The following is a 57671-nucleotide window of genomic DNA, read 5'->3' on the forward strand; positions in this document are numbered from 1 at the left end:
GCGAGGGATGCAGCCGCTCAAGATGCGTCATCAACGCGCTGAATTCGTCCACAGTGGACCCTTCATGCGCGGCCGCCGAGGCGTCGATCTCGTCGTCGCCGACCGGCGGCGGCGCATCCGGCAGCCCGCGGTGCCGGTAGTCCGGCCCGTCGACGCGGACGACGCCGAACCGCCGCGACAACGCCTGGATCTCGCGCAGGAAGTCCTCCGCCGCGAACCGCCCCTCGCCGAGCTTGTCCGGCAAGGTGTTGGAGGTCGCCGCGACGTAGACGCCCGCGTCGGTGAGTTCCTGCAGCAACCGGCTGACCAACGTGGTGTCGCCGGGATCGTCGAGCTCGAACTCGTCGATCGCCAGCAGCCGGTGTTCCGACAGCCGCGCGACCGCGTTGGCGAATCCCAGCGCGCCGACGAGGTGCGTCAGCTCGACGAACGTCCCGTACGCCTTGGGCCCCGGAGTCTCGTGCCAAGTCGACGCGAGCAGGTGAGTCTTGCCGACGCCGAAGCCGCCGTCGAGGTAAAGCCCCATCGGCCCGTCCGGAATCGCCGCCCCGCCGCCGAAAAGCGATCGCAGACGGGACTTTTTGGCCTTCGCCGCCCCGATCCGCGAAGCGAACGCCGAACACGCCTCGACCGCGGCCGCCTGGCTGGGCTCGTCCGGGTTGGGCAGGTAAGTGGAGAACCGAGCCTCGCCGAACCGCGGCGGCGGCACGAGGGACGCGATCAGCTCGTCGGCCCCAAGCTCGGGAAACCGGTCGGTCAGCGCAGCTGCGGGCATGGTCGAAGAGCCTATCCGGACAGCCCCGGCCCCTTCGGCGCGCCTCAACCAGGCCGCGAGCGACAAATCCCCCGGTCGGAGCCCCTTTCGCCCACGGACTGGGCGGGCGAGGCGGGACGCGTGTGGTGACTGTCACCGGGCTGCCGCGCTGGTCAGACGTTCCGGTGCCGGGTCCGGCCTGCGCTGCAGCCTCGGCGGGGGTGCTCGGTCGGACGCTGAGGCACTGGGCCGAACCGTGTGGCCGGACCGGCGCGAGCGGCGGGGCCGCCCGGCACCACAGCACTGGACCAAGCCGCGAGACCGGACCCGGTGCGAACGGCGAAGGGGCGGGGCGCCGCACTGGACCAACCGCGCGACCAGGCTGGTGCGAGCGGCGAGGCCGCCCAGCACCACCGCACCGGCCCGAGCTGCGGGACCAAACCGGCACCGTGGCCCGGCACCACGACACTGGACCGAGGCTCGTGACCAGACCGGCGCAAACGGCCAGGCAACCCGCCACCGCGTGACTGGACCGAGACCCGTAACCAGACCGGCGCAAACGGCCAGGCAACCCGGCACCACGGCACTGAGCCGAGACGTGTCGCCGACTCGGCGCGAGCGGAGGGGCGACGTCCGGTGTCGNGGTGTCGCCGTCCTGGTTCGAGCTGCGTGGCTGGCCCGGCACGGGCGGCGGATCGCAGCGGGCGAGGTCTTCCTCGGCGTGCGGACTGGCGGCACTGCCGCCAAGACACTGCCGCCAAGACAGCCGTCGCGCGGGCTCGAAGCCGCCGGCCGCCGGTCGAGTCCGCCGTGTCGGCGCACGGACGGTCAGCGTGCTGCCGACTCACCCATTCGAGGGACGCCGCGTGAGTTTTCGCCCGGTCGGGAGGTCCTTCGGGCGGGCACGTCTCCGGCACCGCGGGTCGCTCGCGGCGACACTGGACGGGCCATGTCCGCATACAGGGAGCGAGGAACCATGCCGAGCACGAACCGGCCCGATGTGCCTACTGCTGTCCCGTCTTCCGCGCTGGCGTCGGCCGACCGGACGGACACCGCGGGACGCACCACGATCTCGTCGCTGGTCGTGCAGAAGATCGCGGTGCTGTCGACGCGCGAGGTCGCCGGGGTGCACGCGCTCGGCGGCGGGGTGTCGCAGACGATCGGCGCTCTCCGGGACCGGATCCCGGGCCCGGGCGCCACCTCCACCGCGGGCGTCTCGGTCGAGGTCGGCGAGAAGCAGGCCGCGATCGACCTCGACGTCGTCGTCGAGTACGGCGCGCGCATCGCGGAGGTCGCCCGCGACGTGCGGCGCAACGTCATCACCTCCATCGAGCAGATCACCGGGCTCGAGGTGATCGAGGTCAACATCGCGGTCAACGACGTCCACCTGCCCGGCGAGGAGGACGTATCCGCGTCGAGCCGGGTCGAATGACCGGGTGACCGCCCGGTGCCTCGGCCGCAGCAGTTCGAGCTCGCGCACCGTCGCCGGATGGTTCGGCTTCCGCGATGATTCCGAAGCACCACGCCAGCCGCAGCCGGACGAGCCTCGAACGAACTCGCCAAACCGAAGAGCGCAGCACCTCAGACCACTGAGCACCGCAACCGCCGCAGCACGTACATCCCAGGAGGGCGCACGTTGAACGCTACGCAGACCGGGATCCTCGCCGGGCTGATTCTCGGCCTGGCCGCCACGCAGGGATTCACCGCTTTCCTGGTCACCTTCGCGGTCGGCATCATCGGGCTCGTGGTCGGCCGGGTCCTCGACGGCGAACTCGACCTCGGCGACCTGTTCGGGAAGGGCCGGGACAAGTGACCCAGGCGGTCGAGGCAGGGCCGTCCCGCAGCGACCTTCCGGAGCCCGCCGAGCGCGGTTCGCTGACCATCGCGCACGCCGTGGTGCGCAAGGTCGCGCAGCACGCCGCCGACCAGGTGCCGGGGACAATGCTCACCGAGCGTCGCGTCGCGGGAGTCAGCACCGGGATGACCGGCACGTCCGCGAAGGTCAGCGGTTCGGACAACGACGTCGAGCTGTCCCTCGATCTCGCGTTGCGCTATCCGGCACCGGTGCGGGAAGTGACCGGGCAAGTGCGCGCGAAGGTCGTCGAAGAGGTCGAACGCATCACCTCCTATCACGTGCGTTCGGTCGCGGTGACGGTCACCGCGTTGTTGCCGGACGTGCCGCCGAGGGTGCGATGATGCGCATCCTCGTCCGTCTTTTGTCCACGCTGCTCGGGCTAGTTGTCGCGGCCGTCGGCGCGTTGCTGGCGCTTGAGGTCGGGTGGGCCTGGTGGCAGCCCGGCAAGGAACCGCTGCTCGTGCCATGGCCGCGGTGGAAGACCGCGATCGCCGAGCTGGACTGGACCAGCACGCCGGTGCGGATCACCGCGGGAATAGCCGTGCTCGCCGGGCTTGCGCTCCTGGTGCTGGCGCTCGGTGCGGGCGACCGCGCGGTCCGGATGACCGATCCCGCTGACGGCATCACGGTGAACACCTCGCCGCGCGCGCTCGCGCGGCTGGTCGGGCTGGCGGTGCGCGCGGAGGACAACGTGCGCGGTGCGTCGGTGACGGCCAGCTCCCGCCGGGTGCGCGTGCGCGCGACCAGCCGGCTGGAAACCGAGGAACAGCTGCGGCCACGGCTGTTGGAAACCGTCGCGGGGGTGCTGGACGACCTCCCGTTGCAACGTCGTCCGAAGGTGTCCGTGGTCGTCGACTCTCCGAAGGACCGGTGATGAGCGCTTCCGCGGCGCGTCGCGCGCAAGGCCGTTCGTACGGCGCCGAGCGCACGCTGACCTCCTTGGTCGGCGTGCTCGGTGTGCTGGCCGGTGCCGGAGCGCTGGTGGTCGGCATGGGGTGGCTCGGGCAGTTCCGCGGGCACCGGCCGGTGCTCGACCCGATCGCGGTCGGCTGGCTCGGCGACCACGCGCTGTACGCGCGGATCGGTGCGGTGGTGCTCGGGGTGCTGCTGCTCGTGTTCGGACTGTGGTGGTTTTTCCGTTCGCTGCGCCCGGAACGCCGTCCGGATCTGAAGCTCGGCGAGACGATCGGCGCGGAGCTGACCGTCACAGCCGGAGCGCTGGCCGGGGCCGTGCAAACGGACGCGGAGAGCGTTGACGGGGTTGCCCGGGCCCGCGTCCGCTCGGTGGGCACCGTGGCCGATCCGGCGCTGCGGATCACGCTCTGGCTTGCTGAAGGCGCGGAAGTCCGCCGGGTGTGGGAAGACCTCGACGCGTACGTGCTGACCCGGGCCAGGGAGTCGCTCGGCGTCGAGACCCTGCCGACCGCGGTGCGGCTCGAACTCGACATGACCGGCTCGGCGCGCGTGCGCTGATCCCGCGTTTCGCCCAGAATGCCCGCATGGCCCTCCCTGTGCAGGCACCGATCAAGCCCATGCTGGCGAAGCCGGCGAAAGCCATTCCCGATTCCGGCGGGCTGCTGTTCGAGCCGAAGTGGGACGGATTCCGCTGCCTGGTTTTCCGGGACGGCGACGACATCACCCTGCAGTCGCGCGCGGAGAAGCCGCTGAACCGGTACTTCCCGGAAGTCCTCGCCGCGCTGCGGGAATCCTTGCCGGAGCGCGTCGTGCTCGACGGCGAGCTGGTGGTGGCCCGCGACGGCAAGCTCGATTTCGACGCGCTGACCGAGCGCATCCACCCGGCGGACAGCCGTGTCCAGCTGCTCGCCGAGCAGTCGCCCGCGCAGTTCGTGGCCTTCGATGTGCTCGCGCTGGGCGACGAGTCGTTTGTGGACGAGCCGACGTCGGCGCGCCGCGAACGGCTCGAATCTCTGCCAGGCGTCGCGCTGACACCGGCGACGACCGATCCGGAGACCGCGCGGCGCTGGTTCGAGCTGTTCGAAGGAGCTGGATTGGACGGCGTGATCGGCAAGCCGCTGGACGAGCCGTATTCGCCGGGCAAGCGGGTTTTGTTCAAGTACAAGCATTCCCGCACCGCGGACTGCGTGCTGGCGGGTCTGCGCTGGCACGTGGACGGCGAACCGGGCGAGGCGGTCGGCTCGTTCCTGCTCGGCCTGTACGACGAGACCGGGCTGCTGCACCACGTCGGCGTGGTCGGTTCGTTCCCGGTCGCGCGCCGCCGCGAGCTGGCGCAGGAGCTGGCCCCGTTGATCACGGACGGCGAAGGGCATCCGTGGCTGGGCGACGCGGTCCGCGAGGGTCAGCGGATCCCGGGCGGCATCACGCGCTGGCGGTCGAAGGAACAGCCGTGGGTGCCGCTGCGGCTGGAGCGCGTGGTGGAGGTCTCGTACGAGCACACGGAGGGCGGCTATCCGTCGCGCTTCCGCCACACCGCCCAGTTCGCGCGCTGGCGGCCGGATCGGGAGCCGTCGTCGTGCGGCTACTCGCAACTGGACGAGCCTGCCCGGTACGACCTGTCGGCGGTGTTCCGGGGCGAGGTCGTGCGCACCCGCTGACCGGACACGCCGCAGGACCCGCTCACTGGCTTCCCACACCAGGCGTGCCAAGCTCGTCCGAGAGTTCCGCCGAGCAGATGTGAGGACCAGCCCGTGCACCGCCGTTCCCCCAGCCGTTTCCGTACGCGCGCCCGGCTGGCGGCGGCGACGCTGGGAATGCTCATGCTGGCCGGGTGCACCAGCGGGCCCTCCGTGCGCCCGGCGGTAATCGACAACGACGGGCGAGCCACCACCGCGCCGCCCCCGAGCACTGCCGCGGTGCCGTTGCCGCCGCTGGCCGAGCCCAGGAAGTCCGCCCTGCGATGGGCCAACTGCGACGCGGACACCCGGCAGCGGATGGCCGCTCCGGCGCTGCCCGATTCGCTGCACGTCAGCTGCGCGCGCATGACGTCGCCGCTCGACGCCCCCGAGGACTCCCAGCATCTGCTCGCCCGCATCCTCGTGCTCAAGGCAGGCGACGGCCCGATCCCGCTCGTGGTGGTCAACGACGTCGGCGGCGAACCGGGATCGCTGTTCGCCGCGCGCCTGGCGGCCCGGCTTCCGCCGGAGTTCCTCAAGAAGTTCTCGCTGATCGGCGTGGACCGGCGCGGCACCGGGCTGTCCGGCGGAGTGCAGTGCGTGCCGCTGGAAGTGCGTTCGGGCCTGCTGGGCGCGGACCCGGCGGAGGGCGGCCTCGGCGAGGTGCTGGACGCGGCCCGCCGGGCCGGTCAGCAGTGCGCGCTCGATCTCGACACCGCACAGACCGCGCTGGACAGCTGGCGCACCGCCGGGGACCTCGACCAACTGCGCAAACAACTCGGCCTTGACCGGCTGAACGCGCTCGGCCGCGGTGACGGCTCGAAGGTGCTTTCGGAGTACGCGGTGCGCTACCCGGCGCAGGTCGGGCGCATGGTGCTGGACGGCATCCCGGATCCGGGAGCCGACCGAGCGGCTGTGCTCGACGCGGTGGCCGCTGGCGCACAGGCGACGTTCGACGCCTTCTCCGCCGACTGCGCCGCCCGCAACTGCCCGTTGGGCGATGCGAAGGTCGCGCTGAAGACGGTGACCGACCGGCTCCGTACGTCCCCTGTGGACACTGACGACGGCGTGACGATGAGCCCGGGCGTGGCGACCTACGCGGTGTACCAAGGACTCGCCGACCGTGCGAACTGGCCCGCTCTCGCCGACGCGTTGAACGCCGCGAAAAACGGCGACGTCACCGCGCTGGCGGCCTTCGCGAATCCGATCGTCGCGGACGTCCGCGGCCGCACGTCGCGCATCGGCGGCACCATCGCGACCCGCTGCAACGACTCGACCACCCGGCTGCCCGCCGATCAACTGGACCGCGCCGCGGCCGGCATGCGCGCGAAGTACCCGCAGTTCGGCGCGGCGGTCGCCCAGGAACTCGCCTGGTGCGGCGCTTGGCCGGTCCGCCGCGAGGCGCTGCCTCCCGCCGGTGCGCCAGGCGCCCCGCCCATCCTGGTGGCCGCTACCGCCACCGACCCGGTGACGCCGCAGATCGGCACCACCCGGGCCGCGGACCAGATGCCCAGCGCCGTGACTGTCACGTGGCAGGGCGTCGCGCACGGCGCGGTCGGACAGTCCTCCTGCGTCACTGCCGTCGCGCAGTCCTTCCTGGTCGAGGGCAAGATCCCGGACAACGGCACTCTCTGTCCGGCTTAGGGATCGACGAGGCCGGCGAGCACGGAGCCGCTCGCGTTGTGCAGTTTCCGCAGCGCGTCTGCCGAACGGCTCCATCCCGCCGAGACCGCGCCGCCAGCCGCGCACCAGCACGCTGATCCGGCCGAGCAATCCCCGCTGAGGTCTGAGGTGGCGGAACCGGGGCTGCCCCGCCGAAGTCGTCTCGAACACTCACCCAGTATCTCGAACACCTGTTCGAGATAGCATCACTCGACCCAGCGGGATCCACTCACCCACACGAGAGCGGCAATCTCACCAGGAGTGCCGAAAACTCTGCCAGCGCGCCGAATTCCGCCCCTCGCGGCCAGGAACCCAGCACCGCGAGGCCGACTGTCCTAACGCGACACAGCCGGGCTGGCAGCCGCCCAGGCCGCCTCGATCATCTGGAAAACCTCGTCCACCGCGGCCTCCGGATCAGCCGCCTCGCGAGCCACCGAGTAGGCATCGACCACGAACCGCGCGATCGCCCGGCACGCCGTCGGAGTCCGGCCGAGACCGGGATCGGCCGCCATCGCCGCCGCGAGCGACTCCGCGTGCCGCAGCCGCATCGACTCCTCGTACTCCCGCAGCGCGGGCGATCCGTCGATCATCCGCCAGACCGGCGCGGCGCTGTCCGCGGTGCAATGCCGCACCAGCGCCTGGATCTCGTCTCGCAACGCCGGGATCAGCGCCTCCGCCGGCACCCGCCGTTCGACCGCGCCGCACAGGTTCTCCGCGAAGTCCGAGTCCTGCTCGAAGACCAGCGCTTCCTTCGAGGCGAAATGCGAGAAGACCGTGGTCACGGCGACGTCGGCCTCGGCCGCGATGTCGCGGATGCCCACCTCGTCGTACCCGCGCTCGAGGAACAGCCGGAGCGCGGCGTCGGCGATCTTCCGGCGGGTCGCGGCCTTCTTGCGCTCGCGCCGCCCGGACGGCTCAGTCATCCGCGGATGCTATCAGCCACAAAATCTGTCCGGTTACCAAAAGCTAACAGTTAGCTTTTGCTGGCGCCGAGAGACTACTGCCGATATCCCTCGACCTCGCCCACCGGCCGGACCGAAGCCTCGTCCGGATCGTCGTCGAACTCGACCCTGGCCCGGCGCTGCCGCAGCAGGTCCCAGCACTGGTCGAGCTCCTCTTCGGCCCGGCGCAGCCGCTCCCGGTCGTCCGAGGACAGCCCGGCCCCGATGGCCCGGTCGCGCAGTTCCTTCTCCTGCGCGATCAGCTCGTCGATCCGTCCCAAGATCCCGTCAGCCACATCAACCTCCACAGAAGCGTCCGACACTCACCAGGACGCTACCCCGGCGCGGGGAATTCCCCACCCGATTCGTTCGTTGGACGGCCTATGAGCACAGTGGAACTGACCGCGGACAACTTCGACCAGACCGTAACCGACAACGAGTTCGTGCTGATCGACTTCTGGGCAAGCTGGTGCGGCCCGTGCCGCCAGTTCGCGCCGGTGTTCGAGCAGGCGTCGGAAAAGCACAGCGACATCACCTTCACGAAGGTGGACACCGAGGCCGAGCAGCAGCTCGCCGCGGCGTTCAACATCCGCTCGATCCCGACGCTCGCCGTGATCCGCGACAAGACCCTCATCTACTCCCAGCCCGGCGCCCTTCCGGAAGCCGCGCTGGAGGACCTCATCCGCCAGGCCCGCGAGGTCGACATGGACGAGGTGCGCAAGGCCGCCGCCGCGCAAGAATCCGAGCAGGCCTGAGCCGGCCATCACAGGCGCAACCCGGGGAAACGCGAAGGCCCGGCACCCACCAGGGTGCCGGGCCTTCGCAGCGGTTCAGGACCGGGTGACGAGCCCGCGCAGGAAGAACGCGAGGTTCGCCGGCCGCTCGGCCAGCCGTCGCATGAAGTAGCCGTACCACTCGTCGCCGCAGGGCACGTACACGCGCATCGTCTCGCCTTCGCCGGCGAGCCGCTTCTGCTCCTCGGGCCGGATGCCGTACAGCATCTGGTACTCGTGGTCGCCGGACGTGCGGCCGGCGTCCGCGGCGAGCTTGCCCGCGATCGCGACCATCCGCGGGTCGTGCGAGGCCACCATCGGGTAGCCCTTGCCCGCCATCAGCACACGCAGGCAGCGCACGTAGGACTTGTCCACCTCGGACTTGTCCTGGAACGCCACCGATTCCGGCTCGGCGTAGGCACCCTTGCACAGCCGCACGCGCGATCCGGGGCCGGACAGCTCGCGGCAGTCCTGCTCGGTGCGGTGCAGGTAGGCCTGCAGCACCGCGCCCACCCACGGGTACTCGGCGCGCAGCTCGCGGAGAATGCCGAGCGTCGAGTCCGTGGTGGTGTGGTCCTCCATGTCGAGCGTCACCGTCGCGCCGACCGCCTCGGCCGCCGCGCAGATCTTCCGCGCGTTTTCGAGCGCGACGCCTTCGCCGTCGCCCGGCAGGAACTGCCCGACCGCGGACAGCTTCACCGAGACGTCCGCGCCCTTGGCGAGACCCTGTTCGGACAGCGCCGTCAGCAACTCCTCGTACGCCTGCACGGTGGCGGTGGCCTGTGCGGCGTCGGTGGTGTCTTCGCCGAGGTGGTCGATGGTGATCTTCCGGCCGTCGGCGGCCAGTTCCCGTGCGGCGCGCACGGCGTCGGCGGTAGCCGAGCCGGACACGAACCGGCGCACTACGGACCGGGTGACCGGTACCGCTTCGACGAGCGCACGCATCCGCTGCGAACGAGCGGCGGCGAGCAACGGGGCACGCAGCATGGCGGTGTCTCCTTCTCAGCCCTGGTGCGGGTAGCGCACGGAGGTCGGCGGCACGAACGTCTCCTTGATCGAGCGCGGGCTCGTCCAGCGGAGCAGGTTGAAGACCGAGCCGGCCTTGTCGTTCGTGCCCGAGGCGCGCGCCCCGCCGAACGGCTGCTGGCCGACGACCGCGCCGGTCGGCTTGTCGTTGACGTAGAAGTTGCCCGCGGCGAACCGCAGCGCCTGCGAAGCCTTCGCGACAGCCGTGCGGTCGTTCGCGATGACGGCGCCGGTGAGGGCGTACGAAGCGGTCTCGTCGACCAGCTGCAGCACGGAGTCGAAGTCAGCGTCTTCGTACACATAGACCGACAGGATCGGGCCGAAGTACTCGGTGCTGAAGATCTCGTGCTTCGGGTTTGTCGACACGAGGACGGTCGGCTGCACGAAGTAGCCGACGCTGTCGTCCGCAGTGCCGCCGACGAGGATCTCGACCTCGCTGTCGTTCTTAACGCGTTCGAAGAGCGAGGCGTGCTTGTCGAAAGCCCGGCGGTCGATCACTGCGCCACCGAAGTGCGACAGGTCGGTGACATCGCCGTAGCTGAGCGCGGCGGTCTCGGACGCAAGGCCGTCCTTCACCTGCTCCCAGACACTGCGCGGCACGTACGCACGCGAAGCAGCGGAGCATTTCTGGCCCTGGTACTCGAAGGAACCACGGACGAGCGCGGTGCGAAGCACGTCGATGTCGGCCGACGGGTGCGCGAGCACGAAGTCCTTGCCGCCGGTCTCGCCGACGAGACGCGGGTAGCTGCGGTAGCCGGCGATGTTCGCGCCGACAGTGCCCCACAGGTGCTGGAAGGTCGCCGTGGAGCCGGTGAAGTGAATGCCCGCCAGGTCACGGTGCGTCAGCGCGACCTCCGAGACGGCCTTGCCGTCGCCCGGCAGCAGGTTGATCACGCCCGGCGGCATGCCGGCCTCTTCGAGCAACCTCATGGTCAGGTGCGCGGCGAAGCTCTGCGTCGGCGACGGCTTCCACAGCACGGTGTTGCCCATCAGGGCGGGCGCGGTGGGCAGGTTGCCGGCGATGGCGGTGAAGTTGAAGGGCGTGATCGCGTACACGAAGCCCTCAAGCGGACGGTGCTCCATCCGGTTCCACACGCCCGGCGAGCTGACCGGCTGCTGGTCGAGGATGCTGCGGCCGAAGGCGACGTTGAAGCGCCAGAAGTCGGCGAGCTCGCACGCGGAGTCGATCTCGGCCTGCGTCGCGGTCTTCGACTGACCGAGCATGGTGGCCGCGTTCAGCGTCGAGCGCCACGGGCCGCTCAGCAGGTCAGCGGCGCGCAGCAGGATCGCCGCACGGTCGTCGTAGGACAGCGCGCGCCACTCCGGGGCGGCCTTAGCGGCAGCAGCGATCGCGTCGGTCGCGTCCTGCTTCGTGGCGCTCTGGATGGTGCCGAGGACGTGGCCGTGGTTGTGCGGCTGGACAACGTCGATCTTCTCGCCGCCGCCGGCGCGCTGCTCGCCGCCGACGGTGACCGTCAGGTCGACGGGACCGGCCTGACCCAGTTTCTTCAGCGCCCCCTCCAGCTCGGCGCGCTCGGCGCTGCCCGGCGCGTACGTCAGCACCGGCTCGTTCTTCGGGGCGGGGGTCTGGGTCACGGCGTCCACGGCGGCTCCCTCGTTGGCTTACTCGTCGGTTGTCCGAAAGATAACGCTGCGCGGCGGTCAGGAGTTTGTTCTAGCGGCTAGAATCGCCCATATGGTTTTGTCCGATCGGCCTATTCGGTGACGGCCGCCGAACCGTTCGCCGGCGCGTCGCTGCGGCACGTGCTCGCGACGCTCGGCGAACCGCTCGTGCGGGTGCTCGTCGCGCCGCGCGGACTGGGCGTTCCGGTGCAGGACGTCGTGATCCTCGACCCGGAGGACCCGCCCGAAACGCACCCCGGCGACCTGGTCCTGGTGATCGGCGCGCGGGGCAGGTCGGCAGCGGCCGCGATCCGGGCGGCCGGGCGCGCCGGAGCGGCCGCGGTGGCGGTGAAAGGGGAAGGCGGCACGGACGTCGCGGCGGACGCTGGCGTCGCGCTGCTCACGGTCGGCGCGGAAGCGCGGTGGGAGCAGGTCGAGGCGCTGGCGCGCGGGGTCGTCGACGCGGCCCGAGCGGGTGGCGAAGCGGAAACCGGTGAGGTGCTCGGCGACCTGTTCGCGCTGGCCCAGACGGTCGCGACGCTCACCGGCGGCCTGGTCAGCATCGAGGACACCGCGAGCCGCGTCCTCGCGTATTCAAGGGCAGGCGACGAGGTCGACGAGCTCCGGCGGTTGTCGATCTTGGGCCGTGAAGGGCCGGAACGATACCTCGCGATCCTCCGCGAATGGGGCGTCTACCAGCGGTTGCGGGCCGGCGAAGGAATCGTGCGCGTGGACGAACGCCCGGAGCTGGGAATCCGCCGCCGCATCGCCGCCGGGATCCACGCCGGATCGCAACCGCTCGGCACGATCTGGGTCCAGGAAGGCGCGCAGCCGCTGACCGGACAAGCCGAGGTGGCGCTGCTCGGCGCGAGCAGAACGCTTGCCCCGCAACTGATCCGCGCGCGAACCCGGCCCGATCCGCAGCTTCGGCTGCGCGAGGACTTGCTGGCCGGATTGCTGGAAGGACGCGTCGACGCCGAGTCTGTCGCAGACGACATCGGCGCCGATCCAGCTCGTCCAGCACAGGTTTTGGCGTTCACGCTCTCGCGGCAGCAGTCGAGCGCCGCTTCGGACCGGTTGCTGCACCGGGCCGAACTGGTGCACCTGATCGCCGTGCACACCGCGGCCTATCGGCGGACCGCGCTCGTGAGCGTGCTCGGCGGCCGGGTGTACGCGTTGCTCCCGGATCTGCCGGAACACTCAGCTGCGCCAGTGTTGGCGTTGGCGAAGGAAATCGTCGGTGCGGCACGGAAACACCTCGACGCACCGGTCCGCGCCGCACTCGGCGGGATTGTGCCGAGGCTGTCGGACGCAGCGTTGTCGCGCGGCGACGCCGATCGGGTGCTGCTGGCGATGACACGCGGTCATTGGCCGTCCGACGTCGCGTCGCTGGCTGACGTCCGGGCTGACGTGTTGTTGTCGGAAGTGCTGGCCTACTTGGGGGATCAGCCCCGATTGCGCGATCCGCGGCTCGCGCAACTGCGCGCCCACGACGCCGATCACGGCGATATTCTGATCCCCGCGGTGCTGGCGTACCTGAACGCTTTCGGCGACGTCCGCACGGCCGCGCGCTCGCTGAACATCCACCCGAACACCGTGCGCTACCGGGTGCGGCGCGCGTCCGAGGTGTCTGGCATCGACCTGACCGATCCAGCTCAGCGGCTGCTCACTGAACTGTTGCTGCGGCTCTAAATCGGATGCCGCGGAGGTTCGTGATCGCTAAGGTGCCGTCGTGGACCTCTTCTTCCGCTCCTGGAACGCACTTCAGAACGCTGTCAAATCGCTTGACGGCGGGCAGTGGCTCGCCCCGTCGGGATGCACCGGCTGGCTGGTGCAGGACCTGGTGTTCCACCTGGTCGTCGACGCGCAGGACATCCTGATCACGCTCGCGACCCCCGCCGAATCCGAGCCGACGCACACCGCCGCGGAATACTGGGAACTCGGCACCGAGCTGCCGACCGGCATGGACGAAGAAGGCCTGTTCACCCGCCGCGCGGCGGTCAGCTACGGCTCCACCGCCTGGCTGGCGCACCACTTCGACGACCTGGCCCAGGCGGCCGGACGTGCCGCCGCGCTCGCGGACCCGGCGTCGAAGGTCGAAACCCGCGACTACGTGCTGACGGTCGCGGACTATTTCGAGACCTACGTCGTGGAAGCCACGTTGCACCACCTGGACCTCGTCAGGCATCTGTCCGGAGTGGACGGTCCAGACGCCGGCTGCCTGGCAGCGGCCCGGCGAACAGTGGAAACCGCTCTGGGCACGCCACTTCCGTCGTCGCTGGACGACCAGAGCGCACTCCTGGTAGCGACCGGCCGACGTGCCGCGACTGACGAGGAGAAGGCGGCACTGGGGTCGCTGGCCGAAAAGCTGCCGATCGTCCTCGGCTAAACCGAAAGCCGTTCCGCCGCGGTCAACTCGGCAAGCGCGGCAAAAGATTCGACGCGCGCGGCCGGGTCGTAGGTGCTGGTGCTGACGAGCAGCTCGTCCGCTCCAGTCGAGTCGACCAGGTCCGCGAGACGTGCGCCGACCTCGTCCGGAGTACCGCTGATCTGCCCGGCCAACGCGTCGTCGAGACGACGGCGTTCGCGGTCGGTCATCGGCAGTGCCAAGATCTCGTCCACAGGCGAAAGCGGCGGGAACACCCCGTGGCTGCGCGAGTACACAGTGGACCAAGCCTCGGGCACCAGCAGCCGCCGAGCCTCCTCCGCGGTGTCCGCCACCGCGACCGCTGTCGACACGACGACACAGGGATCGTCCACATCGGACCGGAAGGTTTCGCGATACCGCGAAATCGCCTCCACCATCGCACGCTGCCCGTGCGCGGGAGCGATCACCAGCGGCAACCCCAGCCCAGCGGCGAGATCCGCGCCAGCGCCAGTCGCGAGCAAAAACACCGGCACCGACAGACCTTCGGCCGGGATCGCGTGTACCCCGTCGTGCTCGCCCCGGAAGAACGCGAGAAGCTCGCGAACCTGCCCGTCGAAGCCGTCGGCCGCGTCCTTGCCCTGCCCGAGCGCGCGCCGGACCGGCTCGATGAACCCGACCGAACGCCCGATCCCGAGATCGATCCGCCCCGGGAACAAGGACTCCAGAATCCCGAACTGCTCGGCGACCACGAGCGGCCGGTGATTGGGCAGCATCACGCCGCCGGACCCGACCCGGATGCGCGAAGTCGCGGAGGCAACGGCTGACGCGAGCACTGCTGGCGCGGACCCGGCGACCCCAGGTACGCCGTGGTGTTCGGAGACCCAGAACCGGTGGTAGCCGAGCGCTTCGATGACACGCGCGAACGCGACAGTGTCCCGGATCGCCTGCGCGGTCCCCCGCCCTCGCCGCACGGGAGACCGGTCCAGCACGGAAATCGGAACGTCCACGCTCACGCCAACGCCGCCCGCCCAGCGCGAATTCCCGCCCTTCCGACGTCCGTGAGGNCCAGCCGAGGCCCGTGAGCGGGCCCTGCACAATCAGCTTCGGGGTGCCCCACGCAACCGTTCACAAGCAATGTCGCCGCCGGGCGACGAGCCGATCAGGGCCTCCACCGCTCGCTGTAATCCGGATGATCCGCGTACGGCAACGCCAGCAACCGCAACGTCAAACACCAATTCGACCCGGCCTCGTCCGCGGGCACATGACAGGTCTCACACCAATACTCGCTGCCGTACAACGGAAACCCAGGCACCTTCTCCGACACCGTAGTCCGATGCGCGAGCATGATCCGCCGCGTCGCCTCGATCTCGTTGATCATCTGGTTGACCACGTCGAGTTCGAGGTCGCCGAGGGAGCGGACCCGCTCCTCGAGCCCGACCTTGGCCTCGCCGCGACTGAGCGGCTCGCCGGCCTTGCCCTTCTGCACCGCCTGCATGATCAGCGCCTGCCGCTGTCCGACGCGCGCGGCGAGGAACGCGATCAGGTCGTCCACGACGTCTCCCTCCTCCGGTCCCGGCTCCCCTCCGGCCCCGGCAATAGTCGCACCTCGACCCCGGCGCGTTACCGCCTAGCGGCACGCCCATGGTAATCGACCTCGAAAAAACCAGTGCGACCTGCGAAAACATTCGGGAAATTCGCCGCGATGTTGATCACTGAGAGTGAACACGCCCGGCAATCGGACGATCACGCCTGGTCGGATCGGGCCTTGCTCGGCTGCACCCGCTTCGGCTCGCCGGGCATTTTCGGGTAGTCCGGCGGGTACGGCAGTTCCGCACCGCCGAGGTCGCGGTCGTCTCGCTCGTACCACTCCAGCAGCGTCTCCAGGCCGAACGCCTTCTCGTCCATCGGCGCGTGCAGGTCGCCGTGCTCGGCGAGGAAGCCGGGGACGGTCAGGACGTCGAAGTCGTCCGGGTCGACGTCGGCGAGCAGGTCCCAGGTCAGCGGGGACGACACGGTCGCACGCGGGGTGCCGCGCACCGACCACGAAGAGGCGACCGTCCGGTCCCGGGCCGCCTGGTTGTAGTCGAGAAAGACGCGGCCGCCGCGTTCCTCCTTCCACCACGAGACCGTCGCCTTGTCCGGGATCCGCCGTTCGACCTCGCGGCCGAGCGCGATCACCGCGTGCCGCACCGCGATGAAGTCCCATTCCGGGCGGATCCGCACGAGGACGTGCACGCCGCGGCCGCCCGAGGTCTTCGGGTAGCCGGTGAGCCCGGCGTCGGCGAGCGCCTCGCGGACGACGCCGGCGACCTCGACCGCGTCGGCGAACCCGGCGCGCTCCGGCGGGTCGACGTCGATCCGCAGTTCGTCCGGATGGTCCAGGTCAGGACGGCGGACCGGCCACGGGTGGAAGTCGAAGGTGCCGAGGTTGGCCGCCCAGGCGAACACCGCGGGCTCGGTCGGGCAGACCTCGTCGGCGGTGCGGCCGGACGGGAAGGCGATCCGCGCGGTCTCCAGCCAGTCCGGCGCGCCCTTGGGCACGCGCTTGGCGTAGAACCACTCGCCGGTGACGCCGTCGACGTAGCGTTTCAGCGTGGTCGGCCGCTCGCCGATCGCGCGCAGCAACGGGTCGGCCACGGCGAGGTAGTACTCGACCACCTGCCGCTTCGTGATTCCGCGCTCGGGGAAATAGACCTTGTCCGGGCTCGACACCCGAACGGTGCGCTCCCCCACCTGGTACTCGACCGGATCGCCGTTTTTGGCCATGCGGCCACCGTAGCCGCGAGTACCGTACCGTGGCGGGGTGTCCGGGAGAACCAAGCTGATCGCCGCCCTGGCCGTGCTGGCTCTTCTCGGCGCCGCCGCGCTGTGGCTGCCGATCCCGGGACCGGCGCAGCTGCGCACCTGGGCCGCGGCGACCGGATCGATGACTCCGCTGGTGCTCCTCGTGGCTTACTCGCTGCTCACCGTCGCGCCGATCCCGCGCACAGTGTTCAATCTGGCCGCCGGTCTGCTCGTCGGCAGCGTCGCGGGGGTGGTCATCGCCTTGGCGGCCACCACGATCGCCGCCGGGCTGGCGTACGGGCTGGCCCGGCTGCTCGGCCGGGACCTGATCCTGCGGCACCTGCACCGCGCGCCGGTGCGGGCGGTCAACGACCGGCTCTCCGACGGCGGCGTGCTCGCCATCACGTCGCTGCGGTTGATCCCGGTCGTCCCGTTTTCGGCGATGAACTACCTGTGCGGCGTTTCGTCCGTGAAGCTCGTTCCCTACCTTGCCGGAACGGCGCTCGGGAGCGTCCCCGGAACCGTCGCGGTGGTCGTTTTCGCGGACGGGCTGACCGGCGACACGCCGCCCGCTTTGCTGGCTTGCTACGCGGTCTTCGCCGCGCTCGGCGCGGCAGGATTGGTGCGAGTGCTGCGGAAGCGCGTCCCCGCCGCCGAACCGGAGGCGCCTGTGCCGTCGGCACCGGCTGGCTGACGGCGGGCAGGTACTTCCGACCGCTACACTCGTTCGGGTGCGCGAGGGGTATCCGCGCTGCGCACGACCACGATCACGGGACTTTCGTCAGGAGCGGGCGTCATCGACACCGGGCAGCTGATCGCGGGGCACTACCGCCTCGTCGAGCACATTGGTAGCGGTGCCATGGGCGTGGTGTGGCGCGCCGTGGACGTGCGCCTGGAGCGGTCGGTGGCGATCAAGCAGATCCTGCCGCAGCCGGGCGTCTCCGAGGCCGAACGCGACAACATGCGCCAGCGCGCCATGCGCGAGGCGAAGAACGCCGCCCGCTTCCAGCACCCCAACGCGATCGTCGTGTTCGACGTCGCCGAGCACGGCGGCGACCCGTGCCTGGTGATGGAGTACCTCAACGGCCCGAGCCTGTCCGCGGTGCTGTCCGAACAGGGCACGCTGCCGGTCGGCCAGGTCGCGCGGATCGGCGAGCAGGTCGCCGCGGCGCTCGTGGCCGCGCACCGCGCCGGGATCGTGCACCGGGACGTCAAGCCCGGCAACATCCTCATCGACGAAACCGGCACCGCGAAGATCACCGATTTCGGCATCTCCCGCGCGGCCGGCGACATGACGCTCACCCAGACCGGCCTCATCGGCGGCACCCCGGCGTACCTCGCCCCCGAACTGGCCCGCGGCGCCGACCCGGTGCCCAGCTCGGACGTCTTCGCCCTCGGCGCGACGCTGTACCAGGCGATCGAGGGGCAGACGCCGTACGGCAACACCACGAACCAGCTCGCCCTGCTCTACGCGGCGGCGAACGGCCAGGTCAACCCGCCGACGCAGGCCGGTCCGGCGACCGCGCTGCTGATGAGCCTGCTGCGCAGCGAAGCTTCCGAGCGGCCGAGCATGGCCGAGGCACGGGAGCGGCTGGCTCAGCTGGCGACTGGCGAACCGGCTGCGGCGCAGCAGTTGCTGTCGGGGAATCGCGGTCCGGGGAGCAACGGGTCCCGTCCGCCGTGGGCGCGTACGGCTGCTCCGGCGGCGGCTGCTCCGAAGGCTCCGTCGAACCCGCCTCGGACGCCGACTGCGGCGTTCATGCCGATGGGCGCGCCTTCGCGTCCCGCTCCCCCGTCGAACACTCCGCCGCGTCCGCAGCCCGCTGTGCGGCCGACGCCTACTGCTGCCGCGCCGAACTACTCCGGCGCCGGGTCGGGGGGCCGGGTTTCGCCTGCTGCGGCGCGGAAGAAGAAGATGGCGTTCCTCGCCGGCGGGGCCGCGGCGGTGGTCGCGGTGGCGCTGGTGGTGTTCCTGGTGTTGAGCAACAGCCAGGACAAGGGCGGGGCTTCGTCGAACGCGCAGCCGCCGGCACCGAACTCCTCCGCTCCGGCGACGCCGTCGAGCGCGCCGAGTTCTTCGGCGCCGCCGGTCAAGTCCAGCGGCAACGTGCAGTGGGGGCCAGCTGGCCAGCTGGCCGTGACTTTCTACCAGAACGCCGGCTCGCCCACCGCGTGGGCGATGCTGACCCCGTCGGCACAGGCGGCCTTCGGCGATCAAACCGCGTTCGCCTCGTATTGGGACCAAAACAAGCTGGCCGGCTACAAGGGAGCCAGCGTTTACAAGCGCCAGAACAATCCTGACGGTTCCGCCGACGTCCAGATCACCCTCACCCCGGAGGGCGGTGCGCCGATGCAGAAGGTCGTGCAGGTCATCGCCGGGGACAACGGCACGCTGATGATCAACAGCGACCCCCGCCTCGGAAGCGGCGCGCCCGCGCAGTGACACTCGCCGCAGAGGTGGGTCCAGCGGGACGAATGGCCTACCTTTGAGGCATGGCCGAGAACGGAGCTCTGCCGCCGGGCTGGAATCCTCGGTTCCACGAGGATCTGGTCGGGCTGGACCCGTACGACCCGGAGGCCCGTGCGTTCGCCGCCCATCTCGACCGGATGGAGCGCACCGGGCCGACTTTCACTGTCGAGGCGTGCCTGGACCAGGTCGCCGACTTCGCCGAGTCCAGCAACCGGACCGGCGGGCTCCGCTACTGGGTGTCCGCGCTGGTCGTGGTGCTGATCGTGCTCGGGCTGCTGGTCACCGCCTGGGACATCGCGCTGCACACGGTCGCTTTTCTCTCCAGGTAACGTGGGAAGGGTGAAAGGTATGAAACCCGTCGTCGGCACCACTCCGCGCGTGGTGAAGTCCGACCAGGAATGGCGGGAGCAGCTTGCCCCCGAGGAGTACGCGGTGCTCCGGCAAGCCGGCACCGAACGGCCGTTCACCGGCGAGTACACCGACACCAAGACCACCGGCGTGTACGAGTGCCGAGCTTGCGGCGCGGAGCTGTTCCGCAGCGACACGAAGTTCGAAAGCCACTGCGGCTGGCCGTCGTTCTACGACCCGGCGGACTCCGACGCGGTGCTGCTTCGCGAGGACCGCGCCATGGGCATGCGGCGCATCGAAGTGCTGTGTGCCTCGTGCCACAGCCACCTCGGGCACGTGTTCGAGGGCGAGGGCTACGCGACCCCGACCGACCAGCGGTACTGCATCAACTCGATTTCCCTGAAGCTCGTCGAGGACTCCGGAGACTGACGCCGAGGTCCGCTGAAACCGCCCTTCCCGTTCCGGGGAGGGCGGTTTTTCGTCCGGCGGCAACCCCGGCCCGGAGGGTAACGTGGTGTGTTCATCCGGAGGGGGACCGTGATGGGCTGGACGATCGAACGCGCGATGCCGGCCGCGCTGATCCTGGTGCTGGCGCTGGTCTGCTGGTGGCTCGGGCGGCGGACCGCCGCCCGGCTGCGCCGGGGCAGGCATCCCGAAACCCGGCTGACGACCGCGGCGCAGGTCGCGTTGCTGACCAACGGACCGATCCGCGTCGCCGAAACGACGGTCGCCTCGATGCTGGAGCGGGAGCAGCTGCGCGCGGACTCCGTGGGCCGGCTGTACCGCACGCCGACCGAGCCGTCGGACGCGCTGAGCAGGGAAGCCGCCGAGCTGACCGGCACGGGAGCCGGGATCGCGACGGTGCTGCGCGGTCTCGTCTCGGGCGACACGGTCCGCGAGCTGATCGACGACCTCACCAAGCGCGGTCTGCTGGTCGACGGCCAGGCGCTGCGGAGAGCGTGGAAGTGGACCGCGATCGAAGAAGCGGTGCTGGCCGCGGCCGGCGTGGCGGCGTTCGTCGGCGGGCTGAACGGCTATGTGCTGATTTCGGTTCTGCTGCCCGCGTGGTTCGCGTTCGCCGCGATGTCCCGTCGCCGGGCCGCCCGGCGGATCCGGCCGACCGACGCCGGCCGTGAAGCAGCCGAAGCGGCGTGGCCGGATCAGAGCCTGATCAGCGGCCGGACCGGGAGCGTCGCGGTCGGCGGACTGTCGAATCATCCGGATCGCGAGCTGCGGATCGCCCTGCTCCGCGGGCTTCCGGCGACCCGGCGGACGGGGGCGGCCGTCGCGGGAGTCACCGGCGGGTTCGCCGGACCGGCGGGGTATTGGGCCGCCGGGTCCGGCTGCGGATCCGGCTGCGGAGGCGGAGCGGGCTGCGGATCCGGATGCGGCGGCGGGGGCTGCGGCGGCGGGAACAGCTGAGCCGGGAACGAACCGGACATCGAGTGCGTCAGTTCTGCCGACAGCATCCGGCGACCGGCCGGTTAGGGTTCCGGCAACGCTGAAAAGAGGGGGAAGCCGTGGACGAACCTTGGGGCATTTCCGGCCCGCAGTTCCTGCTGCTCTTCGGCCTGGCGCTGGCCGTCGTGCTGCTGGTGCAGCTGAGCTGGCCGCCGATCGCGCGGTCCCGGCGACGGAACGCGCCCGCGACCGTCGAGGCGCCGCTGCAGCCGGACGTCTACCAGCTCGCCTACCTGGCAGGCGGTGCGGACCGCGCGGTCGACACCGCGATCGCGACTCTGCTGGAACAGGAACTGCTGCGGGTGAGCAGCAAGGGCAAGCTGAGCGCGATCGGCAAGCGACCGGCTCGCAAGAGGCTGGAACGCGCGGTGCACGACGCCGCGCAGGGCGGCACGGCGACCGTCGCCATGGTGCGCAAGTCGCCGATGGTCCAGCCGGAAGTCGAGAAGATCCGCGCGGACCTCGAACGACGCGGGCTGCTTGCCGCCGGCGACGGGCTGGGCGGCTTCCGCGCCGGGATCGTGGCCGGGTACGCCGCGTTGCTGCTGATCGGCATCGTCCGCGCGGTCAACGGAGCGCAGCTGGACCGGCCGATCGGCGGGTTGGCCGGGCTGCTCGTCGTGGCCGGGATCCTGACGTTGATCGCCTACTCGGTCCGAAAGGGCTCGAAGACCTCCCGCGCGACCGACGCGGGTCACGCGATCGTCGTGCGCGCCCGCGAAGACGCGAAAACTGCCGAGGAACAGCCTGCGGAGCTCGCTGCCCCCAACCGGAGCGGCAACGGAGCGTTGCTCGTCGGCGCGGCGGCCGTGGTCGCGCTCGGCGGGATCGCGCTGTACCCGGACGAGGAGATGAGCTCGGCGCTGATCAGCGGCGGCGGCAGCTGGACCGGGGGCGGCGGATCGAGCGGCGGGTCGTCCTGCAGCAGCGGCGGTTCCTCGTGCAGCAGCGGATCCTCGTGCGGCGGAGGCAGCAGTTGCGGCGGCGGGGGCGGCTGCGGCGGATAACCGCGGCAGACGGCGGGGCCCGGGCCATGCGGCAAGCTTGGAGTTGAAGAGCGGTGCGCGAACGACGTCCGGAGGTGGGTGCGGTGGCTGACCGGCTGGGGATCGGCATCGGGTGGCGACCGGAACTCGACCTGTCGATCGCGCGGCTGCCGGGCGTCGACTGGGTCGAGGTGGTCGCGGAGAATCTGCACGCCCCGCACCTGCCGGAAAGCCTGCTGGCGCTGAAGGATCGCGGGATGCCGGTGCTGCCGCACGCGGTGTCGCTGTCGCTGGGCGGGGCCGAGCCGCTGGACACCGGGCGCGTGGAGCATCTGGCCGAACTGGCGCGGGCCCTCGACGCGCCGCTGGCCAGCGACCACGTGTGCTTCGTCCGCGCGGGCGGGCTCGACTCCGGGCACCTGATGCCGCTGCCGCGCTCGCGCGAGGCACTGGACGTGCTGGTGGACAACGTCCGGCTCGCACAGTCCATTGTGGACCTACCGTTGGCGCTGGAGAACATCGCCGCACTGCTGGAATGGCCGGAAAACGAGCTGACCGAGGAACAATTCCTCACCGAGCTGACCGAACGGACCGGCTGCCTGCTGATCGTCGACGTCGCGAATCTGTACGCCAACGCGCGCAACGTGGGCACCGATCCAGTGGCGTTCCTGGACGGGATTCCGTGGGAACGGCTCGCGTACGTGCACATGGCCGGCGGCGTGGAGCGCGATGGGGTTTATCACGACACACACGCGCATCCGGTGCTGCCCGAGGTGCTGGACCTGCTCGCCGAACTGCGCCGGCGCACGGATCCGCCGGGCGTTCTCCTGGAGCGCGACGACGACTACCCCACCGATTCCGAACTCGCTGCCGAACTGGTCGCGCTGCGGACCGCGGTGACGCTGTGAGCCGGGAGGAACTAGCGGCTCGGCAAGCTGCGCTGCTGGACAGCCTGTTGACGGGGACCGAGGCACCGTCGGGCTTCGATGCTTCTCGGTTGCGCATCGAGGCGGACGTCCTGCTCGCCAAGCGACGGCGACTGGTCGCATACCTGCGGCCGGACCTGCCCGAGACGCTGGGCTCGCGGTATCGGCCGCTGTTCGACGCATACGCGGCGGAGCGGCCCAAGACGACTTCGATCCGGGCGCGCGAGTATGCCGACGCCTTCGCAGAGTGGCTCATCACCCGCGGTGACCTGCCCAAACCCCGGCGCAGGTGGTTTCGGCGCTGAGCTCGTCCGATTTTTGTCGGTGGTGCTGACTACGCTGACGACATGTCTGGTTACGGCGGTGTTATCCGATCTCTGCCGAGCCGGGAGGGAGGGAACCTGTCGTGAACGGATTCTGGGCTGCGGTGAGCCCGATGCTGCTCGTCTGCGTGGCCACCGCCGCGAGCTTGGCGAGTATTCTGGCCACTGGCAAGGACAAGCTGGCCACGCGGGCGTCCGCGCCGGAGCCGGCCGCCGTGCCGCGCGGTGTCTACGACGTCGCTTACCTGGCGGGCGGGCGGCCTCGGCTGGTCGAGGCTGCGATCGCGACGCTGCTCGCGCGCGGCCAGCTGCAGGTCGGGTCGCTGGGCGAGATCGTCGCCACCGGCTCGCCACCCGCGTCGCCGCCGCTTGAGCAAGCCGTGCACCAGGCGGCCGGTCGCGGCCGCCTGCCGTCCTGGGTCGCGCGTTCGTCGGTGCTCAAGCCTGCGATCCGGACGCTCGAAACCGATCTCGTCCAACGGCGGCTGGTCAGCAGGCGCAGGCCGTTGACGGGTCTCGGGTACACGCTGACCGCGGTGGCCGTCGTCGTGCTCGCGGCCGGGGTGGGCCGGCTGGTCTACGACGTGGGCCGTTCTCATCTGAACGCCATGGTGCTGCTCGGCTTCGCCGAGGTCGGGCTGACACTCTGGCTCTGTCTCGTCGGCAGCCAGCGGATCACCACGAAGTTCGCCGAACAGAAGGTCAGTTCGCTGCCACCGACGACTGCGGGGACGACGGTCCTCGCGCGGGCCGAGCAGCAGGCTGGTGCGGGTGGTAGCGCAGGACCGGCTGAACTCGTCGCGTTGGACGGGCTGGCGGCTTATCCGGACGAGCGGGTCGCGGGAGGGCTTATGCCGATTTAGCCGCTGGGTCGCGAGCGGCGTGGACCGGCCGGTGCTCAGGGACCGGTGGCGCTTATGGGACCGACGTGGCGCACACGGAGGCTCGCGAGCGCTTACCGGACTGGCTGCGCGCTTACCGGACTGGCGGTGCCCACGCGAAACCGACACGGCACCTGCGAAACCGACCGCACACCTCACCGGCGAGCCCACCCCCGAAACCGACACGGCACCTGCGAAACCGACCACGCACCTCACCGGCGAGCCCACCCCGAAACCGACACGGCACCTGCGAAACCGACGCGGCACCTTGCGAAACCGACGCGGCACTCCGAGGCTGGCGGCATCCACCGGACGGCACGGCGGTAGCCACGCAACCGGCGCGGCAACCAACGGCCCTGGCACCGCTTACGAGACCGGCTGAGGCACGATCGGCGACCACACCGCCGTGTCCGCGCCGGGCCGGTGCGACGGGTGGTCCCAGTGCGGCGGCGCGCCCGGCAGTTCTCCGGCCATCCGCACCCGGGTCATCCGGCCGAAGTCGCTGTCGACCGTCTCCAGCACGTCCGTGTAGTCCGTTTCGGCCGGTTCCGGATCCTTGCGGCCCAAGGAATCCAGCCATCGTCCGGTGCCGGCGAGGGACAAGCGGGCGTGCCAGGTGCCGCCGTCGGTGGCCGTGCGGCGGATTGCCGTCATGATGGCGGCGGCGGTCAGCCAGCCGGTGGCGTGGTCGAGGGCTTGCGCGGGCAGCGGTGCGGGAGCGTCGGTGGCGTACTCCTCGGCGAGGCCGGACGACATCTGCACGAGGCTGTCGAAGCCGCGGCGGCGGGCCCAGGGGCCGGTCCAGCCGTACGCCGACACGTCGGCGATCACGAGGCCGGGGCGCAGTTCGGCGAGTTCTTCCGTGCCGAAGCCGATTCGGGCGAGTGCGCCGGGGCGGAAGGTCTGGAGGAGGACGTCCGCGCGGGCGATGAGCTTCTTCAGCTTCGCGCGGCCGCCTTCGGTGTCGAGCGCGATGAACGCGGAGCGCTTGCCCTGGCCGGTGTCCATGGTCAGGACCGGGATCCGCGGCAGGTGCGCGGCGCCGACGTGCAGCACGTTCGCGCCGTGTGCGGCCAGCACGCGGCCTGCGACGGGTCCGGCGAGCACATGCGTCAGTTCCAGCACGCGGACGCCGCCCATCGGGCGGTCCGAGTCGAACAGGGTGCGCTTCGGCGCGTCCCCGATGCGGTTCAGCTCGACCAGCGGCAGGTCTGCGACGGCCTGGCCTTGCGGGTGTGCCAGCCAGTCCTCGCGCGAGCGCATCAACGCTGCCGCGCCGCCCGCGGTCACCACGGCGGATTCGACCTCGGCCGTGGTTTTCCCGGCCACGGCCTTGGTCACCGCTTCGCGGGTCGCCGGGACGCCGAGCGCCCAGCAGACCGCTGCCTCGTGCCGTGAGGTGTTGCAGTGCAGCTTGATCCAGCCGTCGGCGGCGCGGTAGTCGCCTGCGATGCGGCCCCACGGGCTCGGTCCGGGCTCGCCGTCGATGCGCAGCAGATGCTCGCTGCGGGACGCGGCGGCGGCGTGCCGGGTGTCGGCCGACACCGTGCCCGGGTCGATGCCGCGCAGCCGCAGCAGTTCACCGGCGGACAGGGTGGCCGCGGCGATGCTGGCGCTTGCCATGGCGGGGACCCGGAAGTGCCCGGGCAGCACTGATTCGTCGCCGGTCAAGGACACGGCGGGCAGCGGTTCCCCGGCGAGCGACTGCCAGGCCCCGGCGAGTACGTCCTGCACCGGCGGTTACGGCAGAGCCGCGACGAGCTCGGCGGGCGGCACCTTCGTGCCGGTGTAGAACGGGATTTCGACGCGCACGTGGCGACGCGCCTCGGTGTTGCGCAGGTGGCGCATCAGGTCGACGATCCGGTGCAGTTCGTCGGCCTCGAAGGCGAGGATCCACTCGTAGTCGCCGAGCGCGAACGACGCGACCGTGTTGGCGCGCACGTCCGGGTAGTCCCGCGCCTCCTTGCCGTGGTCCGCCAGCATCTTGCGGCGTTCCTCGTCCGGCAGCAGGTACCAGTCGTAGGACCGGACGAACGGGTACACGCAGATGTACTTCCGCGCCTCCTCGCCGGCCAGGAACGCGGGCACGTGGCTCTTGTTGAACTCGGCGGGCCGGTGCAGCGCGGTCTGGCTCCAGACCGGCGTGGACGCGCGGCCGAGCGGCGTGCGCCGGAACCCGGTGTAGGCGGCCTGGACCTGCTCGATCTCCTCGGCGTGCCACCAGATCAGGTAGTCCGCGTCGGCACGGAGGCCGGACACGTCGTACACGCCCCGGACGACGACGCCCTTGGCTTCGAGCCCGTCGAGGTACTCGGCCGTCTCGCGGCCCGCGGCGGCGCGGTCCTCCCCCAACTTCCCCGGTTCGATCCGGAAGACCGACCACATGGTGTAGCGGATCGTGTCGTTGAGTTCGTTGTAATTCAGCCGCGCCATGACTCCATCCTGGCACTGCCGGCCCGGCGATCGCCATGGGGCTCCGTCACACGGAGAGCTGCTCCGCGATCCGCCGGGCAGCGGCGTCCGCCGTGGCCACGCACGCCGGCAGGCCGACGCCGTGCAGCGTGGCGCCCGCCACGGCCAGGCCCGGGACATCCGCCACTGCCGTCTCGATCCGGGTCACTCGCTCCAGGTGCCCGGTGCCGTATTGCGGGAGGCCGCCGCCCCATCGCGTCACCAGGGTGTCGATCGGCTTCGCGGTGACACCGGCGAGCCGGGCCAGGTCCGCGCGGACCGCCGCGACCAGGGAATCGTCGTCGCCGTTCACCGCGCCGGGCTCGCCGAACCGGCCGGCCGAACCGCGCACCAGCACCGGTCCGGCATCGCCGAGATGAGCCCACTTGTTCGACGAAAACGTGAACGCCTTGGCCGCGTACGGCACGCCTTCCGCGTCCCGCTCCCCCGCGCCGATGAGGATTCCGGACGCGTCCGGCAGCTCAGTGCCCGGCGGGAACGCGAACGCGACGACCGCCATCGACGCCAGTTCGACCTCGCCGAACGCGGTCGAGGCCGCCGGGGCCACGCCGTCGAGCAGTTTCCGGGCGGCTGGCGCGGGCACTGCGAGCAGCACCGCGTCCGCGTCCACCGGGCTGCCGGCAGGCGCGTGCGCCGGCGCGGCAGCACCGAATTCGAGACGCCATCCAGACGGCGTCCGCGCCAGTGCGCGGACCGTCGACGAAGTGCGCAGCTCAGCGCCGGAAAGCTCCAGCAACCGGTCGAGCAATCCCCGCAAGCCGCCGGTCAGACTGCCGAAAACCGGCGCGGTGCCCGGCGTTTTCGGCAGCAGCGACGACGCGGCCTCGGTGAGCGAACCCGCTCCGCCTTCGACCGCGGCGGCCAGTCCGGGCATCGTCGCGCGGAGGCCGAGACCGTCGGCGCCGCCCGCGTAAACGCCGCCCAGCAGCGGGTCGACCAGCCGGTCCACCAGTTCGCCGCCGAAGCGCGTGCGCAGCAGCGGCCCGAGCGGCACATCGCCTTCGCCCAGGTCGACGGGGCCGAGCGAACGTTCCTTCTCGACCGCGATCCGCCCGTCGTCGGACAGCACGCCCTCGACCGCGTCCGCGGACGCCGGGACTCCCATCACCGTGCCGGGCGGCAGGCTCCGCACCGAACCGCCGGCGTGGATTGTGGCGCGCGCCTTCGTCGGATGCACCAGGCGATCGGCGAGGCCGACCTCCTCGACCAGCGAAACCATCTCGGGCCGGCGGGCGAGGAACGCTTCGGCTCCGACGTCGTAGCTGACTCCGCCGACCTCCGCCGTGCGCAGTTTGCCGCCGATCGCGGCCGTGCTCTCGAAAACGGTGATCGTCACCCGGTCGCCGAGCAGCCTGCGCAACCGGTACGCCGCGGACAGCCCGGAGATCCCGCCGCCGACGACCGCGACGTGTTTCACAGCGAGTGCACCAGGTCGACGACCCGCTTCAGCACCTCCGGGTCGACGCCCGGCAGCACACCGTGGCCGAGGTTGAACACGTGCCCGCGAGCGGCGCGGCCTTCTTCGACGATCCGGCGCACCTCGGCCTCCAGGACCGGCCACGACGCGGACAGCAGCGCCGGGTCGAGGTTGCCCTGCACCGGCACCTTGCCGCCGAGCCGGTGGACCGCGACGTCGAGCGGGATCCGCCAGTCGACGCCGACCACGTCCGCGCCCGCCTCGCGCATCGCGCCGAGCAGCTCGCCGGTGCCGACGCCGAAATGGATCCGCGGCACGCCGTACTCCCCGGCCACGGCCAGCACCCGGGTCGAATGCGGCAGCACGAACTCGCGGTAGTCGCGCTCGGACAGCGCACCGGCCCACGAGTCGAACAGCTGCACCGCGTCGACGCCCGCGTCGAGCTGGGCGCGCAGGAACGTGGCGGCGATGTCGGCGAGGCGCGCGGCGAGGTCGTGCCAGACCTCGGGCCGCGAGTGCATCAACGCCTTGGTGTGCTCGTGGTTGCGGCTCGGGCCGCCCTCGATCAGGTAGCTGGCCAGCGTGAACGGCGCGCCGGCGAACCCGATCAGCGGCGTTTCGCCGAGCCGCTCCACGAGCAGCCGGACGCCCTCGGCGACCTTCCCGACCTGCTCCGGTTCAAGCTTCGGCAGCGCGCGCACGGCGTCCGCGTCGCGCACCGGCGAGGCCACGACCGGGCCGGTGCCGGGGACGATGTCGATGTCGACGCCCGCCGCTTTGAGCGGGACCACGATGTCGCTGAACAGGATCGCCGCGTCGACACCGAGCCTGCGGACCGGCTGCATCGTGATCTCGGCGAGCATCTCGGGGTCGAAGCACGCGTCGAGCATCGGCACGCCCTCGCGCAGCGCGCGGTACTCCGGCAGCGAACGACCGGCCTGGCGCATGAACCACACCGGGACGTGCGCGGACCGCTCCCCGCGCGCGGCGGCCAGGAAAGCCGNAAGCCGAGCCGGGCAGGGCGCGACGGGGCGAAACGGGCGGGGCGCCGACGGGCGCGGACGAAACCTGAGGCACGAACCCCATGGTCCCACGCGGGCCCGACAGTCCCGGGCCGCCCCGGGCCAGGATCGGATTTCGCCGCGTGGCGTGCGCGCGGCTCGCTTCGGATTCGGTGACCTCCGCCTGATCGCAGTGCGGCATTCGTAGCGCGCTGCGCCGGACGAGGCGTTGGCGCGCCGGAACGAGCAGGCGAGACGCGGGCTGGACGGGCGGCGGGCAGCAACGGGGCGGGCAGCGAGACGACGGGCCAGGCGGGTGGGCAGCGAGACGACGGGCCAAGGCGGGGTGGGCAGCGCGACGGCAACACAGAGACAGGGCGGGCAGCGAGACGGCCAGGCAACGCGGGATGGACAACGAGGCAGCCGACGGGGTGGACGACAAGGCAGCCGAGCAAGACGGGGACGGGCATGAGCGGCAAGCCTCGATGGGGCGGAGGCGTGGCCACGGGGCAAGGTGCGGTCAGCGGCCAGGGGCAAGGTGGGGCCAGCGGCCAGCGGCAACGTGCGGCCAGCGGCAACGCGGTGCCAGCGGCAACGTGCGGTCAGCGGTCAGCGGCCACGTGCGGCCAGCGGCCAGCGGCCACGTGCGGCAAGCGGCCACGTGCGGCAGCGGCCAGCGGCAACGTGCGGCAAGCGGCCAGCGGCAAGGTCAACGGTGAGGAGTGAGCGAGGCGAGAGCCAAGCTCGGAGCAGAGTGCGAGGCCGGGGTGCGGGGCAGAAGGACAGCCGAAGCCGTCCCGCGGGTCGCGGGTGGGTCTCGCTCGGCGCGCCTGCGTCCGCAACCGGGTGTCGCCGCCCTACAGTCGGAGCGTGACCGCGATGACGCCAGTGCCCGATCTCTTCCGCGAAGCCGTCGCGGCGCTGCAAGCCGTCCGGCCGCGCCCGGAGATCAGCCTGGAGACGATGCGTGCGCCGCAGCGGCTCGCGCCGTGGTCCTACGCGTTGAGCTGCGATGTCTCCGGACCCGCGGACGTGCTGGCGTCCGGCAGGCTGGTGCTGCTGCACGACCCGGACGGCCAGGAGGGCTGGGACGGCGTGCTGCGGCTGGTCATGTACGTGCGCGCCGAGCTCGACCGCGAGCTGGCCACGGATCCGTTCCTGCCCGCGGTCGGCTGGTCGTGGCTCACCGACGCGCTGGAGGCCTCCGGCGCTTCGTGGAAGGCGCTCGGCGGCACCGTCACCGAGACGTCCTCGGCCCGGTTCGGCGACATCTCCGGTCCGGCTCGCACGGACGACCTCGAACTGCGGGCGTCCTGGACCCCGGCCGACGCCGCGCTCGGGCCGCACGGGCTCGCGTTCTGCCAGGTGATGGCGAGCGTCGTGGGGCTGCCCCCGGTGGGCGTCACGCTGTTCGAGCAGCGGCAGAGCTCCTGATTTCCTAAGTTCACCCGGTCGGGCAGCGTCTTCGCGGCGCTTGCACGCGCACGAACGCGCTTTCCCGGGCGGATCCGGGCCCTCCCGGCACCCCGCGGAGATCTTCGGCGGGGCTTCCGGGCGTCCGCCGCCGACTGTCCATTATGGACTTCCGAGGCCGCCGCCCCGGATGCCGCACGTTCGTGGCCGGGCGTGATCACAGGCAGTGAACCCCCGGTAACCAGCTTCGACGCGGTTCCGGACCTCTTTCCGGCGCTTCCGGCACGGCGCGGGCAGCCGGGCGGTGCGCGCGGCAAAACATGAAAGAAAATGATCTTGCCCCGGCCGAGGCGCATTTCCGGGTCCGGACCGCCGGGGCCACGACCCCTCTCCGCAAGCACCCGCAGGTGCACGAGCCATCTGCACGCCCGTTTCGTTGCCGGTAACTCAGGTGCATCGCGGCCCGGTCGTCAGTCGTTAACAAGACTCCGATCGTTAGTCCGATCGTGTTACAACGACCTCGCTGAGTGACGAACTGTTTCGGATAGATACCCATTCGATCCCCCCGCAACGGCGTCCGGACGGCTACAGTGCCTGGGACGACACCACTTTCGGTCTAAAGCTGGCGCGGCTGAACGGCCGAAGGTCCCGGTGCCGGTCGGGGGGCACGACCGACTCCAGGGAGGTAGTGACGTGGCTACCGTCGGCTTATCTCAGGCCGTCCGATCCACGCCAGCCGGCGCCTTGCCGGCGAGCATGGTTCCGCACCCGCGGGAAGAGCTTTTTTCCGTGTTGGTGGTCGATGACCACCCGCTGTTGAGGGAGGCAATCGCAGCACGACTCGCACAAATGGGTGCGGGCACTGTCCACGAAGCCGCCACGGTGGCCGAGGCGAGGGCGCGAGCACAGGCCACCGGCCCGTGCGACCTGGCGATCCTCGATCTCGGACTGCCGGACGGCAGCGGCATCGAGCTGGTTACGGAACTCCGTAGCCACGGCTGGCCGCGCGTGGTGGTCCTGGCATCCTCTGACGACCCGTACGCGGTGCGCTCCGCGTTCCAGGCCGGAGCTCAGGCGTACCTGCTGAAGTCGGCGTCGCCGGTGGTAGTCACCGACGGCGTGCGCCGGGTTCTCGAAGGCGGCGTTTACGCCGACCCGAGCGTGGCCCCGGTCCTGGCGACCGGCACGCGAGTGGCGGGCACCGACAACACCCCGCGCGAGCTGTCGGCTCGCGAGGTGGAGGTGCTCCAGCTCGTCGCGGACGGGCAGTCGAACAAGGAGATCGGGGAGGAGCTTTCCCTCTCCGCGCTCACCGTCAAGTCCCACCTGTCCCGCATCGGGCGCAAGCTCGGCACGGGCGACCGGGCGCAGATGGTCGCGCTGGCGATGCGAGCCGGCGTGATCCGCTGACGACGACGAACCACGTCCCTGCGGGGCGGGCGGACCAGGCGCGGTCCGCCCGTCCCGTAGGGTCGTCGGACATGGGAACTGCACAGGCGGACGGAGCCCGGACCGGAGACGAGACCACCGAGAACTCCGGGGCCTCCCGAACGTCGGTGCTGCTCCGGGAACCGGCGGAAGGCACCCCTCCGGTCGTGGCCGAGCCCGGCGCGCTCGCCGAGGCGTGCGCGCGGCTCGCCGCGGGCACGGGCGCCGTCGCGGTGGACACCGAACGGGCGTCGGGCTACCGCTACTGGCCCAAGGCCTACCTCGTCCAGCTGCGCCGCGAAGGCTCCGGCACGGTGCTGATCGACCCGATCGCGCTCGCCGACGACCTCGCCGCGCTGCGGGACGTCCTCAACGACACCGAATGGGTGCTGCACGCCGCGTCCCAGGATCTGCCCTGCCTGGCGGAGCTGGACCTGCGCCCGCGATCGCTGTTCGACACCGAACTGGCCGGACGGCTGGCCGGGTACGAACGCGTCGCGCTCGGCACGCTCGTGGAGCTGCTGCTCGGGTACACGCTCGAAAAGGGGCACAGCGCCGCGGACTGGTCCAAGCGTCCGCTGCCGATCGACTGGCTCAACTACGCCGCGCTCGACGTCGAACTGCTCAACGAACTGCGCGAGAAGCTCGAAGCCGAGCTGGCGGCGCAGGGCAAGCTGGAGTGGGCGCGGCAGGAGTTCGAGGCCGTGCGCACCGCTCCCCCGCCCGCGCCGCGCGCCGAACCGTGGCGCCGGACGTCCGGGGTGCACAAGATCCGCAGCCCGCGCGGCCTCGCCGCGGTGCGGGAGATGTGGCAAGCCCGCGACGAGCTGGCTCGCAAACGCGACCGCGCGCCGAGCCGGATCCTGCCCGACAGCGCGATCGTCAACGCGGTGACCGCCGACCCGAAGACGGTCGAGGAACTCCAGGCGCTGCCGGTGTTCAGCGGACGCGTGCAGCGCAAGTACACCGCCAGCTGGCTGCGGCACCTCCAGGCGGCCAAAGCGCTGCCGGCGAGCGAGCTGCCGAGCCCGAGCCAGCCCTCCGACGGTCCGCCGCCGGTGAACCGCTGGGCCGACAAGGACCCCGACGCCGCTGCTCGGCTCGCCGCCGCGCGGGCCGCGTTGGCCGCGATCGCGGAGGACCGCAAGCTGCCGGTGGAGAACCTTCTGCTGCCGGATCTGGTCCGGCGGACCTGCTGGCGGCCCCCGGCCGACCTCGCGGAGGACTCGGTCGCGGACGCGCTGCGGGCGGGCGGGGCGCGGCCGTGGCAGCTGGAGCTGACCGTGGCGGCGCTGAGCAAGGCGTTGCACAGCACGGCTTCCTGACCCGCCGCGGGTGGTTCAGACCGCTAGGTGAGGGTGAGACCTCACGAACGGCGACGAGCCGGCCGGCGATAGCCGAGCGACCGCGCCACGCCGGTCGCCGTGGTGACCACCGCGGGCACCAGATGGGCCACCGAGGTCGTCTCCCGGCGGCCCACGACCGCGACCGCGGCGGTGACCCGGGAGGTCGCGTCGCGGATCGGAGCGGCGACCGCGACCGCGTCGTCGGCGAGCTGGCGGTCGGCGACGCAGTAGCCGGTGCGGGCGATGTCGGCGAGTTCGGCGCGCAGGGTCTCCGGGTCGGTCGTGGTGTGCGGGGTTTCCGCCGGGATCGGGCTGGTCAGGGCGGATTCGCGGGTATCCGCGGCGGCGTGCGCGAGCAGCACCCGGCCGGTGGCGGTGGTGGTCGCGGGAAGGCGGCTGCCGGTCGTGGTCAGGATGCCCACCGAGCGGTGTCCGGCCAGCCTGGCCAGGAACACGACGTCGGTTCCGTCCAGCACGGACAGGTGCACGTTCTCGCCGGTCGCGTCGAACAGGTCGCCCAGGTACGGCAGGGCGATTTCGCGGATCGACGCCCTGGCCAGCGACAACGAGCCCAGCTCCCACAGTTTCAGCCCGAGGTGGTAGCCGCCGTGGTCGTCGCGGGCCAGCGCCCCCCATCCGGCCAGTTCGCCGACCAGCCGGTGCGCCGTGCTCAGCGGCAGGCTCGCGGACTGGGCGATTTCGGTCAGGGAAAGGACCGGCGTCCGCGGGCTGAAGCAGTCCAGCACCGACAGCAGCCGCGCCGCCGCGGTGGGTCTGGCTTCCATGTGGCGGAAGTCTGATTGAGGCCGGGCCGCGACGCAAGGGACACTGCGGGCGTGGGTCGGCCAAGCGGAGAACACACCGAGTCGGTTTTGATCACCGGAGCGGGATCGGGGCTCGGGCTGGGAACGGGATTGACGCTCGCGGCGCGCGGGCATCGGGTGTTCGCCACCGTCGAACGGGACGACCAGATCGAGCCGGCGCGGGCGGCGTTCGCCGAGCGCGGGCTGGCCGCGGAGGTCTCCCGGCTTGATCTGCTCGACCCGGCTGATCGCGAGGCAGCGGCGGCGCTCGACGCGTCGGTTCTGCTCAACAACGCCGGATTCGGTGCGGAAGGTCCGCTTCTGCGCACGGATTCCGCAGTGGTCCGGAAGACGTTCGAGGTCAACGTCTTCGGCACGCTCGAGCTGACGCGGCTGGTCTCCGATCGGCTCGTCGCCGCCGGGCGCGGCGGGCGGATCGTGTTCGTGACGTCGGTGGCCGGGCTGTTCGTCGCTCCTGGCGCGGGTCCGTACGGGGCCAGCAAGTTCGCTCTCGAAGCCATGGCGCAGGCGGTCCGCCAGGAGCTGCGGCCGCACGGAATCGACGTCCGGGTCGTCGAGCCCGGGCCGTTTTCCACGGGGTTCAACGAAAAACTCGTCGAGAACGCGCCGGCCTCGGAGCACGACTTTTCGGATTTCCTCGCCATGCAACGCGATCCGGCGCCCGCGGTCGAGACGATCGCGCGGGTGGCGGTCGAATCCGGGCCGTACCGGACGATCGTGCCGGGCGAGTTCGGCGCGATCGTGCGCGAGCAGCAAGATCGGCTGTGGGCCGAGACCGACCTGGCCGGCCCGTGAAAAAGTGCGGCCGGCGCGACGGAAAACAAGCACGAGACAGGAGCACATGACAGTGAAGATCGCGGTTCTCGGGGGCGGACACGGTTCCTGGGCCACGGTGGCGGAACTCGCCGAGCACGGCCACGAAGTGCGCTGGTGGCGGCGGAACGCCGAGGCGCTGGAAGCGGTCCGCGCGACCGGAGCGGTGGGCGTCCGGGACTACCGAGGTTCCCGATCGGTGCCGGTGGGCGGCGGTGCCGGGGAGATCGACCCGGTGGCGGATCTCGCCGAGGCGGTGCGCGACGCGGCCCTGGTCGTGATCCCGCTGCCGTCGACCACGCACGACGACCTGGCTCCTCAGCTCGCCCCGCTGCTGACCGAGGGCCAGGTGGTGTTCCTGCCGCCGGGCACGTTCGGTTCGATGGTGTTCGCCAGGGCCGTGGCCGCGGCGGGCGGCAGCTCGGAGATCGCGTTCGCCGAAGCCGGGACGCTGCCCTACCTCGCGCGCCGGCACGGGGACGCGGAAGTGGCGATCAGCGGGTACGCGACCCGGCTGCCGACCGGGGTTTTCCCGCTTCGGCTGGCGGAAAGCGCGTTCCCGGCGCTGCGCGAGGCGTACCCGAGCGTCGAGGACGCGGGCGACGGGCTCAGCGGCGCGCTGATGAACGCGGGCCCGATCATCCACCCGCCGCTGATCACGATGAACGCCGGTCCGCTGGAGCATTTCGCCGCCTGGGACATCCACAACGAGGGAACGCAGCCGTCCATCCGCAGCGTCACCGACGCGCTGGACGCCGAGCGGGTCGCGCTGCGCGAGGCGTTCGGCTACGGCGCGCCGCACTTCCCGCTGGCCGATCACTACGCCGCCGACGGCGAGGAATGGATGTACGGCCGCTCGGCGCAGGAGAAGGTGACCGACAGCGGCGACTGGCGCGAGAAGATCGACCTCCACCAGCATCGCTACATGGTGGAAGACACCCGGCTCGGGCTGTCGCTGCTGGTGTCCGCGGGCCGGTGGGCCGGAGTGCCGACACCGGTCGCGGAGGGCCTGCTGACCTTGGGTTCCGCCATCACCGGCCGCGACTTCTACGCCGAGGGCCGGACGTTCGAGAACCTCGGCCTGGCGGATCTCGACCGGGCCGGCCTGACGAAGCTGCTGCAGGACGGAGTCCAGCAGTGATCGCCGTCGTCGGCGCCGGACGGATGGGCGAGGGCATCGCACTGGCCTTCCTCGCGGCGGGACGCCCGGTGCTGCTCGCGGACGTCAAGGACCGCACCGAGGAAGAACGCCAGCTCCGGCGCGACGAAATCCGCAAACGCCTCGCCGACCGGCTGCGCGCGATGTCCGGCCACGCGGACGCGCTGGAAAGCCTGACGATGGGCGACCGTTCGGCGAAGGAACTCGCGGACGCGACCGTGGTGTTCGAGGCCGTGCCGGAAGTCATGGACGTCAAGCGCGAGGTGTTCGGCTGGCTCGGCTCGCAGGTGCCGGAATCGGCGGTGCTGGCCTCGACGACGTCGACCTTCCTGGTCACGCAGATCGCGGAACTCGCCGGACGGCCGGAGCGGGTCGTCAACGCGCACTGGCTCAACCCGGCCGAGCTGATGCCGCTGGTCGAGGTCAGCCGGAGCGACGCCACCGACCCGGCCGCGGTCGACCGGCTCGTGGAACTGCTGCGCGAAATCGGCAAGGTGCCGGTGGTGTGCGGGCCCGCCGCCGGATACATCGTGCCGCGGCTGCAGGCGCTGCTGATGAACGAGGCCGCGCGGATGGTCGAGGAAGGGGTGGCCGGAGCCGCCGAGATCGACCTCGCGGTCCGCGCCGGGCTCGGGCCGCGGTTTTCGGTGCTGGGCCCGCTGGAATTCATCGACTGGGGCGGCGGGGACATCCTGTACTACGCCTCGCGCTACCTGACCGGCGAACTCGGCGAGCGGTTCCAGGCGCCCGCGGTCGTCGAGGAGAACATGACCGGGCAGCGGCGCGGTCTCCAGGACGGGGCCGGCTTCTACCGCTTCGACTCGGCCGGGGTGCCGGATTACCGGGCGGCGCGAATGCGGGAGTTCGAGGAGATCTTCCGGCTGCGGGAACCGCATTTGCGGGACGGGACGCCGGTTCCGGTGCGGCCGGAGGACGATTCGGCGGAGTGATTCTCCGGCGGCCGCGGGTTCCGGCCCGCGGCCGTCAGCACTCCTTGAGCCATCCAGCCGCTTGGCCGGGGCGCGGATGGGCTTCGCCGAGCACTGCTTTGAGCCCGGATACCACGGATTCCAGCTCTGTCGCGGCGGCCGCCCGGTCGTCTCGTCGGGCCGCGACTCGGGCCAGTGTCGCGCGAAGGCCGAGTATCACCGGGTGTCCCGCCGGCCAGCACGGTCCGCGCGGAGTGCTCGGCTTCGTCCGGATTGCCGCTCTCCACGCAGGCTCGCGCGAGGGTACTGCGCAGGAGCAGCGCGTTTCGGCCTCGCTCTTCGCCCAGGATCTGGCGGAGCAGGTCGGCTGCCTCGGGGGCTTGCCCAGCCTCCAGGAGAACGGTCGCCAAGCACTTCCCCAGCCCTGGCCGCTTCTCGACCAGCTCGCGCAACGGAGCGATCGCGGGCTCCGGATCCCCGGTTTCGGCTTGCACCACCAAGAGGAGTCCGCGAACCGCGTCTCGTTGCTCGCCGGTCTCGCAGAGCGCATCCTCGTCTGACAGCCACTGTGCGGCCGCTTCGTACCGGGCCAGCGCGCAGCGGGGCAGTCGGCCGGCTTTCGTCCGGGGTGTGCCGGGCCGAGTTCGGCCGTGCAGTAGTCGAGGCAAGCGGCCAGCACCGCCAGCGCATCGTCTTGAACGTCGCGGGCTGGCGCGCCCCAGGTTTCCTCGAACACCTCCGCGGTGCGTTCCAGCAGCGGGATCGCCTCTACCGGACGCCCCTGCGCCGTCTGGCAACACGCCAGATTCGCCCACCCGGAAAGGGTGTTCGGCTCACGTGGGGCCGAAGGCATCGGTCAACGCGGGCACGAGGTCCGCGTAGTGCTGTTCCGCGGCTGACCAGTCCTCGTTCTTGAGCAGCAATTGACCCAGCAAGAGCCGTCGACGCAGGTTCGGCACGCTCTTCGGGTTACGCGCTTTCGCCACGGCGGCCCGCGGCGCGGCGACCTCACCGGCCGGCTCCGGCTTCGCGCGGAAGAATCCCACCTGGACAGTCTGCCCGCCCAGCGGTTCAGTCCTTCTTCAGCCACCCGGCGACTTCGACAACATCCGGATGCTTCGGCCCGAACACCTCGGTCAACCCCGCCGCGACCGCCTCCAGCTCCCGATCCGCCTCCGCGTCCCGGCCGCGTTCCCGGGCGGCCCGCGCCAGCGTCGCCCGAAAACCGAGCTTCAGCGGATGTCCCGCTGGCAGGCCCTCGGCCGACACGAGTTCCCTCGCCAGCGTCTCCGCCGCGTCGAGCTGGCCGCTTTCCAGGCACGCGCGGGCCAATTCCCCGGCCGGGCCCCAGTGCCGCGCGGCCGGTTGCGCGGACAGCACGGCGCGGTACAGCTCCGCCGCTTCCGCGGGTTCCCCGGCGCGCAGCAGCACCGCGGCGAGCACCTCGACGAACTCCGGCGTGCGGTACTGCTCGGCGAGTTCCCTCGCCTTGTGCCGGACGATCTTCGCGTCCCCGGATTCGGCTCTGATGAGCAAGTCGACCGCACGCGCGCTGTCGCGTTCGTAGTCGTTGCGCGGCTTGCGGTTCAGACCTCCGTTCAGGCTGCTGGCCTCGCCGAACCGGCCCAGCGTCCGCAGCACGTTCACCTTCCGGCGAGCGCCCGCGATGGTCAGTTCGTGGTACTCGCCGAACTTGTCCACGCACGCCTTCAGGTGCCGGCCGAGCACGTCCAGCGCCTCGTCGTACTCCCCGGACAGCGAGTACATCTCCGACAGCAGCAGCTGTGCCCGCATCGTGGCCGGGTCGTCGGGACTGACGGCCTCGTAGATGTCCACTGTGGACTCCATGAGGTGCACCGCGTCCTCGATCTCGCCCAACGCGGCCTTCGCCGTCGCCAGGTTCAGCCACGCGCCGAGCGTGCCCGGGTGCTGTTCGCCTTCGACGCGGACCTGGGCGTCGGCGAGTTCGGTGTAGTGCTCCTCCGCCGCGGGCCAGTCGCCCGTTTCCACCAGGAGGATGCCGAGCCGGTGCCGCAGCGCGAGGTTTTCCGGGAGGTCCGGGTCCGCGGCTTTCGCCAGTTTTTTGCGCAACCGCGCCATTTCAGTCGCCGGGTTCGCCCGGAAAAGCGCCATTGCCGTCCCCCGTCCGGTCGGTGCGTTCCCGCCAGTGTGCCGCACGCCACAAGAACCCGGGAGTGTGCCGTCCCCCACTCGACCGGGCCACTGCACTGGTTACCCACGGGTAACAAGGGCTAGGGTGCGGGACAGGAACACTCTCGACTTCAGGAGCATTCGTGGCCGCACCAGCAACGCCGCCGCTCGCGCCCACCGCGCGAGGGGTGCGCAATGTCGTCTTCGTCGAAGGGGTACGCACGCCCTTCGGCAAGGCGGGCGACAAGGGCATGTACGCCGGGACCCGGGCGGACGACCTCGTCGTCAACGCCATCCGCGAGCTGCTGCGGCGGCATCCGGAGCTGCCGCCCGAGCGCGTGGACGAGGTGGCGATCGCCGCGACGACGCAGATCGGCGACCAGGGCCTGACCATCGGCCGCACCGCCGCGCTGCTCGCCGGGCTGCCGAAGTCCGTGCCGGGCTTCGCGATCGACCGGATGTGCGCGGGCGCGATGACCGCGGTGACCACCACCGCGAGCGGCATCGGCTTCGGCGCGTACGACATCGCCATCGCCGGCGGCGTCGAGCACATGGGCCGCCACCCGATGGGCGAGGGCGTCGACCCGAACCCGCGGATCGTCGCGGACAAGCTGGTCGACCCGACCGCGCTCGTGATGGGCCAGACCGCGGAGAACCTGCACGACCGCTTCCCGGAGATCACCAAGGAGCGCACCGACGCGTTCGCCGCGCGCAGCCAGGAGCGCTACGCCGAGGCCGTGAAGACCGGCAAGATCGGGCCGGAGCTGGTTCCGGTCGCCACGCGCGACAAGGAACTCGGCTGGGGCCTCGCGACCGAGGACGAGCCGCCGCGTCCGGGCACGACCGTCGAGCAGCTGGCGAAGCTGAAGACGCCGTTCCGCCCGCACGGCCGGATCACCGCGGGCAACGCGGCCGGTCTCAACGACGGCGCCACCGCGGCGATCCTCGCCGACGAGGACACCGCGCGCGAGCTGGGCCTGCCGATCGGGATGCGGCTGGTCGGCTACTCGTTCGCGGGCGTCGAGCCGGAGGTGATGGGCATCGGCCCGGTGCCGGCCACCGAGAAGCTGTTCCAGCGCACCGGTCTGTCCATCGAGGACATCGGACTGTTCGAGATCAACGAGGCGTTCGCGGTACAGGTGCTCGCCTTCCTCGACCACTTCGGCATCGCCGACGACGACCCCCGGGTCAACCAGTGGGGCGGCGCGATCGCGTGCGGGCACCCGCTGGCCTCCTCCGGCGTGCGGCTGATGACCCAGCTGGCGCGCCAGTTCGCCGAGCACCCCGACGTGCGCTACGGCCTCACCACGATGTGCATCGGCATCGGCATGGGCGGCACCGTGATCTGGGAAAACCCGGCCTACAACGGCTCTGAGGGGGCGAAGTAATGACTTTCACCGCTGAAGCGGCGAAGGCCGCGTTCCCGGACGAGGTCGTGACGAACGCGGTCACCAACCTGGTGAAGGTGCCCGGGCTGGACAAGCCGGTCGCACTGATCACGCTGGACAACGGCCACGACCACACCCGGCCGAACACCTTCGGCCCGCAGGGTCTGGTGTCGCTGAACTCCGCGCTGGACAAGGCGTTCGCCGCCGAGCCCGCCGCGATCGCGGTCACCGGCAAGCCGTTCATTTTCGCCGTCGGCGCGGACCTTTCCGGCGTCGAGGCGGTGTCGGACCCGAAGCTGGCGCGGGAGATCGCGCAGACCGGGCACGACGTGTTCCGCAGGCTCACCGAGTCGAAGATCCCGACGTTCGGGTTCGTCAACGGGGCGGTGATGGGCGGCGGGCTCGAACTCGCGCTGTCCTGCCACTACCGGACGCTGTCGGAGAACACCGCGGCGATCGCCTTCCCCGAGGTGTTCCTCGGCCTGTTCCCGGGCTGGGGCGGCACACAGCTGCTGCCGAACCTGATCGGCCCGGACGCCGCTGTCACCGTGATCATCGAGAACGCGTTGGCGCAGAACAAGATGCTGAACGTGCGCAAGGCCGCCGAACTCGGCATCGTCGACGAGGTCTTCGGTTCCGCGGACTATCTGGAGCAGTCGCTGCTGTGGCTGGCGAAGGTGGTCAACGGCGAGATCACCCCCGCTCGCCGGGAAATCGACCGCGGCACGGAGTGGGACGCGGCGATCGCGCGCGCCAAGTCCATCGTGGACGGTCGCACGCACGGTGCGTCGCCGGGCGCGACCAAGGCCGTCGAACTGCTGGAGCTGGCGCGGGAGAACGATCTCGACCGCGGGTACGCGGCGGAGACCGACGGGCTCGCCGAGCTGCTGATGTCGGACGTGCTGCGCGCCGGGCTGTACTCGTTCAACCTGGTCAACAAGCGGGCGAAGCGGCCGGCCGGCGCGCCGGACAAGTCGTTGGCGCGCAAGGTGAACAAGGTCGGCATCGTCGGCGCGGGCCTGATGGCCAGCCAGCTGGCGCTGCTGTTCGTGCGCCGCCTCAAGGTGCCGGTGGTGCTCACCGACGTCGACCAGGCGCGGATCGACAAGGGCGTGGGCTATGTCCACGAGGAGATCGACAAGCTGCTGGCCCGCAAGCGCGTGTCCCCGGACGGCGCGAACCGGCTGAAGGCACTCGTCACCGGCTCGCTCGACAAGGCCGCGTTCGCCGACGCGGACTTCGTGATCGAGGCCGTTTTCGAAGAGCTGGGCGTGAAGCAGCAGGTGTTCGCCGAGCTGGAGCAGCACGTCTCCGCCGAGGCGATCCTGGCCACGAACACCTCGTCGCTGTCCATCACCGCGATGGCCTCGAAGCTGCGGCACCCGGAGCGCGTGGTCGGCTTCCACTTCTTCAACCCGGTGGCCGTGCTGCCGCTGCTGGAGATCGTGCGCGGCGAGAAGACCGACGACGCGGCGCTGGCGACCGCGTTCTCGGTCGGCAAGCAGCTGAAGAAGTCGAGCGTGCTGGTGAAGGACGCGACGGCGTTCGTCGTGAACCGGCTGCTGCTGCGCTTCCTCGGCGAGGTGCTGGTGGCCGTGGACGAGGGCACGCCGTTCGAGGTGGCCGACTCCGCGCTGGAGCCGCTCGGCCTGCCGATGTCGCCGCTGAACCTGATGCAGCTCGTCGGCCCGGCCATCGCGCTGCACGTCGGCGAGACGCTGCACGGCTCGTTCCCGGACCGCTTCACCGTGAGCGAGAACCTGGACAAGTTCGTGAAGGCGGGCAAGAAGGGCGTCTGGACCTGGGACGCGAGCGGCACGCCGTCGGTCGACCCGGAGGTCGCCGAACTGTGGACGCAGGGCGACCGGCCCTCCAGCGCCGAGCAGGTCCGCGACCGCGCGCTGAACGCGATCGCCGAAGAGGTCCGGATCATGCTCGACGAGGGCGTGGTCGCGGAGGCCCAGGACATCGACCTGTGCCTGATCCTCGGCGCGGGCTGGCCGTTCTGGCTGGGCGGCATCACGCCGTACCTCGACCGGGCCGGCGTGTCGGAGCGGGTCAACGGCAAGCCGTTCCTGTCCCGGGGCGTCGCTTCGGTTCCGGCGTAACGCCTTGGCGGAGCCGCTCTGTTTCGCGCAGGGCGGCTCCCCGGCGCTGGCCTCGATCTGGGGCTCGGGCTAGGGATCGATCTCGACTGGCTGTTCGCCGCCGCTGCCAGTGGGTCGTCGGCGATCATCACACGCACAGCCAGTATTCGTACGACGCGATGTACCCCATCGACCGGATCGCGGCCGGCGCGAGCACGGCGCGAAGTGGATCGTCTTCACTGATCACGGGCACGCGACGCTGTTCTTCCAGGCCGGACGCGACCAGGCGAGCGTGCTGCGCGAATTCGAGCGCGGCTTCGACTGGCGGCTGACGGGTTCCGAATCGTCCAGCACGAAGCGTTGGCGCTCAAGGGTTTGCGGTGGCACGCCGAGCAGGAACGCAAACGCCGGATCCACGCTCCGGTCGTGCTGATCACCCATCCGCTGCGCAACGGCCGGGTGTCGCCGCCGAGGCGTACCGCACGTTCGGCGGCTGGGACTGGACCACGGCGAAGGTCGGCGGGCTGTGGGATTCCCTGCTGGCCGAAGGAAAAACCCGGTGGATCACCACGAACTCCGATTCGCACTACAACCGCGGCGACCGGCTGGTGCGCCCGTCGGTGCCGGACGGCTGGTACGAGCGGACCGGCAAGTACCCGGACCCGGTGGACAGCGGGATCCCGCAATTGTCCGCGCCGTACGCGGATTTCTACCCCGCCGAGTTCAGCCGCACCGTGGTCGGCGTGCGCCGGCCGGGCTTCGAGGGCGTGCTGGAAGGCCTGCGCGCGGGCCGGATTTGGCTGTCTCACGGCGGTTTGACGCAGCAGCTGGAAGTCGGCGTGTTCGGCGGCGGTGACTGCGCGACGTTCGGCGGACGGCTGAGCGTGCGGCGTGGCTCGACCGTGACAGTGGTCGTATCGGGGGTGACCGCGTACCGGCCGAACGGATCGGGTTCGGTGCCGCGTCTTGGCCGGCTGGATCTGATCTCCGGCCCGGCGGCGGATCGCGACACGATGACTGCGCCGGGTACGCGAGTGGCCGAGTCGTTCACGCTTTCGCGCGGCTACGCGGGAAGCACACCTTCCGCAACGTGCGGGGGCCGTTCTACGTCCGGGTGCGCGGAACGGACGGGAAGCGGCACGTCGCTGGCGGAATCGAGCCGATGACGGACCTGATCGGACAGGCCAATCCGTACGAAGACCTTTGGCGGTACGGGAATCCGACGTTCATCGACGTCCGCTGAGGACCGGGCCCGGCAGGCGCGGGCGCCGGTCGAGCGCCTGCCGGGTTCAGATCTCGACGACGGTGAGCAGCCGGTCCAGCCCGGCGAAGTCCTTCCGGTTCCTCGTCAGCAACGGGATCTGCCGCGCCGCCGCCGTCGCCGCGATCTGCAGGTCCATCCGGCGGGGACGCGGATCCCGCCCGAACCGCCGGACCAGTCCCGCGCCCGTGCCGTACATCTTGGCTTCCTCAACGCCGAACGGCAGCACCACCAACTGGTCGAGGACACGGCGGTAGCGCTCGACCCGTTCCGCGAGCCGGACCGGATCGTCGGTGACGAGGCCGTAGGCCAGCTCCGCGACGGTCACCGAACTGACCGCGGGCACCGAGGACGCGTACGGGCCCAGATCGAGCCGCTCAAGATCGATGACCACCGAGGTGTCGAGCAGCACCCGGGACGGAACTGTCACGGTCCTTCTCCGGGATCGCCGAGGCGGTCCGGCCCGAAGACAGCGTCATCGGCTTCCCGCTCGCGACGCCATTCGGCGCTGTCCATCGGCGGCAGCCCGCGGAAGGCCTCCTGGATCTCGCCGAGCGTCCGGTCTCGCCGCGGCTCCTCCGGGGCGAGGTGCGGCACCAGGTCGGCGACCGGCTTCCCGTTGCGGGTGACCACGAACGACTCGCCCGCCGCCACCCGCCGCATGATCTCCGCGTTGTCGTTGCGCAGCTCTCGCTGGCCGATCGCGTATCCCATAGCCCGCACTGTAGCACCTTTTCGCAAATGCGCTACACATGTGCTACGCGGTCGGCAACCGGACCGTCACCGCCAGCCCGCCCCCGACCACCGGCTCCGCCGACACCATTCCCCCGTGCGCCTGCACCGCCGCTCGCACGATCGACAGCCCCAGTCCCGCACCGGAACGCGCCGTCCGGGCCACCCCGGCGCGGCGGAACGGCTGGAACAGCTCCGGCACCGCCGCCGGGTCCAGCAGCCCGCCCGACGAACGCACCCGCAGCGTCGACCACTGCGCGCCCGGCTCCGTCGTCACCTCGATCCAGCCGCCGTCGACGTTGTGCCGCACCGCGTTCTCGACCAGGTTTCCCGCGATCCGTTCCAGCAAAGCGGAATCCCCGATCGCCGGGGACGGCCGCATCGCGAAATCCGCGCGCAGGCCCCGTTGGTCGGCTTCGCCGCGAACCGCCGACCACGCGCGTTCCACGAGCACCGTCAGGTCGACCAGTTCCCGCGTCACGAGACCGGCTCCGTCCGTCCGGGCCAGCAGCAGCAGCGAGTTCACCAGCTGCCCCGCCCGGTTCGTCGCGTCCAGCACGACGCCGGCCATCCGGCGGAATTCGGCCTCGTCGGCGTGTTCGTCGGACAGCGTGACGTCCAGTTCCGTGCGGATCACCGACAGCGGCGTGCGCAATTCATGGCTCGCGTTGGCCACGAAATGCCGCTGCGCGTCGAACGCGTCCTGGAGCCGGTCGAGCATGTCGTCGAACGTCCTGGCCAGCTCGGCCAGTTCGTCGCGCGAGCGGATCTCGCCGATGCGCTCCCCCATCGACTCGATCGACAGCCGTTGCGCGGTGCCGGCGATCTCGCGCAGCGGGCGCAGCACCCGGGAGGTGAACGTCCAGGCCAGGATCGCCGCCGCGGCCACCACGAAGCAGAAGGCCAGCGAGCCGAAGATCAGCACCCGGGTGACCGCGTGCGAACGCAGATGCTGCGCGAGCGTGGACGAGTCCACGTCGACGCCGTCCACCCGGACGACGGTGCCCGGCGGCAGGTGCGGCACGGCGTCGACCGCGTCGCCGACGAGCGTCCACGCCAGCCACAGCAGCAGCAACCCCGCCGCGGCGACCAGGACGGTCGCCAGGACGGTGACGCGCACCCGCAGGCTGCGAGCGCCGGGAAGCTTCACTCGGAACCGGCGACCGACACCCGGTAGCCCGAGCCGACCACGGTCTCGATGATGCCCGGTTCGCCGAGCTTCTTGCGCAAGGTCATCACGGTGACCCGGACCGTGGTGGTGAACGGGTCGGCGTTCTCGTCCCACACCCGTTCGAGCAGTTCCTCGCTGCTCACGACGGAACCCCCCGCCGACAGCAGGACCTCGAGCACGCCGAACTCCTTGCGGGTCAGCTCGACCGGGCCGCTCGCGCGCCGGACAGTGCGCTTCGCCGGGTCCAGCTCGACGTCGCCCGCGGTGAGCAGCGGCGGCGCGGCGGGCGTCGCGCGGCGGCCCAGTGCCCGCACGCGCGCGACCAGCTCCGGGAAGGCGAACGGCTTGGCGAGATAGTCGTCCGCGCCCAGCGACAGCCCGTCCACCCGGTCGGACACCGAACTGCTCGCGGTCAGCATCAGCACGCGCGTCAGCTCGCCGGACGTCACGATCTCGCGGCACAGGTCGTCGCCGGACATCCCGGGCAGGTCGCGGTCGAGCAGCACCACGTCGTACCGCGTGACCGACGACTTCTCGTGCCCGTCGTCGCCGGTGAGCGCGATGTCGACGGCCATGCCCTCCCGTCGCAGCCCGCGGGCGATCGCGTCGGCCAACGGCTCTTCGTCTTCGACTACCAGAACTCGCACCAGACCACAATCCCATAGTTTCCTGAGAGCACCTGAGAAGCCTGAGTGGACACTCGCGTTCACGCCCACCGCAACGCGAACCACAGTCGCATCCGCGTTTCCGGGTCGGCCAGCTCGACGCCCAGCGCTCGTTCCGCCTGCCCGATCCGGTGCCGCACGCTGTTGCGGTGCACGCCGAGCCCGGTGGCGGTCCGGTCCCAGCTTCCGTGGTGCGCCAGCCACGTCCGGAGGGTCGGCACCAGCTCGCGGCCGTGCGCGCGGTCCAGTTCCCGCAGCGGGGCCAGCAGACGTTCGGCGAACGCGCTCGCCGCGGCGGGCGGGATCAGTTCGTCGAAGCCGAGCGGGTCGGCGCCGGCGGCCAGCGGACGGGCCAATGCGCGGGCGCGGGCGAGCAGCAGTTCGGTTTCCGTGACGGCGGCGGGCAGGTCGGCGGCGGGGTGCGGCGGGCTGGCCGCCGCGAGCCAGCCGTGTTCCAGGAGACCGTCCAGGTCGCCGGGTTCGCCCGCGATGGCGTAGAACCGGGGCCCGGGCAGGACCTGGACCAGCGGGGTGTCGAGCCGGGCGCGCAGCCAGTCCGGCCGCCGGGCCAGTGCGTGCGGGCCTCGCCGGTGGGCGACTCCGGCGACGAGCCGGGCCTGGTCGCTGCCCACGACTCCGGCGAGCGCGTCCGCGCCGGGACCGCCGAGCAGCAACGCGGTCGCCGCGGCGCCGAGTTCCGCGCTGTCCGATCCGGCGCGGCCGACGAGACCCAGCAGCGCCGCGCCGACGGCCAGGATCGCCCGGTCTCCGCTGTCGAACCGGTGCGCCCGGCCGGCCACGACCAGGTGCGCGGCGGTCGCCTGCGGATAAACCGGCTGCGCGACAACCTGTGTGCCGTCCGGCAATTCGGTGGAGGCGATGCGGATTCCGGAGCGGCCGCGCAAGGTCGCGAGCAGTTCCTTCACCGGTGACGGCAACGGCTGCGGCGCGTCGTAGCCCGCCGCCAGAACGTCCCCGGAACCGACCATCGCGACCCACCCGCGCAAGCGCCCGGCGAGAGCGGCGACCAACTCCCCCAAGCCGCCGCCAGCGGCTCGCGTCAGCGCTTCGCGGCCTTCCGCCAGCCGCCGTTCTTCGTGCCGTCCCGCCTCGGCGAGCGCGACCGCGACGGCCCGGTTGATCGCCAGAAACGGTGTCGCGGGCGGCACGACCAGCAGCGGCAGGCCGTGCTCCACGCAGGCGTCGCGCAGCGAGGACGGCAGGGTTTCCGAGACGGTCGGGGTGAGGCCGAAGCCGAGCGCGGTAACGCCCGCGTCGCGCAGCCCCCGGACGTAGCGGTCGGCGTCCTTCGGCAGGTTCACGCCCGCGGTCAGCACGAGTTCGGCGCCCACCAGGTACGGCGCGGGGTCGGCCAGTTCGCTCACGTGCGCCCAGCGCACCGGCCGGTCCAGAGCGCCCGGGCGCAGCGTTTCGGGCACGGCGTCGAGCGCCAGCTCCGGGTTGCCCGCGACGGTGCGTAGTGGAACTGTCACCTCCGCGGGCAACAGCACGTCCTGGTGGGTCATTTCAACCAATCTTCGGCGAAGTCCTGGATACATCGTCCCATGCCGCCGCGGGGTCGCCCGACCCTACGGTGTCCCGCAAGAACCCCACCCCGTTTCAAGGAGGACCCGTGGGCGGCGACTACGCGGTGATCGCGCTGTACATCGCGGGCATGATCGGGGTCGGCTGGATCGGCCTCCGGCTGGCCAAGACGAAATCCGACTATCTGGTCGCCGGACGGCGGCTCGGCTGGTTCATGTACTCCGGCACGATGTCGGCCGTCGTGCTCGGCGGCGCGTCGACCGTCGGCGGCGTGAAGCTCGGCTACACCTACGGCATCTCCGGCGCGTGGCTGGTGATCACGATCGGCGTCGGGATCCTCGTGCTGCACGCGGTTTTCGCGCGGCGGCTCGTGAAGCTGCGCGTCTACACCGTCGGCGAGATGCTCGACCTGCGCTACGGCGGCCGCGCGAGCGCGGTGTCCGGCGTGGTGATGTGGGGCTACACGCTGATGCTCACGGTCACCTCGACGCTGGCGTTCGCGTCGATCTTCAAGGTGCTGTTCTCGATCCCGAGCTGGGCCGGGATCGCGATCGGCGGGTCGATCGTGGTGCTGTACTCGGTGCTCGGCGGCATGTGGTCGATCACGCTGACCGACATCGCGCAGTTCGTGATCAAGACGATCGGCATCCTGTTCGTGCTGCTGCCGGTCGCGCTCGTCTCGGCGGGCGGCTTCAGCGGGGTGGCCGAGAAGCTGGGCGCGNCGGCTTCAGCGGGATGGCCGAGAAGCTGGACGCGTCGTACTTCGAGTTCACCTCGATCGGCGGCGAGACGATCCTGACCTACTTCCTGATCTACACGTTCGGGTTGCTGATCGGGCAGGACATCTGGCAGCGCGTGTTCACCGCGCGCACCCCGCGCGTCGCGACCGGTGGCGGTGTCATCTCGGGCGTCTACTGCCTCGTCTACGGCATCGCGGGCGCGCTGATCGGTACGGCGGCGAAGGTGCTGTACCCAGACCTAGGCAGTGCGCAGGACGCCTTCGCCACCATCGCCGAACGGCTGCTGCCCACCGGCGTACGCGGTCTCGTGCTCGCGGCGGCGCTCTCGGCGTTGATGTCGACTTCGAGCGGCGCGCTTATCGCGTGCGCCACGACGACGACTTCGGACCTGTTCCGCAAGATCGGCCTGAAGAGCGGCGAGGTCTTGCGTAACCGAGTGACGACACTTGTGCTGGGCATCGTGGCCATCGGTATCGCAATGCTCGTCGACGACGTCGTCAACGCGCTCACCATCGCGTACGACATCCTCGTCGGCGGCCTGCTCGTCACGATCATCGGCGCGCTGTTCTGGAAGCGCGGCACTCGCGAAGGCGCGTACGCGTCGATGGTGGCCGGGACGGCGTCCGTCATCGCCTTCATGATCGTCGACGGGGTTGCGGCCAACAGCCCGATCTATTGGGGTCTCGGCGTCAGCCTCGTCGTGTACATCGGCGTCAGCCTCGCGACACCGCGTACGCCGGACAGCATTCTTTCCGTGTGGACAGAACGTCTTCACGGCTCCGAAAACCCCACAGCCGCTGAAGATCTCAGCGCATCCGAAACCCGACAGGAGTTGCCCAGTGAGTGAACAGCGTCCGGTCGGCCCGCTCGACTCGTCGCAGATCCCGCGTTTCGCCGGCTTCGCGACCTTCGCGCGGCTGCCACGGATCGACGAAGTGCCGAGCGCCGACGTAGCCGTGGTCGGCGTGCCGTTCGACTCCGGCGTGTCATACCGCCCCGGCGCGCGGTTCGGTCCTTCGGCGCTTCGCGAGGCGAGCCGGCTGCTGCGGCCGTACCACCCGGGTCTGGACGTTTCGCCGTTCGCCGAGAAGCAGGTCGTGGACGCTGGTGATATCGCGGTCAACCCGTTCCACATCGGCGAAGCGATCGAGAAGCTGCAGCAGGAGGCCGAAGCGCTTACTGCGGGCGAGACGAAGCTCGTGACTGTCGGCGGTGACCACACCATCGCGCTCCCGCTGCTGCGCGCGGCGGCGAAGAAGCACGGTCCCGTTGCTCTGCTTCACTTCGACGCCCACCTCGACACCTGGGACACCTACTTCGGCGAGCCGTACACGCACGGCACGCCGTTCCGTCGCGCGGTCGAAGAAGGCATCCTCGACACCAGTGCCGTGTCGCACGTGGGCACGCGCGGCCCGCTGTACGGCAAGCGCGACCTCGAAGAAGACCGTCGCCTCGGCTTCGGCATCGTCACCTCCGGCGACGTACTGCGCCGCGGCATAGACGAGACCGTGGACGCGCTTCGCCAGCGCATCGGCGACCGTCCGCTGTACGTGTCCGTGGACATCGATGTGCTCGACCCCGCGCACGCGCCCGGCACCGGCACTCCCGAGGCGGGCGGCATGACCAGCCGCGAACTGCTGGAGATCCTGCGCGGCCTGCGCGGGCTCAACCTGGTCGGCGCGGACGTCGTGGAGCTGGCCCCGGCCTACGACCACGCCGAGATCACCGCGGTCGCTGCCTCGCATGTCGCCTACGACCTGGTCAGCCTGCTGGCGCTGGGACGCGACGCATGACCCGGATCGGCGGCGACGTTGTCGTAGAGACGCTGCGAGCGCTCGGTGCGGACACCGTGTTCGGCCTGCCCGGACAGCACGCGCTCGGCCTGTTCGAAGCGCTGCGCCGGGCCGAAGACCTGCGCGTGGTCAGCTCGCGGGTGGAGAACAATCTCGCCTTCGCCGCGGACGGCCACGCGCGCGCCCGGCTCGCCGCCGATCCGCACGGCCCGGTGCCGGTCACGCCGATGATCGTGTCGACCGGCCCCGGCGCGCTGCTCACGCTGGCGTCGCTGCAGGAATCGCGCGCGGCCTCGGTGCCGGTGCTCGGGATCTCCAGCCAGGTCCCGGTCGCCGGGCTCGGCGGCGGACGGCACGGCTACCTGCACGAATTGCCCGACCAGCAGGCCAGCTTCCGCGACATCGTGAAGTCGGTGCACGTGGTCCGTTCGATCAGCCAGATCCCGACCGCGCTGCGCGAGGCGTGGGAATCCGCCGCGACCGCGCCGTACGGGCCGGTGTGGGTGGAAGTCCCGCAGGACGTGCTGCTCGCCCCGGCGAACCTGCCGCAGCTGACATCGGTGACCGCGGCTCCGGCACCGCTCGAACCGTTGCCGGAGCTGGTGGCAGCGGCCGCGAAACTCCTTGCCGCAGCGAAGAATCCGGTGATCCTCGCCGGTGGCGGCGCGCTGCGCTCCGGAGCGCAGGACGAACTGCGCCTGCTCGCCGAAACCCTGCGCGCGCCGGTGGTGTCGACGTTCGGCGGCAAGGGCGTTTTCGCCTGGGACCACGAACTGTCCGCGCAGTCGTGGATGGAAGACTGGCACACCACGGAATTCCTCTCCGCCGCCGACGTCCTGCTGGTGCTCGGTTCCGGGCTGGGCGAACTGTCCAGCAACTACCGCGAGTTCGCGCCGCGCGGCCAGGTCGTGCAGGTGGAAGCGGATCTCGGGAAACTGGAGTCGAACTACCCCGCGCTCGCGCTGCACGCCGATGTCCGGCACACCCTCCGCGCGCTCTTGGGCCAGCTCGCGCCGCGCACCCCGGACGGCCGCGCCGAAGCCGCGGTGAAAGATCTGCTCGCCCGCGTCGAGTCCAGGTTGGACAGTCAGCCGCTCGCGCTTGAACGGAAGCTGATCGGCGACCTCCGCGCGGCACTTCCCGAAGGCACACAAACCTTCTGGGACATGACGATCGCGGCCTACTGGGCGTGGTCGGTGTGGAATCCCGACGGTGCACCGATCCATACCGCGCAGGGTGCGGGCGGGCTCGGCTACGGCCTTCCCGGCGCGCTCGGCGCTGCCGCGGCGGGCGTGCGGACGCTGGCCGTGTCCGGCGACGGCGGCGCGATGTACGGACTGGCCGAGCTGGCCACCGCCGTACAGCACCAGCTCGACGTGACCTGGCTGGTCGTCGACGACGGCGGCTACGGCATCCTGCGCGAATACCTCACCGGCGCGTTCGGCCAGACCACCGCGACCGAACTGCCGCGGCCGGATTTCGCGGCGCTGGCCGAGTCGTTCGGCATTCCCGCGCGAAAGACCACTGTGGACACTGTCCGCGCCGATCTCGCCGACGCGCTGCGCACCCCCGGCCCGTCCGTCGTCGTGCTTCCCGCGCTGCTGAAGATGTTCGCCCCAACCCACTTGGAGCACTCATGACCCACGTCCGCAACTTCGCCGGCGGCGCTTTGGTCGACACTCCCGACACCGGGACGACCCTCGAACTGACCAACCCGGCCACCGGCAAGGTCTTCGGCACCAGCGTAGTTTCCCGGCGGAACGAAATCGACCTCGCGATGGAGTCGGCGGCGCGCGCGTTCCGGTCATGGCGGCGCGGCACGCCCGCGCAGCGCCAGGAAGCCCTGCTCAAGATCGCCGACGCGCTGGAAGCGCGCGCGGAAGAGTTCGCCGGCGCCGAGGTCCGCGAGACCGGCAAAGTCCGTTCGGTCCTGCTGGACGAGGAAATCCCGGAATGCGTGAGCACGCTGCGGTTCTTCGCCGGTGCCGCGCGGCAGCTCGAAGGCACCGGCGCGGGCGAGTACCTGGCCGGGCACACGTCGGTGATCCGCCGCGAGCCGATCGGCGTGTGCGCGCAGATCGCGCCGTGGAACTACCCGCTGATGATGGCCGTCTGGAAGATCGGCCCGGCGCTCGCCGCGGGCAACACCGTGGTGCTCAAGCCGGCGGAAACCACGCCGTCCACCGCGGTGCTGCTGGCCGAAGCCGCGGCGGAATTCCTGCCGCCGGGCGTGTTCAACGTCGTGTGCGGCGACCGGGAAACCGGCCGCGCGCTGGTCCGGCACCCGCGTACCGACCTGGTGTCCATCACCGGCTCGACACGCGCCGGCATCGACGTGGCCACCGTCGCCGCGGCCGATCTCAAGCGCACCCACCTGGAATTGGGCGGCAACGCTCCCCTGCTGGTCTTCCCGGACACCGACCTCGCCGACACCGCCGAACGGATCGCCGACGCGGCGTTCTACAACGCCGGACAGGACTGCACCGCGGGCAGCCGCGTGCTGGTGCACGAGAGCGTCCACGGCGAATTCGTCGCCGCGCTGGCAAAGACGGCTGCCACCCGCCGCCCGGACGTCGACTACGGCCCGCTCAACAGCCGCGCCCAGCTGGAGCGCGTGCTCGGCCTGCTGGAGCGGCTGCCGTCGCACGCCCGCGTCGAAACCGGCGGCACCGCGCCCGGGCCGGGCTTCCAGCTCGCGCCGACCGTCGTGTCCGGGCTCCGCCAGGACGACGAGCTGGTCCAGGAGGAAGTCTTCGCGCCGGTGATCACCGTCCAGCCGTTCGCCGGCGAGACGGAAGCGCTGGAGCTGGCCAACGGTGTCCCGTACGGCCTGGCTGCTTCGGTATGGACGAACGACGTCGCCCGCGTCGCACGGGTGTCGCGCGACCTCGATTTCGGCTGCGTGTGGGTGAACACGCACGGCCCGCTGACCGCCGAGATGCCGCACGGCGGGTTCGGCCACTCCGGGCACGGCAAGGACCTCTCGGCGTACTCGTTCGCCGAGTACACCCGCGTCAAGCACGTGATGACGAGGTTCGAGTGATGAGCGGCAAGGTCACCGAGGTCGAACAGCACGGCATCGCGCCGATCCCGCCCGCCGAGCAGACGTCCCGGCCGCGTGATCTGTTCCGGCTCGCGTTCGGCGGGGCCAACACGTTCGCCACGATCATCCTCGGCACACTGCCGATCGCCTACGGGCTGAGCTTCTGGGCGGCGCTCGCGGCGACCGTCGTGGGCGTGGTGCTCGGCGCGCTCGTGCTGTCTCCGATGGCTTTGTTCGGACCGGTCACCCGGACGAACAACGCGGTTTCGTCCGGTGCGCACTTCGGCGTGGTCGGCCGGTGCGTCGGCTCGTTCCTGTCGCTGCTCACCGCGATCACCTTCTTCGCGATCTCGGTGTGGGTGAGCGGCGACGCGGTAACCGGTGCGGCACAACGGCTTTTCGGCATCGACGGCGGATCCGTCCTGCGCGCGGCCGCCTACGGCGTGATCGCGATCGCCGTCCTCGTCGTGTGCATTTACGGCTACCGCTTCATGCTGCTGGTCAACCGCGTCGCGGTGACGCTGGGCACGCTCATCATGCTGGTCGGGATCTTCGCCTACGGCGGCTCGTTCGACCCGTCGTTCGCCGGCAGCGGCACCTTCGCGCTCGGCACGTTTTGGCCGACGTGGATCCTCGCCGTGCTGACCGTGATGGCGAACCCGATCTCGTTCGGCGCGTTCCTCGGCGACTGGTCGCGCTACATCCCCGCCACCCACTCGCGGCGCTCGCTGCTGGCCGCGCCGTTCCTCGCGCAACTGGCGACGCTGCTGCCGTTCGGCTTCGGCATCGCGACCGCGACCCTGGTCGCCGACCCCGCCGACTACGTCACCGGCCTGACCGCGATTTCCCCGCTCTGGTACGCGATCCCGCTGATCGTGGTCGCGCTGATCGGCGGGTTGTCCACCGGCACCACCGCGCTGTACGGCACCGGCCTGGACTTCAGCTCGATCTTCCCGCGGCTGTCCCGGGTGCGGGCGACGCTGCTGATCGGGACGCTGAGCGTGCTGTTCATCTTCGTCGGCAATTTCGTGCTCGACATGGTGTCCAGCATCAACGCGTTCGCGACGCTGATCGTGCTGTGCACGTCGCCGTGGATGGTGATCATGATGATCGGCTACGTGCACCGCCGCGGCTACTACGACCCGGCCGACCTGCAAGTGTTCAACGAGGGCCGCACCGGCGGACGGTACTGGTTCCACCGGGGCGTCAACTGGCGCGCGATGGCGGCTTGGATCCCGGCCACCGGACTGGGTCTGCTGTGCGCGAATACGCCGATGATCACCGGACCGCTGGCAGGCGTCGCGGGCGGCGTGGACATCAGCCTGGCGGTGACGCTCTGCACGGCCGCGGCGGCGTATCCGGTGCTGGTGAAGGTGTTCCCGGAGCCTCGGGAGGTGTTCGGGCCTTCGCCGGCCGTCGCCGCGGAAGCGGTGGTTGCCGAAGCGTGAGCGGCGGACGGCTCCACTGAGCCGACAGGATCGTCTCCGCCAGCGCCGCCGCCGAACCCCGCACCGTTCCCCGGTGGCTCAGCACGAACGTCACCGATCCTGGATCAGGCAGCCCCGCGATCGGGGCCAGCCCGTCCGGCACCACGGATTCCGCGAACAGGCCGATGCCGAGCCCGGCTTCGAGCGCGACCCGCAGGCCGTTGAGCCGTTCGCTAACGCAGCCGATCCGCCACTGGACACCGTTGCGGCGCAACGCGGTCAGCGCGCGGGCCCGGGTGACGCTCGGTTCCGGGTAAAGCACCAGCGGCACCGGCTCGCCCGGGACCAGCTCCAGCCCCGGCGCGCCCACCCACACGAGCGGGTCGCGCCGCACGCCCTGGCCGGAGTCGCGTTTGGCGAGCACCAGGTCGAGGTCTCCGTCGGCGAGCCGGGAATGCAGCACCTCGCTCAGTTCGACCGACAGTTCGAGGTCGATCCCCGGATGCGCGCCGCGGAACCGGCCGAGGACGTCCGCGGCGTGGCCGAGCAGGAAGTCCTCGCACACCCCGAACCGGACCCGTCCGCGCGGGCCCGGCCGGGAGAAATAGCGGAGCGCGCGGTCCTGCTGGTCGAGGATGCCGCGGGCGAAACCGGTCATCGTCTCGCCGTCGCCGGTGAGGCGCACGCTGTGCGTGTCGCGCTCGAACAGCACGCAGCTCAGCGCCGTTTCGAGGCGGCGGACGTGCTGGCTCACCGTCGACTGCCCGAGATCCAGCCTGCGGGCGGCTTCGGAGAACCCGCCCGCCTCGGCCACAGCGAGAAAAGTGCGCAGCAGCACCGGATCGATCACTACTCCGGAGTACCACTCTCGGTGCCCGACCGCGCACCAGGTGTGGGCACTGCCACTACCGACGGCGGGTGATCACCACCGGCTTGAGGTCCTTCGGCACCGCGGCGAACGCGGACACCGGAACCCCGAACGAGGCGGCGAGGATCTCGCGCGGCAGCGAGTTCAGCGTCCCGACGATGCCGATGTCGTCGTTCGGCTCGCCGGTGCTGGTGTTGAACATGACGAGCACGTCCAGCCCCTCGGTACTGCTGGAATTCGCGAAATAGTGAAAGAATCCCTGCGGGGCGAAGACGAGTTCCCCGGCTCCCGCGCTGAAAACCGCATTGTGGTAACTGCCGTCCTCGTGCGTGCCGAGAATGCTCCAGTCCGCCTTGCCGGAAATGATGTAGTCCAACTCCCACGCGGACGGGTGCCAATGCGGTTCGCGCACCCCGCCGGGGTCGAGGTGCACCAAGTACACCGAACCCTGCTGACCGGCCAGTACCGGGAAGTTCTTCTCGTGGGCCCCGCGCAGCGTCCCGCCGTCGTGGACGGCGGGCGCGGATGCGGCGAGCGGGAAAACGTAGGTCGGGTTCGCTGGTTCACCGGTGCTCGCCCGCGCGGTTCCGGTCGCCCCGAGCGCGGTCGCCGCAGCGATTCCGGCACCCGCCCCGAGCGCACCACGCCTGCTGATTTCCGACATTCTTTCCGCCTTTCCCAGAAACTGAGGAACCTGCTGCCACTGATTCTTCCGGGAACGCGGAGAACGGAAAGAGCCCAGCGCGGATCACTGCTATCGCGCGCAACGATGACCGAACGCGGTACGCGCGCGGGACTGTTGTGGGACGATCCCGGAAACCCCGGCCCTGGAGGCGATCGGTGACGTTCGCAGTCGGCATCTTCGACTTGTTCAGCTTCGCCGTGCCCGGAGCGGTCCAGCTGTCGCTGCTGGTCTACGTACTCGACCGCTTGGGCGTGCTGCACGTCGCCGCGCTGACGTCCGCACCGGGCGCACTGCTGGTCGCCGGTGCCGTCGTGGCCAGCTATCTGCTGGGGCACCTCTTCCACCCGCTGGCCGCTCAACTGGAGCGGCTCCGCCCCCGGCGGGACGCGGAGGAAGCCCGGCAGGAGTTCGTCGCCGCGGTCCCGCAGGCGCGCGACCGCGCTTACGTCCAGGCCAACCCGGTGCTGCTCGTCGCTGCGGCGGAACTGCACGACAAGGACGCTGCGGGAGAAATCGTCCGGATGCGCGCGCAATCGGTGATGCTGCGCAACATCGCCTTCGCGTTCACGCTGGCCGCGGTCGTGGCGCTCGTCCAGACCGCGACGGGGCCGCATCGGGTGGTTGCCGCCGTGGCCGCCGCGCTTTCGCTGCTCGGCGGGGTCGGAGCGCTGGGCAGCGGCCGGAAGGTCTGGCACCTGGCGCGGATAAAGACGTTCGAGATTTGCTACTGGATCCCGGACATCGACCAGACCTTCGCCGCTGACGCCCCGGCGGAGGGTTAGCGGTACCCCGGGCGGACTGCCTCCAGACGCCGGACTTGGCGAAATGGCGGGCTCCGTTTCGGGAACCCGCCACGCAAACGCTCAGGCACGTGGCTTCTCTCCGCGGTCTGCTCCCCGCCGGAGCCCGGCGGAACCGAGGCCCGCTCCGCTCAGGCGCAAAGCTTCATCCCCGGCCGCTCAGGCGCACGGCTTCATCTCCCAGCCATTGCCGCTCAGGCGCGCGGCTTCTCCCCCGCGATCTGCTCCGCCTCGAAGGCCAGCCGAACAGAAGCCCACTCCCGCTCAGGCGCACGGCTTCATCGCCCGGCCATTGCCGCTCAGGTCCGCGGCTTCTCCCCCGCGGTCTCCTCCGCCTCGAAGGCCAGCCGACCCGGAGCCCACTCCCGCTCAGGCGCACGGCTTCATCCCCGGCCGCTCAGGCGCGCGGCTTCTCCCCCGCGGTCTCCTCCACATCGGCGCCCAGCCGTCCCGAAGCCCACTCCGTGATCCGCCGCGCCACGTCCTGGGCGGTCAGGCCGATCCGGTCCAGCACCTCGGCGCGGGTTCCGTGGTCGTGGAACGCCTGCGGCACTGCGAGGTCGCGCAGCGGGACATCGCACTCGGCGTCCCGCAGCACCGCCGCCAATGCCGAGCCGAAGCCGCCGTGGCGGCCGCTGTCCTCGACCGTCACCACGAGTTTGTGCTGCTCCGCCAGTGCGACCAGCTCCGCGGGCACCGGCACCACCCAGCGCGGGTCGGCGACCGTCACGCCGATGCCCT

Annotated in this window: 55 protein-coding genes and 3 pseudogenes (1 of these 58 only partly in view); 34 read left to right on the top strand and 24 right to left on the bottom strand. The window is 70.9% G+C overall.

The annotated features are described in order from the left end of the window. Positions 1-775 (bottom strand): annotated as a pseudogene (zapE, locus tag A4R44_RS12355) (cell division protein ZapE); the annotation flags it as partial. A 955-nt stretch (positions 776-1730) separates the two neighbouring features. Here zapE and A4R44_RS12360 point away from each other — a divergent pair. From A4R44_RS12360 to A4R44_RS12385, 7 genes are all read left to right on the top strand, one after another. Then, positions 1731-2186, top strand: a complete 456-nt coding sequence (locus tag A4R44_RS12360; protein WP_198545260.1) for an Asp23/Gls24 family envelope stress response protein — start codon at positions 1731-1733, stop codon at positions 2184-2186. Between the two features lie 204 nt (positions 2187-2390). Then, a complete protein-coding gene (locus A4R44_RS45515; protein ID WP_009075692.1) occupies positions 2391-2567 on the top strand; it encodes a hypothetical protein in 177 nt (58 codons plus the stop codon). After that, entirely contained in the window at positions 2564-2950 is a 387-nt protein-coding gene (locus A4R44_RS12365) for an Asp23/Gls24 family envelope stress response protein (RefSeq protein WP_067579359.1), read from the top strand. The genes A4R44_RS45515 and A4R44_RS12365 overlap by 4 nt, the downstream gene beginning before the upstream one ends. Then, complete coding sequence (locus A4R44_RS12370) at positions 2950-3483, top strand: DUF6286 domain-containing protein (RefSeq protein ID WP_067580156.1); 534 nt, start codon at positions 2950-2952, stop codon at positions 3481-3483. Before A4R44_RS12365 ends, A4R44_RS12370 begins: the two co-directional genes overlap by 1 nt. Beyond that, positions 3483-4082 (top strand): hypothetical protein, encoded by a 600-nt coding sequence (locus A4R44_RS12375; RefSeq protein WP_067579361.1) that lies wholly within the window; start codon positions 3483-3485, stop codon positions 4080-4082. The genes A4R44_RS12370 and A4R44_RS12375 overlap by 1 nt, the downstream gene beginning before the upstream one ends. Positions 4083-4108: 26 nt before the next feature. Continuing rightward, positions 4109-5182 carry an ATP-dependent DNA ligase gene (locus A4R44_RS12380; protein WP_067579362.1) on the top strand — a complete coding sequence of 358 codons (1074 nt, stop codon included), beginning with the start codon at positions 4109-4111 and terminating at the stop codon, positions 5180-5182. A gap of 156 nt (positions 5183-5338) precedes the next feature. After that, positions 5339-6844 carry an alpha/beta hydrolase gene (locus A4R44_RS12385; RefSeq protein ID WP_067580158.1) on the top strand — a complete coding sequence of 502 codons (1506 nt, stop codon included), beginning with the start codon at positions 5339-5341 and terminating at the stop codon, positions 6842-6844. 353 nt (positions 6845-7197) lie between these two features. On the opposite strand, the gene A4R44_RS12390 is transcribed toward A4R44_RS12385, so the two are convergent. Next, positions 7198-7785, bottom strand: a complete 588-nt coding sequence (locus A4R44_RS12390) for a TetR/AcrR family transcriptional regulator (RefSeq protein ID WP_067579364.1) — start codon at positions 7783-7785, stop codon at positions 7198-7200. A gap of 74 nt (positions 7786-7859) precedes the next feature. Further along, a complete protein-coding gene (locus tag A4R44_RS12395) occupies positions 7860-8099 on the bottom strand; it encodes a DUF2630 family protein (protein ID WP_067579366.1) in 240 nt (79 codons plus the stop codon). 87 nt (positions 8100-8186) lie between these two features. Between A4R44_RS12395 and trxA the strand changes: the two genes are divergently transcribed. Further along, complete coding sequence (gene trxA, locus A4R44_RS12400) at positions 8187-8558, top strand: thioredoxin (RefSeq protein WP_067579368.1); 372 nt, start codon at positions 8187-8189, stop codon at positions 8556-8558. Positions 8559-8633: 75 nt separating this feature from the next. Here the strand turns inward: trxA and A4R44_RS12405 are convergent, their stop codons facing one another. Next, on the bottom strand, positions 8634-9563 hold the full coding sequence (locus A4R44_RS12405; protein WP_067579370.1) for a proline dehydrogenase family protein: 930 nt from the start codon (positions 9561-9563) through the stop codon (positions 8634-8636). 15 nt (positions 9564-9578) lie between these two features. Beyond that, positions 9579-11207 (bottom strand): L-glutamate gamma-semialdehyde dehydrogenase, encoded by a 1629-nt coding sequence (gene pruA / locus A4R44_RS12410; RefSeq protein WP_067579372.1) that lies wholly within the window; start codon positions 11205-11207, stop codon positions 9579-9581. A gap of 117 nt (positions 11208-11324) precedes the next feature. On the opposite strand from pruA, the gene A4R44_RS12415 reads away from it, so the two are divergent. Further along, positions 11325-12917, top strand: coding sequence for a CdaR family transcriptional regulator (locus A4R44_RS12415; RefSeq protein WP_198545261.1), 1593 nt, complete (start codon positions 11325-11327; stop codon positions 12915-12917). Positions 12918-12957: 40 nt separating this feature from the next. Then, a complete protein-coding gene (locus A4R44_RS12420; protein WP_067579374.1) occupies positions 12958-13614 on the top strand; it encodes a maleylpyruvate isomerase N-terminal domain-containing protein in 657 nt (218 codons plus the stop codon). On the opposite strand, the gene A4R44_RS12425 is transcribed toward A4R44_RS12420, so the two are convergent. The 3 genes from A4R44_RS12425 to A4R44_RS12435 form a co-directional block, all read right to left on the bottom strand. Then, entirely contained in the window at positions 13611-14606 is a 996-nt protein-coding gene (locus A4R44_RS12425; RefSeq protein ID WP_067579376.1) for an LLM class flavin-dependent oxidoreductase, read from the bottom strand. The genes A4R44_RS12420 and A4R44_RS12425 overlap by 4 nt on opposite strands. A 146-nt stretch (positions 14607-14752) precedes the next feature. After that, a complete protein-coding gene (locus A4R44_RS12430) occupies positions 14753-15145 on the bottom strand; it encodes a DUF6221 family protein (protein ID WP_067579378.1) in 393 nt (130 codons plus the stop codon). A 191-nt stretch (positions 15146-15336) separates the two neighbouring features. Next, positions 15337-16359, bottom strand: a complete 1023-nt coding sequence (locus A4R44_RS12435; RefSeq protein WP_067579380.1) for a DNA polymerase domain-containing protein — start codon at positions 16357-16359, stop codon at positions 15337-15339. A gap of 37 nt (positions 16360-16396) precedes the next feature. On the opposite strand from A4R44_RS12435, the gene A4R44_RS12440 reads away from it, so the two are divergent. The 9 genes from A4R44_RS12440 (at position 16397) to A4R44_RS12480 (ending at position 23754) form a co-directional block, all read left to right on the top strand. Continuing rightward, positions 16397-17071, top strand: coding sequence for a TVP38/TMEM64 family protein (locus A4R44_RS12440; RefSeq protein ID WP_067579382.1), 675 nt, complete (start codon positions 16397-16399; stop codon positions 17069-17071). 165 nt (positions 17072-17236) lie between these two features. Beyond that, entirely contained in the window at positions 17237-18820 is a 1584-nt protein-coding gene (locus A4R44_RS12445; protein WP_067579384.1) for a serine/threonine-protein kinase, read from the top strand. 50 nt (positions 18821-18870) lie between these two features. Beyond that, a complete protein-coding gene (locus A4R44_RS12450) occupies positions 18871-19176 on the top strand; it encodes a hypothetical protein (RefSeq protein ID WP_009075657.1) in 306 nt (101 codons plus the stop codon). Between the two features lie 19 nt (positions 19177-19195). After that, on the top strand, positions 19196-19624 hold the full coding sequence (gene msrB / locus A4R44_RS12455) for a peptide-methionine (R)-S-oxide reductase MsrB (RefSeq protein WP_067579386.1): 429 nt from the start codon (positions 19196-19198) through the stop codon (positions 19622-19624). A gap of 111 nt (positions 19625-19735) precedes the next feature. Next, positions 19736-20617, top strand: a complete 882-nt coding sequence (locus tag A4R44_RS12460) for a TIGR04222 domain-containing membrane protein (protein ID WP_067579388.1) — start codon at positions 19736-19738, stop codon at positions 20615-20617. A gap of 98 nt (positions 20618-20715) precedes the next feature. Continuing rightward, complete coding sequence (locus tag A4R44_RS12465) at positions 20716-21663, top strand: TIGR04222 domain-containing membrane protein (RefSeq protein ID WP_067579389.1); 948 nt, start codon at positions 20716-20718, stop codon at positions 21661-21663. 83 nt (positions 21664-21746) lie between these two features. Continuing rightward, on the top strand, positions 21747-22550 hold the full coding sequence (locus A4R44_RS12470) for a DUF692 domain-containing protein (RefSeq protein ID WP_067579391.1): 804 nt from the start codon (positions 21747-21749) through the stop codon (positions 22548-22550). A gap of 89 nt (positions 22551-22639) precedes the next feature. Further along, a complete protein-coding gene (locus tag A4R44_RS12475; RefSeq protein ID WP_369805888.1) occupies positions 22640-22873 on the top strand; it encodes a hypothetical protein in 234 nt (77 codons plus the stop codon). Between the two features lie 101 nt (positions 22874-22974). Beyond that, complete coding sequence (locus A4R44_RS12480) at positions 22975-23754, top strand: TIGR04222 domain-containing membrane protein (RefSeq protein WP_067579395.1); 780 nt, start codon at positions 22975-22977, stop codon at positions 23752-23754. A gap of 384 nt (positions 23755-24138) precedes the next feature. Here A4R44_RS12480 and A4R44_RS12485 read toward each other — a convergent pair whose 3' ends face one another. Genes A4R44_RS12485 through hemE form a run of 4 tightly spaced genes read right to left on the bottom strand, consistent with a single transcriptional unit; the run spans position 24139 to position 28656 of the window. Then, positions 24139-25506 (bottom strand): CoA transferase, encoded by a 1368-nt coding sequence (locus tag A4R44_RS12485; RefSeq protein ID WP_067579397.1) that lies wholly within the window; start codon positions 25504-25506, stop codon positions 24139-24141. 6 nt (positions 25507-25512) lie between these two features. Further along, positions 25513-26205 (bottom strand): hydrogen peroxide-dependent heme synthase, encoded by a 693-nt coding sequence (gene hemQ / locus A4R44_RS12490; protein ID WP_067579399.1) that lies wholly within the window; start codon positions 26203-26205, stop codon positions 25513-25515. A 46-nt stretch (positions 26206-26251) separates the two neighbouring features. Further along, positions 26252-27661, bottom strand: a complete 1410-nt coding sequence (gene hemG, locus A4R44_RS12495) for a protoporphyrinogen oxidase (protein ID WP_067579401.1) — start codon at positions 27659-27661, stop codon at positions 26252-26254. Continuing rightward, complete coding sequence (hemE, locus tag A4R44_RS12500; RefSeq protein WP_095213332.1) at positions 27658-28656, bottom strand: uroporphyrinogen decarboxylase; 999 nt, start codon at positions 28654-28656, stop codon at positions 27658-27660. The genes hemG and hemE overlap by 4 nt, the downstream gene beginning before the upstream one ends. Before the next feature lie 876 nt (positions 28657-29532). Here hemE and A4R44_RS12505 point away from each other — a divergent pair. The 3 genes from A4R44_RS12505 to A4R44_RS12515 all read left to right on the top strand — a co-directional run bounded on the left by A4R44_RS12505 (position 29533) and on the right by A4R44_RS12515 (position 32828). Continuing rightward, the gene (locus tag A4R44_RS12505; protein WP_067580162.1) at positions 29533-30096 is read left to right on the top strand and encodes a DUF3000 domain-containing protein; all 564 of its coding nucleotides are present in this window, start codon (positions 29533-29535) and stop codon (positions 30094-30096) included. A 672-nt stretch (positions 30097-30768) separates the two neighbouring features. Beyond that, positions 30769-31485 (top strand): response regulator transcription factor, encoded by a 717-nt coding sequence (locus A4R44_RS12510; protein WP_033291604.1) that lies wholly within the window; start codon positions 30769-30771, stop codon positions 31483-31485. Between the two features lie 71 nt (positions 31486-31556). Next, on the top strand, positions 31557-32828 hold the full coding sequence (locus tag A4R44_RS12515; protein WP_067579405.1) for a ribonuclease D: 1272 nt from the start codon (positions 31557-31559) through the stop codon (positions 32826-32828). A gap of 41 nt (positions 32829-32869) precedes the next feature. On the opposite strand, the gene A4R44_RS12520 is transcribed toward A4R44_RS12515, so the two are convergent. After that, positions 32870-33634: an IclR family transcriptional regulator gene (locus tag A4R44_RS12520; protein WP_067579407.1), complete on the bottom strand. Its 765-nt coding sequence runs from the start codon at positions 33632-33634 to the stop codon at positions 32870-32872. Positions 33635-33685: 51 nt separating this feature from the next. Here A4R44_RS12520 and A4R44_RS12525 point away from each other — a divergent pair, with 51 nt between their 5' ends. From A4R44_RS12525 to A4R44_RS12535, 3 genes are read left to right on the top strand one after another with little or no spacing between them, the layout of a single operon-like run. Beyond that, positions 33686-34468, top strand: a complete 783-nt coding sequence (locus tag A4R44_RS12525; protein ID WP_067579410.1) for an SDR family NAD(P)-dependent oxidoreductase — start codon at positions 33686-33688, stop codon at positions 34466-34468. Positions 34469-34514: 46 nt separating this feature from the next. Continuing rightward, positions 34515-35627, top strand: a complete 1113-nt coding sequence (locus tag A4R44_RS12530) for an NAD/NADP-dependent octopine/nopaline dehydrogenase family protein (RefSeq protein WP_202507742.1) — start codon at positions 34515-34517, stop codon at positions 35625-35627. After that, the gene (locus A4R44_RS12535) at positions 35624-36595 is read left to right on the top strand and encodes a 3-hydroxyacyl-CoA dehydrogenase NAD-binding domain-containing protein (protein WP_095213293.1); all 972 of its coding nucleotides are present in this window, start codon (positions 35624-35626) and stop codon (positions 36593-36595) included. Before A4R44_RS12530 ends, A4R44_RS12535 begins: the two co-directional genes overlap by 4 nt. On the opposite strand, the gene A4R44_RS52305 is transcribed toward A4R44_RS12535, so the two are convergent. Genes A4R44_RS52305 through A4R44_RS12550 form a run of 3 tightly spaced genes read right to left on the bottom strand, consistent with a single transcriptional unit; the run spans position 36484 to position 38665 of the window. Further along, on the bottom strand, positions 36484-37389 hold the full coding sequence (locus tag A4R44_RS52305) for a tetratricopeptide repeat protein (protein ID WP_369805889.1): 906 nt from the start codon (positions 37387-37389) through the stop codon (positions 36484-36486). The genes A4R44_RS12535 and A4R44_RS52305 overlap by 112 nt on opposite strands. A gap of 18 nt (positions 37390-37407) precedes the next feature. Next, positions 37408-37620 carry a hypothetical protein gene (locus A4R44_RS48955; protein ID WP_067579414.1) on the bottom strand — a complete coding sequence of 71 codons (213 nt, stop codon included), beginning with the start codon at positions 37618-37620 and terminating at the stop codon, positions 37408-37410. Positions 37621-37645: 25 nt separating this feature from the next. Next, positions 37646-38665: a tetratricopeptide repeat protein gene (locus tag A4R44_RS12550; RefSeq protein WP_163069789.1), complete on the bottom strand. Its 1020-nt coding sequence runs from the start codon at positions 38663-38665 to the stop codon at positions 37646-37648. Between the two features lie 248 nt (positions 38666-38913). Here A4R44_RS12550 and A4R44_RS12555 point away from each other — a divergent pair, with 248 nt between their 5' ends. The 3 genes from A4R44_RS12555 (at position 38914) to A4R44_RS12565 (ending at position 43366) form a co-directional block, all read left to right on the top strand. Next, positions 38914-40113 (top strand): thiolase family protein, encoded by a 1200-nt coding sequence (locus A4R44_RS12555; RefSeq protein WP_067579419.1) that lies wholly within the window; start codon positions 38914-38916, stop codon positions 40111-40113. Beyond that, on the top strand, positions 40113-42221 hold the full coding sequence (locus tag A4R44_RS12560) for a 3-hydroxyacyl-CoA dehydrogenase NAD-binding domain-containing protein (protein ID WP_067579421.1): 2109 nt from the start codon (positions 40113-40115) through the stop codon (positions 42219-42221). Before A4R44_RS12555 ends, A4R44_RS12560 begins: the two co-directional genes overlap by 1 nt. A 359-nt stretch (positions 42222-42580) precedes the next feature. Continuing rightward, positions 42581-43366 (top strand): hypothetical protein, encoded by a 786-nt coding sequence (locus A4R44_RS12565; protein ID WP_067579423.1) that lies wholly within the window; start codon positions 42581-42583, stop codon positions 43364-43366. A 123-nt stretch (positions 43367-43489) separates the two neighbouring features. Here the strand turns inward: A4R44_RS12565 and A4R44_RS12570 are convergent, their stop codons facing one another. Genes A4R44_RS12570 through A4R44_RS12590 form a run of 5 tightly spaced genes read right to left on the bottom strand, consistent with a single transcriptional unit; the run spans position 43490 to position 47555 of the window. Then, positions 43490-43891 carry a type II toxin-antitoxin system VapC family toxin gene (locus tag A4R44_RS12570; RefSeq protein ID WP_067579425.1) on the bottom strand — a complete coding sequence of 134 codons (402 nt, stop codon included), beginning with the start codon at positions 43889-43891 and terminating at the stop codon, positions 43490-43492. Beyond that, a complete protein-coding gene (locus A4R44_RS12575) occupies positions 43888-44175 on the bottom strand; it encodes a type II toxin-antitoxin system Phd/YefM family antitoxin (protein WP_067579427.1) in 288 nt (95 codons plus the stop codon). The genes A4R44_RS12570 and A4R44_RS12575 overlap by 4 nt, the downstream gene beginning before the upstream one ends. A gap of 43 nt (positions 44176-44218) precedes the next feature. Then, positions 44219-45343, bottom strand: a complete 1125-nt coding sequence (locus tag A4R44_RS12580; RefSeq protein ID WP_067579429.1) for a cell wall metabolism sensor histidine kinase WalK — start codon at positions 45341-45343, stop codon at positions 44219-44221. Continuing rightward, complete coding sequence (locus A4R44_RS12585; protein ID WP_009075614.1) at positions 45340-46011, bottom strand: response regulator transcription factor; 672 nt, start codon at positions 46009-46011, stop codon at positions 45340-45342. The genes A4R44_RS12580 and A4R44_RS12585 overlap by 4 nt, the downstream gene beginning before the upstream one ends. Positions 46012-46070: 59 nt before the next feature. Further along, positions 46071-47555 (bottom strand): PucR family transcriptional regulator, encoded by a 1485-nt coding sequence (locus tag A4R44_RS12590; protein ID WP_067579431.1) that lies wholly within the window; start codon positions 47553-47555, stop codon positions 46071-46073. A gap of 107 nt (positions 47556-47662) precedes the next feature. On the opposite strand from A4R44_RS12590, the pseudogene A4R44_RS12595 reads away from it, so the two are divergent. The 5 genes and pseudogenes from A4R44_RS12595 (at position 47663) to A4R44_RS12615 (ending at position 54598) form a co-directional block, all read left to right on the top strand. Further along, positions 47663-49161, top strand: a pseudogene (locus A4R44_RS12595) (sodium:solute symporter). Next, positions 49154-50107, top strand: coding sequence for an agmatinase (gene speB / locus A4R44_RS12600; protein ID WP_067579433.1), 954 nt, complete (start codon positions 49154-49156; stop codon positions 50105-50107). The pseudogene A4R44_RS12595 and the gene speB overlap by 8 nt, the downstream one beginning before the upstream one ends. Beyond that, entirely contained in the window at positions 50104-51747 is a 1644-nt protein-coding gene (locus tag A4R44_RS12605; RefSeq protein ID WP_067579435.1) for a thiamine pyrophosphate-binding protein, read from the top strand. The genes speB and A4R44_RS12605 overlap by 4 nt, the downstream gene beginning before the upstream one ends. Beyond that, positions 51744-53150, top strand: coding sequence for an aminobutyraldehyde dehydrogenase (locus tag A4R44_RS12610; RefSeq protein WP_067579436.1), 1407 nt, complete (start codon positions 51744-51746; stop codon positions 53148-53150). Before A4R44_RS12605 ends, A4R44_RS12610 begins: the two co-directional genes overlap by 4 nt. Further along, positions 53150-54598: a cytosine permease gene (locus A4R44_RS12615; RefSeq protein WP_067579438.1), complete on the top strand. Its 1449-nt coding sequence runs from the start codon at positions 53150-53152 to the stop codon at positions 54596-54598. Before A4R44_RS12610 ends, A4R44_RS12615 begins: the two co-directional genes overlap by 1 nt. A gap of 64 nt (positions 54599-54662) precedes the next feature. Here A4R44_RS12615 and A4R44_RS12620 read toward each other — a convergent pair. Together A4R44_RS12620 and A4R44_RS12625 are read right to left on the bottom strand one after the other, a co-directional pair. After that, positions 54663-55427, bottom strand: a pseudogene (locus A4R44_RS12620) (LysR family transcriptional regulator); the annotation flags it as partial. 55 nt (positions 55428-55482) lie between these two features. Beyond that, positions 55483-56109, bottom strand: a complete 627-nt coding sequence (locus A4R44_RS12625) for a cupin domain-containing protein (RefSeq protein WP_067579440.1) — start codon at positions 56107-56109, stop codon at positions 55483-55485. A 176-nt stretch (positions 56110-56285) separates the two neighbouring features. Here A4R44_RS12625 and A4R44_RS12630 point away from each other — a divergent pair, with 176 nt between their 5' ends. Then, positions 56286-56912: a hypothetical protein gene (locus A4R44_RS12630; protein ID WP_067579441.1), complete on the top strand. Its 627-nt coding sequence runs from the start codon at positions 56286-56288 to the stop codon at positions 56910-56912. A gap of 415 nt (positions 56913-57327) precedes the next feature. Here A4R44_RS12630 and dxs read toward each other — a convergent pair whose 3' ends face one another. Next, positions 57328-57671: the 3' portion of a 1-deoxy-D-xylulose-5-phosphate synthase gene (gene dxs, locus A4R44_RS12635; RefSeq protein WP_067579443.1), read on the bottom strand. It continues 1573 nt past the right edge of the window; the window shows 344 of its 1917 coding nt (coding positions 1574-1917); its start codon lies beyond the right edge, outside the window — the gene reads right to left on this strand; the stop codon is at positions 57328-57330.

The sequence above is a fragment of the Amycolatopsis sp. M39 genome, from assembly GCF_001651785.1.
In the GTDB taxonomy this organism is placed as follows: domain Bacteria; phylum Actinomycetota; class Actinomycetes; order Mycobacteriales; family Pseudonocardiaceae; genus Amycolatopsis; species Amycolatopsis rubida.

Coding starts and splice junctions, on each gene's coding strand:
- A4R44_RS12390 (WP_067579364.1), bottom strand. CDS start 7,785: ATGACTGAGCCGTCCGGGCGGCGCGAGCGCAAGAAGGCCGCGACCCGC.
- A4R44_RS12445 (WP_067579384.1), top strand. CDS start 17,237: ATGGGCGTGGTGTGGCGCGCCGTGGACGTGCGCCTGGAGCGGTCGGTG.
- A4R44_RS12375 (WP_067579361.1), top strand. CDS start 3,483: ATGAGCGCTTCCGCGGCGCGTCGCGCGCAAGGCCGTTCGTACGGCGCC.
- A4R44_RS12450 (WP_009075657.1), top strand. CDS start 18,871: ATGGCCGAGAACGGAGCTCTGCCGCCGGGCTGGAATCCTCGGTTCCAC.
- msrB (WP_067579386.1), top strand. CDS start 19,196: ATGAAACCCGTCGTCGGCACCACTCCGCGCGTGGTGAAGTCCGACCAG.
- A4R44_RS12520 (WP_067579407.1), bottom strand. CDS start 33,634: ATGGAAGCCAGACCCACCGCGGCGGCGCGGCTGCTGTCGGTGCTGGAC.
- A4R44_RS12435 (WP_067579380.1), bottom strand. CDS start 16,359: ATGGCCAAAAACGGCGATCCGGTCGAGTACCAGGTGGGGGAGCGCACC.
- A4R44_RS12405 (WP_067579370.1), bottom strand. CDS start 9,563: ATGCTGCGTGCCCCGTTGCTCGCCGCCGCTCGTTCGCAGCGGATGCGT.
- trxA (WP_067579368.1), top strand. CDS start 8,187: ATGAGCACAGTGGAACTGACCGCGGACAACTTCGACCAGACCGTAACC.
- A4R44_RS12575 (WP_067579427.1), bottom strand. CDS start 44,175: ATGGGATACGCGATCGGCCAGCGAGAGCTGCGCAACGACAACGCGGAG.
- A4R44_RS12385 (WP_067580158.1), top strand. CDS start 5,339: ATGCTCATGCTGGCCGGGTGCACCAGCGGGCCCTCCGTGCGCCCGGCG.
- A4R44_RS12605 (WP_067579435.1), top strand. CDS start 50,104: ATGACCCGGATCGGCGGCGACGTTGTCGTAGAGACGCTGCGAGCGCTC.
- A4R44_RS12370 (WP_067580156.1), top strand. CDS start 2,950: ATGCGCATCCTCGTCCGTCTTTTGTCCACGCTGCTCGGGCTAGTTGTC.
- A4R44_RS12360 (WP_198545260.1), top strand. CDS start 1,731: ATGCCGAGCACGAACCGGCCCGATGTGCCTACTGCTGTCCCGTCTTCC.
- A4R44_RS12460 (WP_067579388.1), top strand. CDS start 19,736: ATGGGCTGGACGATCGAACGCGCGATGCCGGCCGCGCTGATCCTGGTG.
- A4R44_RS12515 (WP_067579405.1), top strand. CDS start 31,557: ATGGGAACTGCACAGGCGGACGGAGCCCGGACCGGAGACGAGACCACC.
- A4R44_RS12610 (WP_067579436.1), top strand. CDS start 51,744: ATGACCCACGTCCGCAACTTCGCCGGCGGCGCTTTGGTCGACACTCCC.
- A4R44_RS12615 (WP_067579438.1), top strand. CDS start 53,150: ATGAGCGGCAAGGTCACCGAGGTCGAACAGCACGGCATCGCGCCGATC.
- A4R44_RS12530 (WP_202507742.1), top strand. CDS start 34,515: ATGACAGTGAAGATCGCGGTTCTCGGGGGCGGACACGGTTCCTGGGCC.
- A4R44_RS12590 (WP_067579431.1), bottom strand. CDS start 47,555: ATGACCCACCAGGACGTGCTGTTGCCCGCGGAGGTGACAGTTCCACTA.
- hemQ (WP_067579399.1), bottom strand. CDS start 26,205: ATGGCGCGGCTGAATTACAACGAACTCAACGACACGATCCGCTACACC.
- A4R44_RS12560 (WP_067579421.1), top strand. CDS start 40,113: ATGACTTTCACCGCTGAAGCGGCGAAGGCCGCGTTCCCGGACGAGGTC.
- A4R44_RS12625 (WP_067579440.1), bottom strand. CDS start 56,109: ATGTCGGAAATCAGCAGGCGTGGTGCGCTCGGGGCGGGTGCCGGAATC.
- A4R44_RS12380 (WP_067579362.1), top strand. CDS start 4,109: ATGGCCCTCCCTGTGCAGGCACCGATCAAGCCCATGCTGGCGAAGCCG.